The organism is Donghicola eburneus (genome assembly GCF_900115865.1).
GTDB classification, from domain to species: Bacteria; Pseudomonadota; Alphaproteobacteria; order Rhodobacterales; family Rhodobacteraceae; genus Donghicola; species Donghicola eburneus.
Genome location: NZ_FOXY01000009.1, coordinates 115,344 through 173,014, shown reverse-complemented (window position 1 = coordinate 173,014; position 57,671 = coordinate 115,344). Strand labels below are relative to the sequence as shown.

Below are 57,671 nucleotides of genomic sequence, written 5' to 3'. Positions count from 1 at the left end.
GACGCACCTTCAGCGCCTCGAAGCAGAAAGCATTCACATTCTGCGCGAGGTCGTGGCCGAGGCCGAAAACCCCGTAATGCTCTATTCGGTTGGTAAGGACAGCGCAGTAATGCTGCACCTCGCCAAGAAGGCGTTCTACCCAGCTCCCCCGCCCTTCCCGCTGCTGCACGTGGACACCACTTGGAAGTTCCAAGACATGTACAAGCTGCGCGACAAAGCGGCCAAGGATGCGGGCATGGAGCTGCTCGTTCATCGCAACCCCGAAGCCGCTGAGCGTGGCATCAACCCGTTCGACCACGGCGCCCTGCACACCGACATGTGGAAGACCGAGGGCCTGAAGCAGGCGCTGGACAAATTCGGTTTCGACGTGGCCTTTGGTGGCGCGCGCCGCGACGAAGAGAAATCCCGTGCCAAAGAGCGCGTGTTCTCGTTCCGCTCGGCCAACCACCGCTGGGACCCCAAAAACCAGCGTCCCGAACTGTGGAACCTGTACAACGCGCGCAAAGCCAAGGGCGAAAGCGTTCGTGTGTTCCCGATCTCGAACTGGACCGAACTGGACATCTGGCAGTACATCCACCTCGAAGGCATCGAAATCGTGCCGCTGTACTTCTCGGCGCCCCGCCCGACTGTTGAGCGTGACGGCCTGCTGATCATGGTCGATGACGACCGCTTCCCGCTGCAGGACGGCGAGACCCCGCAAATGCGTTCTGTCCGCTTCCGCACCTTGGGCTGCTACCCGCTGACCGGCGCTGTGGAAAGCGAAGCAAAAACCCTGCCCGAAGTGATTCAGGAAATGCTCCTGACCACCACCTCGGAACGTCAGGGTCGTGCGATCGACCACGATCAGGCCGCCTCGATGGAGAAGAAGAAGCAGGAAGGCTACTTCTAAGCCCCGCTTCTTCGGTCCCTTCACGCCAGTACGGAATTTATAAATGACTGATCCTATTTACAAAACAGACGCCCTGATCGCCGAAGACATCGACGCGTATCTCGAGGCGCACCAGCACAAGACCATGCTGCGTTTCATCACCTGTGGTTCGGTGGACGACGGCAAATCGACCCTGATCGGCCGTCTGCTGTACGACAGCAAGATGATCTTTGAAGACCAGCTTGCCACGCTTGAAGCCGACTCCAAGCGCGTTGGTACACAGGGCGGCAACATCGACTTCGCTCTGCTGGTCGACGGTCTGGCCGCCGAGCGCGAGCAAGGCATCACCATCGACGTGGCCTATCGTTTCTTCGCGACCGAGAAGCGCAAGTTCATCGTCGCCGACACCCCCGGTCACGAGCAGTACACCCGCAACATGGTGACTGGCGCGTCGACCGCTGATCTGGCCGTGATCCTGATCGACGCCCGCAAAGGCGTGTTGACCCAGACCCGTCGTCACAGTTACCTCGTGCAGCTGCTGGGCATCAAGAACGTGGTTCTGGCCGTCAACAAGATGGACCTCGTCGACTACGATCAAGCGACTTACGACGCGATCATCGAAGACTACACCAACTTTGCGCGCAGCATTGGCATCGAAGAATTCGTCGCGATCCCGATCTCTGGTCTGGCGGGCGACAACATCGCCGCGCACAGCGATACGATGCCGTGGTACACCGGCCCTGCCCTGCTGCCCCACCTCGAAGAGGTTGAGATCAGCAACACGGTTGAGCAGGAACAGCCCTTCTCGATGCCTGTGCAGTGGGTGAACCGTCCCAACCTCGACTTCCGCGGCTTTGCGGGTCTGGTTGCAACCGGCTCGATCCGCCCCGGAGACTCGGTGCGTGTTCTGCCGTCGGGCAAAACCTCGGAAGTGGCGCGTATTGTTAGCCTCGAAGGCGATCGCGATCTGGCGGTTGCGGGCGAGTCCGTGACTCTGACCCTGAAGGACGAGATCGACTGTTCGCGCGGTCAGGTTATCGTTGCGGCGCAGGCTCCGTTGGAAGTCGCTGACCAGTTCGAATCCACCATCGTTTGGATGGACGAGCATGAAATGGTCCCCGGTCGCGCCTATTGGATGAAGATCGGCACCCAGACCGTGTCGGCCACCATTCAGCACCCCAAGTACGAAGTGAACGTTAACACCCAAGAGCACCTGGCCGCGAAAACGCTGGACCTGAACGCGATTGGCGTGGCGAACATCACTCTGGACCGCGAAATCCCCTTTGACGCATATGACAACAACCACGCGCTGGGTGGCTTCATCCTGATCGATAAAATCACCAATGCTACTGTTGCGGCTGGCCTGATTAACTTTGCTCTGCGTCGTTCGACCAACGTCCACTGGCAGGCGACTGACATCGACCGTGCCGATCACGCCGCAATGAAGAACCAGAAGCCCGCAGTTGTGTGGCTGACCGGTCTGTCGGGCTCGGGCAAGTCGACCATCGGCAACATCCTAGAGAAGAAGCTGGCGCGCATGAACCGTCACACCTTCCTTTTGGATGGGGACAATGTGCGTCACGGCCTGAACAAGGATCTTGGCTTCACCGAGGCGGACCGGATCGAAAACATCCGCCGCGTGGGCGAAGTGGCCAAACTGATGACTGACGCAGGTCTGATCGTCATCACAGCCTTCATCTCGCCCTTCCGGTCCGAGCGTGACATGGTCCGCAGCATGATGCAGCCCGGCGAGTTCGTCGAAGTCTTTGTCGACACTCCTTTGGAAGTTGCCGAAGAGCGTGACGTCAAAGGTTTGTACGCCAAGGCGCGTTCGGGTCAGCTGAAGAACTTCACCGGCATCGACTCGCCCTACGAGGCGCCGTTCAATGCCGAGATCCGCATCGACACCACGGCGATGAGCCCCGAAGAAGCGGCTGACGCGATCATCGATCGCCTGATCCCGTAAGTTCGGTTCAGCTCAGAAACAAAAAGCCCCGCGTCATCTGGCGCGGGGTTTTCTATGTGCAGATCAGATAGCTTGTTGGCTGAAGGTCGTGTCGGCGAAATCCTGTAAGCGTGTCTCGAGTTGTGAGACGATCACCGGCTTCTGCATCACATCTTCGCCCATGCAAAAGTCGATGGCGGCCGCTTTGTGTGCGGACAGAAACATGAACCGTATTCCGCGGGCGCGCAGGGCAGCAGCGATGGCCTCGCTTGTTTCTCCGCGGCCAAGGTTTACGTCGAGAATGGCAAAGTCGATGTCCTCGGATTCTGCCAGTGCGACGCCGTTGGCGCGCTTGCTGGCGGGGCCGACAACATTATGGCCCCACCCTTCGACCATCTCGGCGAGGTCCATCGCCACGATTGGTTCGTCCTCTACGATGAGAACCCGAAGGGCTTTTTGATCCGTCATGTTTGTCTCACACACACTATTTCTCAGTAATGGAACGACGTTAGTGCATCATATGTTCCGCTACCTACCGAAAAATATTCAAGAAGTCATAGATGTATACGAGATAGCGCTTTTGCAGATGTGTTGTATGTGTATTTTTTAGCTAATTGTCGGCAGATGTTTCAGCTTGGGATTTGGATAATGCTATGAAAAGAAATGGATAAAATTTGTGGCTGGCTGCCAAGCTAGCCTCTGGACTGTAACCATTTCTTTTCGCGCAGTGGGGGCTCTAGCCCAAAGAAAAGGCAGCCGGCCCTGCGGCGCCGAGGCCAACTGCGTAACGAGATTAGCCGGGGTCAGGTCCCCAATTTCATCAAGGTAATACCACAAACAATCATTGCACCCGCGGCAAGTCGGACCGGCGAGAGATCCTCTCCGAACAAGATGATCCCCGCGATAAACGCACCGACAGCCCCGATCCCGCTCCAGACCATGTAAGAGGTGCCAAGCGGCAAGGTCTTGGTCGCTATCGCGAGCAAGCCAAAAGAGCCGAGCATCGTCACGATCGTCAGGACACTTGGCCAGAAACGGGTGAAGCCCATTGAGGATTTCATCGCCGTGGCCCACACGATCTCGAGCAGGCCCGCGAAGAACAGGATGAACCACGCCATCCGGATCAGTCCGGGAAGATGCCAGCCGAAGTGGGCGCGCCATCATCGAACTGCGATAGGTAAGACACGATGGTCTCTTGGTTCACGGCAAAGCCTTTGTAGTCCGCGAGGTCAGGGTCAATGTCGCGCAAGACGCGGTGCAGGCGGCGGCCCCACTTTGGCACGGTCGCCAGATCCTGAAGGCTGCACAGATAGCACCGGATCGGAAAGGCAAGTGCGTTTGAACGCGGCAACCGCCAGAACGTCTGTAGTTCCACCCGCAGGAATTGCTTGGCCCCCACGTTTTCGGGGGTGATTGTCCGCTTTTCAGGGCCCCATTTGTGGTAGTTTTCTGGACTGGTATCCAGACGCGGGTTCACGGTCATGGTCCAGTTTAGGCGGCGGTAGGATTGCTCTTGGTCGACTGCCAGCAGAAACTTGAGCGCTTTGTCGAACACCCCCATCTTGCGGGCTTTGGGTACCGGCGCGTGCCATTCAAAGAAGTTCATGCCCACATCGAAATCCAGAGACCAGTCAGCTTGGCTGGTAATCATGCCCGCATCCAGCCAGAGGTTGCCCTCGCGTTCGTGTAGCAGGGCAAAATCTCCTTGGGCTTGTCGCGTGATGTATTCCATCGGGCCGCAAGGCAGCGTGGTCGGGTCAAGGAAGGTGAACTTCTTGTCGATCCCTAGGGGTTTGTTGATCCAGTGCCACTGGTTCCCGTCGCGGGTCAGCGTGAAAAGGTCGGGATAATCACGGGCCTTGGACACCATGATTAGTTCGAGCAAATCCCAGCCCGCCAATTCCATGTGCGGCAGAGACTGACAACGCATGGGGTCTTCGGCCAGCGTGATCTCGCGGTCTTTCATTTCGGACACGTAATGTTCGTCCACATCGAATGCGAATTCAAATGGGGAGCCTTTGGGCCCGCCCGGATGGCGCTCGATATTGACCGAGTACATGTAGCTGTCCTGATCGAACGGGAACGGGAAGCGCTGAACAGCAGCAGGCGAATTAAAATAGGTGTAGTCGCCGCGGAAAGTCTCTTCGTTAAATTGGAAGGTCATGGCAGTCCTCAGAGATCGAGTTCGAGCCGCGTGCCTTTGAAACGCGACATGCAGGGCATGATTTTGGTCTGCTCGGCGCGCTCGTCGTCGCTGAGCCAGTGGTCGTGGTGCAGGATGCGCCCTTCGCAAGAGGTCACGCTGGTTTCACAGCGTCCGCAGGCGCCGCCGCGGCAGGAATAGTCAATCTCAATTCCGGCCGCTTCGAGTGCTTCGAGCAGGCTTTGATCGGCTTTGACGCGGACCTTCTGCCCGGTCGAGGCGATGGTGACCTCGAACGGCTCGCCTGGTGGGGGGGCGGTGAACGCCTCGGAATGGACCGAGGATGTGGGCCAATTCAGGCGTGCGGCTTGGTCGGCGACTGCCTTGATCAGGCCGTCTGGGCCACAGGTGTAGACATGGGTGCCAAGAGGCTGGCCGTCCAAAATCTCTCCCAAATCCATCCGTTTTCCTTCTTCGGAGATATGGATGTGGATGTGCGCAGCCTCCGGCAACATGGCTAGGCCCGCGGCCTCTTTGCGGGACCGTGCGGCGTAGTGCAGCTCAAAAGGCGCTTGGGCTAGGTCCAACTGGCGCAGTTGCGACAGGAAGGGCGTGATGCCAATGCCGCCCGCGATCAGAATGTGTTTCTTGGCGCGCAGGTCCAATTGGAACAGGTTCTTGGGCGCGGACACTGTGATCAAGTCGCCCTCGCTGACTTTTTCGTGCATGTAGCGCGATCCGCCGCGGCCGGTGTCCTCTCGGCGTACCGCGATTTCGTAGCCAGATCCGTCATACGGGTCCGACACCAGAGAATAGGAATTGCGGCGGATCAGCTCGCCTTCGGGCATTTCAACGGTGATGTGGGCGCCGCCTGAAAAGAGGGGCAATGCCGAGCCATCGGGGTGTTCAAAGCGGAAGCGCTTGACCAGCGGGGACAGTTGCTGGGTTTCGGTGACCTCGAGCGTCAATTTGTTCATGGACGGATCTCCACGCTGTCTGGGACGACGCCAGGCGTTTCCGCGTCCACGCAAACCCCTTGGAATGCGCCAAGGCGCCGCGAGAAGTGATCGCGCACAAACAACGTCAGCCCGCAATGAGAGCAGGTGAACGGGTCAGTGGTCACGTTGTCTGTGATGCCTTTGCAGTGCACGCATTGCATACGGCGCGCGATGGTGCCGCGATGTTCCATCTGAATGGCATCCAGCGGCAGCCCCTCGGCGGTGGCAAGGGCGGACATGTGGCCCATCAGGCCCTCGGACCCGGCCAGAAACAGTTGGGTGCCCATCCGCGCAGTTCCAAGCAGTTGTTTTAGCATTGGGCCCGCGGCATCAAGATCTGGGGTGACGTGAACGGCCAAGGGGCGCAGCGACTGAATCTGGCTGGGGCCTTCGGCGGTGGGGGCCACAAGAACCACATGGGCCTTGTCCATGACCGAACTGTCAGACGCGGCTAAATCCGCGAGCGCGGCGGCACCTGCGGCGTCCGCGACCATAATTGCAGGCGCGGCACCATGAGATGTCAGAGGGGCATAGGTCGGTCGGCTTTCGATCGATGGAGAGAATTCTGTCATAGACATAGCGAACGAATTTCCTGTTGGACGGTCAGTGTGGGGGCGCAAGGCGCGCCCCCGCGGTGACGGGATGGGCGCTTAGCCTTTGGCAGTGCGCCGCTTTTTGTCGACGTCGTAGAAGGGCATCGGATGCGCGATGGCGGGCACGTCTGTTTCGCCGACCTTGACGGTCAGGGCGGTGCCATCGACCGCGCAGTCGACGGGCATCCGTGCGATGCCGACGTTGTGGCCGTTCAATTCGGAGTACATGCCGATTGTCACCACGCCGACTTCCTTGCCATCTTTGAGCAAGGGCGCGCCTTCGGGGGCAGGCTCGGTGCCCTCAAGTTTCACGCCATATACTTTGAAGCGCTCTTTGCCTTTCAAGCGGTAATGCTCTTCGGCGCCGCAGAAGCCGGTTTTGCCGGGCGAGACTGTGAAATCGAGCCCCAGTTCCCACAGGGTGTCGCCAGCAGCCTCTTCCTCGAAGGGGTACATTTCCGAGTTGTCGTAAGGGAAGAAGAGCAGGTAGCTTTCGGCCCGCAACCAATCGAGCGTAGTAAAGCGGGTCGGGATGATGCCCATCTCGACGCCCTCGGTCACGATGGTGTCCCAGATCTCGGGGGCATCTTGACGGCGGCAGAAAATTTCGTAGCCGCGCTCACCAGTGTATCCAGTGCGCGAAATCATGACCGGTTTGCCAAATAGTGTGGTCTGGATATGGCTGAAATAGACCACATCGCGAATGCCAGGCACGTGCTTTTCCAGATAGTCGACGGCCAAAGGCCCCTGAAGCGAAATGTCGTGCAGGTCGTCGTCGAACATGATCACGCAGTTGCGGCCCGCCGCAAATTTGGTCAGCTGCTCGTGGCCCGAGCCAGAGCCATGCACGACCATAAAGCTGTGCGGCCCCATGCGGTAGATCACGCAGTCGTCGATGAACTTGCCCGCTTCGTTCAGCATAGTCGCATAGGTCGACCGGCCGGGCTTTAGCTTCTCAATATTGCGGGTCGTGGCTTTGTCGATCACGTATTGTGCGTGCGGGCCAGAGATGTGGACCTTTTTCAGGCCCGAGACATCCATGACGCCAGCTTTGGTGCGGATCGCCAGATATTCTTCGGTCTGATCTTTGTCATAGGTCCACGCGGTGCCCATGCCGCTCCAGTCTTCGAGATCGGAGCCCATGGCGCGGTGCCGGTCCGCCAATGCGGAAAATCTCCATGATGCGATCATTGTGTTCGTCCTTACGGGTCAGTCAGTGTGGTGTTGGATGGGGGTGCGCTGGCGGCGGGACCGTGCCGCCAGCGCCGGACCAAAGCGGCCCGTCAAAGGGCTCAGCCCTTCTTTTCGGTTGCCTTGTAGGCATGCTCTTCGTGGCGCCAGCCGAACACGATCGCGACGACAACAAGCACGAGGCAGAGCAAGAGCCAGAAGCCTTCGGCCGATCCGTAGCCTGTGTAGATGGCGCCGGTGACACCGTCCCAGGTGGTCATGTCAAACGGAGATTCCATTGCGTATTCCTTTCAGATGACAGGGGGTCACTCGGCGGGGCTGACCGACGGGTGCAGAGCTTCGGGATAGGCAGAGGCAGGGACTTTGACCGCGTCCAGACCCAGCACTTCGGCTTCGGCGGGGACGCGCAGCTGGCCTGTGACCTTCAGGATCCACGAGGCAACGTAACCAGGAACAAAGCCAAGCAGACCCATAACGATCGCGCCAACCAACTGGCCGATGAACGATGTGGTGATCACGTCCTCGCCAAACAGGGCTGGGTAGCCTTGGGCTGCGATGCCGACGGCCAGCAGGCCCCACATGCCAAGGAAACCGTGGACGGCAAATGCGCCAACCGCATCGTCGATGCCGCGACGTTCGACGAACGACGCCACAAATGGCATGGCGCAGGCGCCGATGAAGCCGATGGCAAAGGCCATAGGCGGGTACCACAGGTCAAGACCCGCCGCACAAGAGATGATGCCGCCAAGCGCACCGGACATCATCCAGAACGGATCACGCGTAACCATCCATGCCCCGATGATGCCACCAGCAAAGCCCATCAAGGTGTTGAAGGTCATGCCCGAGATGGTCATGGGCGTGCCGTAGATGGTGGCTTCGATGGTATCGCCCCACGACCATGCTTCGCCGGGAACGATGACGCAGCCCATGAGGAAGCCCCAGAAGCCCGCGATGATCAGCATCAGGCCGATCAAGGTCATAGGCATTGAGTGGCCCGCGATGTGGTTTGCGGAACCGTCCGCATTGAACTTGCCGATCCGCGGCCCGAGGTTCATCAGAACGCCAAGGGTAAAGAAGCCCGCGATCATGTGCACAACACCCGCCGCGCCAAAGTCGTGGTAGCCCCACTGGGTGACCAGCCAACCGTCAGAGTGCCAGCCCCATGCGCCTGCCAGAATCCAGACGAACGAGCCCAGAATGATGGCCAGCACAACAAAGCCGGTGAGCTTGATGCGCTCGATGACGCCGCCGGACATGATCGACGCGGTGGTTGCGGCGAACAGGACGAATGCGCCCCAGAAAACGCCCGATGAGCGATCGTCCAAATTGGGGCCCATATATTGGCTCCACGGCAAGGCGATCTCGTTGGCATAGGCCAATCCGGAAATGCCCATTGCGCCTTCGCTGAGGGTCAGACCTGTGGGGAAGGCCCAGTAGATCCACCAGCCGACAAAGTAGAAGAAGGGGATGATCATCGCGAACGCGAGAATGTTCTTGATGCCAGAGGCCAGCGCGTTTTTCGACCGCGATGCGCCCATTTCATAAGCGAGGAACCCGGCATGGATCAGGACCATGAGCGGGATCGTCAGATAGTAGAATGTTTCGGCAAAGGTGCCGTTGGTGGCGGCCGCCTTGTCCGTCAGCTCCGCGACAGCGGCAGCCAGAGATGCGAGATCTTGTTCCAATGCGTTATCCTCGTCCTGTTAGACTTGCGAAGAGTCTGCGAGCGGACCGGATTGGCTCAAACCAATTTTATGGAATGGTCCCTCGACAGGACCAAGTGAACGGTGAAAATCACCTTGGGATAAACTTTTTTCGTGGTAGGAAATATTTTTGACGGACAGGTCTGTTAAAACCCAAGCATCGGCCTCATCTTTGATGAAGTTTTAGGCGGGCTCTTGACGGTTTTTGACGTCCGTTCGCGCTATCGTGTACAAGCGAGGATGGGCCGCGCGGGTGAATCACCTGCGCGATCTGGGCTCTTTGGGCTAAGATAAGAGGCGTTGGACTGGTTCGGAGCTGCCGTTGGACCGGTTGAACCAATCAGTCCTCTTGCAGCAAAAGCCTTTGATCTTCTATCAAAGCGAGCTTCATGAATTCGCTGGCCTCTTCGATGTCGCGGGCAGCGATGGCATTGAACAGGCCATTATAGCCGCGCTGGTAGATGGCCAGACGCATGGGCGTCAGGTGACGACGATACATCGCTGCGCGGAATGACTGACGCCGTGCATCCAAGACCAGATTGTAACAGGCCACAAGCAATGGGTTGCCGGTGCCTTCGGCCAGCAATCTGTGGAACTCCTCTTCCAAGCGGACAAAGGCTGTGGCGTCGGTCTGGACCTTTTCCATTTTGGACAAGACTACGGACAGGGCCTCAATTTGCTTGGGCGACATGTTCACAATGGCCAATCGGACCATCTCGGGCTCGATGATCCCGCGCATCACCTGCAATTGCAGTGGGCCAGTTTCAGCGGCCACGGGGGACAGAGTCTTGCCTTCGATATTCGGGTCATACGTGACAAACGAACCGGACCCAGGACGACGGCGGATCATGCCGCGGCTTTCCAAGTGGTCTAGGGCTTCGCGCACGGTGTTTCGTGCAACACCCAATTCCTGCGCCAACTGACGTTCCGAAGGAAGACGCTCTTCTGTCGCGTATTCCTGCGTGGCGATCCGCGTCGAGAGCGTTTCAATAACGTATTTGACGGTTGCCCCCGGAAGGTAGGCCCCATCCGCTGGCGTCGAAGGGTTCTGCAAAGTCGGTCCTTGGTAAAGGCATGAAACAAGGACCGACTTTAAGGTGTTGTGACGTGATTGGTCCAGAGCCCTCGAGCCAATCGCGCACACGAAAAGAGGCCCGGCGAACTGCCGAGCCTCTCAAAACTGGATGCGTTGCGCGTCTTAGCCCATTTTTTCCGAGGTGTAGGAGCTGGGAGAGGCCGGAACGACGACAGTTTTATTGCCATTCAGGAAAACGCGATGGTGGGCGTGGGCATGCACAGCACGTGCAAGCACCTGCGCTTCGACATCACGGCCAAGCGACACATAGTCTGCGGGCGACTGCGCATGGGTTACGCGAACGATGTCCTGCTCGATGATCGGACCTTCGTCCAGATCGGCGGTCACATAGTGAGAGGTCGCTCCGATCAATTTCACGCCGCGGGCATAAGCTTGTTTATAGGGGTTTGCGCCCTTGAATGACGGTAAGAACGAGTGATGGATGTTGATAATCCGTCCCGACATCTTTTCGCACATCTCATCCGACAGGATCTGCATATAGCGGGCCAACACGATCAGGTCTGCCTCTGCATCCTCGACCACCTTCATGATGGCAGCTTCGGCCTCTGGTTTGTTGTCTTTGGTCACCTTGATGCAATGGAACGGAATGTCGGCGTTCACGACAGCCTTTTGGTAATCCATGTGGTTCGAGATCACTGCGACCACCTCAATCGGCAGAGCACCAATGCGGACACGGTAGAGCAAATCGTTCAGGCAGTGGCCAAAGCGACTGACCATGATAACGACTTTCATCTTCTCGGCTTCGTTGTGGAAGGCTGCCTGCATTCCGAATTTCTCGACCACGGGAGCAAAGGCTGCTTCCAATTCCTCCAGCGTCGCGCCGGTTTCAGAGGCAAAGCCGACGCGCATAAAGAACTGGCTGGTGTCCATGTCATCGAACTGCGAGCAGTCGGTGATGTTGCATCCGTGCTCGGCCAAGAAAGTGGAAATCGCGGCCACGATGCCGCGGCTGGTGTCACAGGTGACGGTGAGGCAATATTTCGACATGACATACTCCGAGTTGGCAGCGCGCTGCGGGGCGCGCCCTATCTGTTTGTTTTTTGTGTGAAAGATGGGGATTAGGCGGTTAGGCCTTGGGGCTCTGGCAAACCGTTTGCACGGCAGCATGCCGTCACGGTGTTGGCCAAAAGGCAGGCGATGGTCATCGGGCCGACGCCGCCGGGGACAGGTGTGATTGCTGCAGCGATCTGAACAGCGCTGTCAAAGTCGACGTCGCCCACGAGGCGGGTTTTGACGGTGCCATCCTCGCGCAGTCCCTTTTCAGGGGCATCAATGCGGTTAATGCCGACGTCGATCACAGTCGCTCCAGATTTGATCCAGTCGCCCTTGATCATCTCCGGACGTCCGACCGCAGCGACGAGAATATCGGCAGAGCGGCACAGCGCCTCAATCCCTTTGGTGCGGGAATGCGCTATGGTGACCGTGCAGCTATCTCCTAGCAGCAGTTGCGCCATCGGTTTGCCTACGATGTTCGAGCGGCCTACCACGACCGCATTCAAGCCGGACAGAGATCCAAGGTGATCGCGAAGCAACATCAGGCAACCCAGCGGCGTGCAGGGCACCATCGCCTTTTGTCCCGTTCCCAGCAGGCCAACATTCGATATGTGGAAGCCATCAACATCCTTGGCGGGTTCAATTGCATTGATCACGAGATCCGCATTCATATGGCCCGGCAAAGGGAGTTGCACCAGAATGCCGTGCACAGCCGGATCATTGTTCAGCTGGTCAATCAGGGCCAGCAGATCGGCTTCGGAAGTCTCGGCAGGCAGACGGTGTTCAAAGGATTGCATGCCGGTTTCGACGGTTTGCCGCGCTTTGTTTCGAACATAAACCTCGCTCGCAGGGTCTTCGCCGACCAGAACTACGGCCAAGCCGGGGGTAATCCCGTGCGTTTCCTTCAGTCCGCTGACGTGTTCAGAAACTTTGCTGCGAAGGGTCGCGGCAAAGGCTTTGCCGTCCAGAAGTGTGGCGCTCATCTCATGTCTCCAATCGTTTGGCGGCAGTGCTTAGGGCGTGCCAGAGGGCATCTGCAAAGGTCCGCATACCGATCACCGTGAGGGTCGTCTCCGCTGGGCGAACAAGGAAGACCGTCATATGTTCGAGTCCCGTGCGGGTGGCGCACCCTGCCGAAAAAGCTGAGGCGGGCAGGTTCACCAGTTTGGTCATCAGCCTTTCCAGCGTTTCCGCGTCGCTGGTCAGCTCAAACGCAACAAAGCCATCGGTCTGTTCGGTCACAGAGCAGGCGGGAGCCTCGTCCTTTACGGCCTTGGCAAAGTCGCTAGTGCCCTGCCCCACGCTCATGATCATCCACTGGCCGGCGCCCGTCCAAAAAGCACTGGTGCCATCGGTTCCGCTGATTTTGCCCACATCAGGCAGCGTCAGGCCGAAGACCATCGGCGCCTCTTGCCCCTTTCGCAGGGCGAGTGAGGCTATGCCAAGGTCGGCATTCTCGGTGATCGCGAGCGCGCCAAACGTTTCTTGCCGCGCGGTTTGTGCGCCAAGCGCAGTGATCGGGGTCAAATCAGTCACGGAGACGTACTCCTTCGGGATCAACGAAATGGGCCGAGACGACTTCGACATCGAATTCTTGCCTTTCGAGAGGGTTGGCCGCGGATATGATCTCGCCTTGGCGGGTATCGCCATTTACGAGATACCCTAGGGCGATGTAGCCGCCCACATGGGGCGAATAACAGGACGAAGTGACCCAACCTTGGTCGGTTGACAGGTTTTGCTCTGTACCCTTGGTGAATAGGTGCGAACCCGCCCGAACTTGCATCGCGCCATTGACAGGTTTCAGTCCAACCAGACGGCGGGTGTCCTTTGCCAGACCTTCGCGGCGGGACATCACCGCGCCGATCGAGTCCTTTTTGGCGGACACCATTTTGCCCAACCCGAGCATCGCTGCTGTGGTCTGCCCGTTCAGTTCTGCGCCTGCCGCGTGCCCCTTCTCAATCCGAAGGACGGCAAGCGCCTCTGTCCCATAGGGGGTCGCACCAAGGTCGCGCCCCTGCTCTATCAAGCGCTCCATCAGGGCGTGACCGTAGCGCGCGGGTACTGCGATTTCATAAGCCAATTCGCCCGAGAAAGAGATCCGGAACAGACGCGCCCGCAGTCCTTTGCAGATTGTCAGTTCCGAACAGGCCATGAAGGGGAACGCCTCGTTCGAGATGTCAAAGTCATCGACAATCCGGCTCAGGAGTTCGCGGGATTTTGGGCCCGCGACTGCGATCTGGGCCCACGCATCCGTGGTCGAGATCAGCTGAACATCCAGTTCCGGCCACAAGCATTGGTGCGCGAATTCCATGTTCCGATATACAGGGCCCGCGTTGGCTGTGGTGGTTGTCACCACGTAGTGTTCTTCGGACAGGCGGGCACAGGTGCCGTCATCATACAGGTGTCCATCCTCGCGCAGCATCAAGCCGTATCGGACCATACCAACCTTGAGCGTCCCCATCATGTTGGCGTAGACGCGGTTCAGGAATTCGCCCGCATCTGCGCCTTGGACGTCGATTTTGCCAAGGGTCGTCACATCACACAGGCCAACGCTCGAGCGGACAGCTTTGACTTCGCGGTCGACCGACTGACGCCAGTGGGTTTCGCCGTCCTGTGGGAAGTATTGCGCGCGCATCCATGCACCAACTTCGACGAATTCCGCGCCTTGAGACTCGGCCCAGTGGTGGGTCGGGGTCAGTCGGGTTGGGCGGAAGTGTTTGCCGGTGTCGCCGCCGCCCAACACGGCCAGCGAAACGCCGGTGTAAGGCGGGCGGAAGATCGTCGTACCGGTCTCTGGGATCGTCGCGCCGCTGAGTTCAGCCATCACAGCCAACGCCGAGATGTTAGAGGTCTTGCCCTGATCGGTTGCCATCCCCAAAGTTGTCCAACGCTTCAGATGCTCGACCGAGCGCATGTTCTCCTTGTGCGACAGGGCGATGTCCTTGACGGTCACGTCGTTCTGAAAATCGACCCAGGCGCGTTTTTTGCCGGGGACATGCCAGTAGGCCTCTTGCGCGCTGGGGCGGTTCTCGGCCTTGGGTAGTGTAATTTCCGCACCCATAACGCCGATCTCGGTCAGGGCAGCCAGCGCAGCGCGCATACCGTCTGTCAGAGAGGCCTGCGTGCCCCCTTGGCCTGCGGCGGCGCCAGCAGGATGCATTCCCTTGGGGCCATTCGGGCTGGGAACAAAGGCGAGCAGGGTGTCGTCCCAAACGGGCCGCCCGCGATGGTGCGAGGACAAATGCACATTGGGGTTCCAGCCGCCGCCCACAGCCAGAGCGCCCACATCGTGCCAAGATGACTGGCCGTTGCGGGTAATTTGGATGCTGGTTAGGCCTAGCCGCCCCTTTGAGCCGGTGACGGTGCTGCCAGAGAAAAGCTGATAGTCCCCGAATTTCGGAGCATCCTCGCGGGTGTCGATGACCCCAAGCACGGGCGCGCCCTTGGCGATCAGGTCCAGCGCGGTGCGGTGCCCATCGTCGCCGTTGGTAAAGATGGCAACGGGATCCGAAGGAGACTTGACCGGTGCGGCCGCCCATCGGTTGGCATAGGCACGCGTGGCCCCCGACAACATGATCCCGGGGCGGTCATTGTCGGCAAAGGGAATGTGCCGCTCAATCGCACCAGCGGCTAGAACGCAGGATTTCGCCGTAATCCGCCATAGGGTTTGGCGGACATGATTGCCGGGCACAGGCAGATGATCTGCAACCTTCTCGACCGCGCCATAGATGCCGTGGTCGTAGGTGCCAAAGACAGTGGTGCGCGGCATGATGCGAACGTTTGGCAGGCTGTCTAGCTCAGCCAGCGTGCGGTTGACCCAATCAGAGGCTGGCGCCTCGTCCAATAGATCGCTTTCAGCCAGAAGACGGCCACCGACCTGGAAATCTTCGTCCGCGAGGATCACTTTGGCCCCTGCCCGTCCTGCGGTCAGAGCAGCGGACAATCCCGCTGCGCCAGCGCCGACGATGAGTACGTCGCAATGCAGGAAGCCTTTGTCATAGGCATCTGGGTCCGGCAACATCGACAATTCGCCAAGACCTGCGGCTTTGCGGATCGCGGGTTCGTAAAGCTTTTCCCAGAAAGCACGCGGCCACATGAAGGTCTTGTAATAGAACCCTGCGGCAAAGAAGGGCGCAAGGCGGTCGTTGAGCGCCAAGAGATCGCGGTCCAGCGGGCCGATGTGGTTTTGTGATTTGGCGGTCAGGCCATCGTACAACTCGGTTACTGTCGCGCGGGTGTTCGGCTCTGATCGCGCACCATCTCGCAGAGTGACCAGCGCATTCGGTTCCTCGGACCCGGCGGAGAAGACGCCGCGCGGACGGTGGTATTTGAAGCTGCGGCCCATCAGCTGCACACCATTGGCCAACAAAGCCGAGGCCAGCGTGTCGCCAGCGTAGCCTTTGTAGCCCTGCCCGTTGAAGGTAAAGTGCAGGGGCTTGGAGCGGTCGATCAGACCGCCGGTCAAACGGGTCATTTCGCACCTCGGGATTTGACGTCTGTTGCCAATTCGGCGCTTAGGATTTCGTGTGTGACGGTATTGCGGGTCACGACGAGCCAAGAGCGGTCGCCCTGTTCGTGGAACCACAGTTCGCGATGCACACCAGCGGGGTTGTCGCGTAGAAAAACGTAGTCGCAGAAATCCGCTTCGGCGGTTTCGGCGTTTGGGTCGGGGCGGTTCATCAGCGCGGCGTCGCCGTAATACGTGAACTCTTGCGCGTCGCGCAGACCAAGCAAGGGATGAGGGATCAACATCAGGTGGCCTCAGTGCAGGTTGGGTTGGGCGCCAACGCCCTTTTCGTCGATGACATAGCCGCGCGCGAACCGGTCCAGTCGGTAGGCGGTCGCGGTCTCGTGCGGCGTGTCGGTGGCCAAGAGATGGGCAAAGCAGTAGCCAGAGGCCGGGGTCGCCTTGAACCCGCCATAGCACCAGCCCGCGTTCAGATAGAGGCCGTCGATATGGGTCTTGTCGATGATCGGGGAGCCGTCCATGGACATGTCCATGATGCCGCCCCAGCTGCGCAGTAGGCGCGCACGGCCGATCATGGGCATCAGGGCCATGCCGCCTTCGACCACATCTTCGACCACGGGCAGGTTGCCGCGCTGTGCATAGGAATTGTAGCCGTCAATATCGCCGCCAAAAACCAGCCCGCCCTTGTCCGACTGGCTGACATAGAAGTGGCCTGCGCCAAAGGTGATGACGCCGGGAATGGTTGGTTTTAAGCCCTCGGAAACAAAGGCTTGCAGGACGTGGCTCTCGATCGGAAGTCGCATGCCTGCCATCGCCATGACACGCGACGAGGATCCTGCCACAGCCACGCCAACCTTTTTGGCGCCGATGTAGCCACGAGAGGTTTCGACCCCTAACATTTTGCCGTCTTCAATACGGAAGCCGGTGACTTCGCAATTCTGGATCAGGTCTACACCGCGCATGTCTGCTGCGCGCGCGTAACCCCACGCAACACCGTCGTGACGGGCCGTGCCTGCGCGCTTCTGCATCAGGCCGCCCTTGATCGGGAAGCGGGCGTTGTCAAAGTTCAAGAAGGGCACCATCTCGCGCAGATCGTCTTGCGACAGCAATGTGCCGCCGGCGCCTGATAAGTGCATCGCGTTGCCACGGCGGCGGTAAGCATCACGCTGCGCGTCCGTGTGGCATAAGTTTATAATCGAACGCTGGCTGACCATCGAGTTGAAGTTCAGATCCTGCTCTTGGCTCTCCCAGAGCTTCATCGAAAATTCGTAGAATGGCTGGTTGCCCGGCAGCATGTAGTTCGACCGGATGATCGTCGTGTTGCGCCCGATGTTGCCCGACCCAAGCCAGCTTTTCTCGAGCACCGCGATGTTTTCTAGCCCGTAGGTCGCGGCCAGATGATAGGCCGTCGCCAAGCCGTGCCCGCCACCGCCAACGATGATAATATCGTAGGACTTTTTCGGCTCGGGGTTCCCCCAAAGGGGCTTCCAGCCCTTGTGGCCGGTCACCGCCTCCTTAAAGACCTTAAATCCAGAGAATCTCATACTTTCTCTCCTTCGTATGACGTCTGTTTTATCGGTGTTTGCGCAGGGCTTCTTCTTTCTATTGGACGTTATTCTCAGTAAAATGGCCGCGAATAGAAGCATCGGGCTGAGGGGCGAGATATGAGGCGAATCGGCTTTCTTTTGGTGGATGATTTTGCGCTTCTCTCGACCGCAGCAGCGCTTGAACCTTTGCGCGCCGCAAACATGTTTGCGGCGTCTTTGGCCTACGATGTGACCCTGCTCTCTACCACTGGAAAGACCGCGCAATCTTCAATTGGGGCATGGTTTGAAACCAAGTATTTTCGCGACGTTACACCGCTTTATGACATTCTTTTCGTGGTTGCGGGTGGCGATCCGGCGGGTATCAACGATCCAAGCCTTTTCGCTTGGTTGAGGCAGGCGGATCGCAATGGAGTGGCATTGGGAGGGATCTCGGGCGGTGCCCTTTTGCTTGCTAAAGCAGAGCTGATGTCGGGGCGGCGCTTCACGGTCCACTGGCATCATTATGACGCATTCAAAGGGATGGACGGAGTGTCCTTGCTGGAGCGCCGCCTGTTTGTGATCGACCGCGACCGCTACACGTGCGCCGGTGGGTCTGCACCGCTGGATATGATGCACGCCATCATCGCGCGCGATCACGGAACGCGATTTGCGCAGCGAATTTCGGATTGGTTTATTCAGACCGATGTGCGCGGAGCGGACGCGCCGCAGCAGTCTTCGATCTCTGCTCGCTACGGCGTGGTGCCGGATGCCGTGATGGCGACGCTCGAGATGATGGAGTCTCACATCGCGGACCCGCTGAGCCAAGAGCAACTTGCCGATCTGGCGGGTGTGTCATCGCGACAGCTGCGCCGGCAGTTTGTCGAGTCTATTGGCCGCTCGATGATGGAGGAATATCGCCGCATTCGACTCGAAACCGCGCGCGAGTTGATCGAGGGCAGCCGGATGCCGCTGTCCGAGGTTGCGCAGATCACTGGCTTTGCCAGTCAAACCCACTTTTCGGACGCCTACCGCAAGGTTTATGGCACCGCGCCCTCTGCCCTAAGACGGAAAAAGGGCCCGGCGTGATGCCGGACCCAGGGAAATCCGAGGAGGGAACCTGCCCCGGATGGGATGGATCACCGGATCAGATGTCGAGCGTGTTGTCTTTTTCCCAAGCCGAGAAATGCGAGACAAACGCGTTCCATTCCTGATGCTTCATCTTGATGTAGGACGCAGAGAAAGCGGTTCCCAAAGCTGACTTGAGCCCTTCGTCGGCGTCAAATGCGCGGATCGCGTCCAGCATGTTCAGGGGCAGTTTGGGAGCGTCGGTGACGGTGTGGCCTTCGGCGTACATGTCGATGTCCCAACGCTTGCCCGGGTCGGCCTTGGCGTTGATGCCCGACAGACCCGCCGCGATGATGACGGCTTGCAGCAGATAGGGGTTCACTGCGCCATCAGGCAAGCGCAACTCGAAACGGCCAGCGCCGGGAACGCGCACCATGTGTGTACGGTTGTTGCCGGTCCACGTCACCGTATTCGGGGCCCAGGTTGCGCCCGACATGGTCCGCGGGGCGTTGATCCGTTTGTAGCTGTTCACGGTGGGATTGGTGATCGCGGCCAGTGCTTCGGCGTGCTTCATGATCCCGCCAAGGAAGAAGCCGCCCTGCTCGGACAGGCCTACCTCGCCGATTTGACCGCCCGCATCGCCCGCAAAGGCGTTGGTCTTGCCGTCCATATCCCAGACCGAGATATGCGCATGGCACCCGTTGCCAGTCAGACCTTCGATCGGTTTCGGCATGAAGGTTGCACGCAGGCCGTGCTTTTCGGCGACCGATTTCACCATGAACTTGAAGAACGAATGTCGGTCGGCGGTCACCAGCGCGTCGTCGAATTCCCAGTTCATTTCGAACTGGCCGTTCGCGTCCTCGTGGTCGTTCTGGTAGGGGCCCCAGCCGAGATCGAGCATGTAGTCGCAGATTTCAGCGATCACATCGTAGCGGCGCATGACCGCCTGCTGATCATAGCAGGGTTTCTCTGCGGTATCGAAGGGGTCCGAGATTTTGTCGCCTTCGGGCGTCAGCAGGAAGAATTCGGCTTCGATGCCAGTTTTGACGCGCAGGCCTGCTTCAGATGCCTCTTTAATCAGCTTTTTCAGAACGTTGCGGGGCGCTTGTTCAACGGGCTCGCCTTCCATAACGCAATCTGCGGGCACCCACGCAACATCGGGTTTCCAAGGCAGTTGGATCACCGCGTCGGGGTCGGGCACGGCCAGCATATCGGGGTGAGCGGGCGTCAGATCAAGCCAAGTGGCAAAGCCGGCAAAGCCCGCGCCGTCCTCTTCCATATCCGCGATGGCGCTGGCGGGGACCAGTTTCGCGCGCTGACCGCCGAACAGGTCAGTGTAGGAGACCATGAAGTACTTAACGCCGTTCTCTTCGGCAAATTTCGCGAGTTTACTCATATTATTATCCCTTTTCCCTGTTGGTTGCAGAGGGGCGCAAAGGCCCCGCTGGCGTGTCTCTTAGAAGCCGGGTTTGCCGGGGTACCAATTGGTGCCCGCGAGCGGAACCTGCGCCATTGCGGCGGCTTCCATGGTCAGGGCGCACAGATCTTCGGGCTCGAGGTTGTGCACGTGGTTGTGGCCGCAAGCGCGCGCGATGGTCTGGCATTCCAGCGTCATCACGTTCAGGTAGTTGCGCAAACGGCGGCCCGCAGCGGTGGGGTCCAGACGCTTCATCAACTCTGGGTCTTGGGTGGTGATGCCCGCAGGATCGCGGCCCTCGTGCCAATCGTCATAGGCGCCAGTGGTCGATCCCAAGGCTTGGTATTCGGCCTCCCACTTGGGGTCATTGTCCCCAAGCGCGATCAAGGCGGCGGTGCCGATGGCGACCGCATCGGCACCCAAAGCCAGCGCTTTGGCAACGTCCGCGCCGGAGCGGATGCCGCCCGACACGACCAGCTGGACTTCGCGGTGCATACCCAGATCCTGAAGCGCCTGAACGGCGGGACGGATGCACGCCAAAGTTGGCTGGCCCACGTGTTCGATAAACACATCCTGCGTCGCAGCCGTGCCGCCCTGCATGCCGTCCAGAACGACCACATCCGCGCCTGCTTTGACCGCCAAAGCGGTGTCATAGTAGGGACGTGCGCCACCGATCTTGATGTAGATCGGCTTCTCCCAGCCGGTGATTTCGCGAATCTCGAGGATTTTGATCTCCAGATCATCGGGGCCGGTCCAGTCGGGGTGACGGCAGGCCGAGCGCTGGTCGATGCCCACGGGTAGATCGCGCATGCCAGCTACACGTTCGGTGATCTTTTGACCCAGCAGCATACCGCCGCCGCCCGGTTTCGCGCCCTGCCCCACAACGATCTCGATCGCGTCGGCGCGGCGCAGATCGTCAGGGTTCATGCCGTAGCGGCTGGGAAGGTACTGATAGACCAGCTTTTCTGAGTGCCCACGTTCCTCTTCGGTCATGCCGCCATCGCCAGTGGTGGTCGACGTGCCCGCCATTGTCGCGCCGCGACCAAGGGCTTCTTTGGCGTGGCCGGAAAGCGCGCCGAACGACATTCCCGCAATGGTGATTGGGATTTTCAGCTCGATCGGCTTCTTGGCGAAACGGGTGCCGAGGGTGACCGAGGTGTCGCATTTCTCGCGGTAGCCTTCTAGCGGGTAGCGCGACATAGATGCGCCAAGGAACAGCAGATCGTCAAAGTGCGGCACACGGCGTTTTGCGCCCCCACCACGGATGTCATAAATGCCGGTTGCAGCGGCACGGCGGATTTCAGAGTTTACCGAGTTCGAAAACGTCCAGCTCTGGCGCGGATCGGTTTGGGGTGTCTTGTCCATGTCGCGCTCCTCAGTATTCGTCGGCGTGGTCGATGTTGAAATTGTAGAGCTTGCGGGCCGAGCCATAGCGCTTGAACTCTTCGGGTTTCGCGTTCGCACCCGCCTTGGCCAGCAGGTCCTTGAGGATTTCCAGATGCTCGGGGCGCATCTCTTTTTCGATGCAGTCGGCACCCAGAGATTTGACGGAGCCACGCACAAACAGGCGCGCTTCGTACAGCGAGTCCCCAAGCGCGTCTCCAGCATCCCCCAGCACGACCAAGTTGCCCTTTTGCGCCATAAATGCAGACATGTGGCCGATGTTGCCGTGGACGACGATGTCGATGCCCTTCATTGAGATGCCGCAGCGGGACGAGGCATTGCCCTTGATATTCAGCAGACCGCCGTGGCCGGTCGCGCCTGCGTACTGGGACGCGTCGCCTTCGATGACGACTTCGCCGGACATCATGTTTTCCGCAACGCCGGGGCCGGTGGAGCCTTCTACGCGGATGGTCGCGGATTTGTTCATGCCCGCGCAGTAGTAACCGGTCGAGCCTTTGATCGTGACAGACAGCGGGCCATCAAGGCCCACAGCGACCGCGTGACTGCCGCGAGGATTGGTGATCTCAAACGCGCTGTTCGATTGGGATTTCGCAGCCTCTTGCAGGGTCACGTTGACCTCGCGCAGGGGGGTGGTGGACATATCCAGAGTGGTCATTGGATCAGCGCTCCCAGAAGTAGACAGTGGCGGGTTCGGGTTCCCAGACCTTGGCGGCCTCTATGCCCGGCAGGTCCGCGAAGGCGCGGTATTCGCTGGCAAAGGCCACGTAGTCTTCGGTTTCGGCCATGACGGCGGGTTTGCAGGCGATGGGGTCACGGACCACGCCAAAGCCGTTCTTGGTGCCAGTCACAAAGGTGAAGAAGCCGTCCAGATCGTCGATGGTGCCTTCCAGCGCCTGACCCAACGAGGCACCTTCTGCGATGCGCGAGCTGATATAGGCTGCGCCCACTTCGGTGTCGTTTTCCGATTTGGTGAAGACGCCCTTTTTCGCCAGCTTGCGGCGCATCTGGTTGTGGTTCGACAGGCTACCGTTGTGCACAAGGCACTGATCATCAGCGGTCGAGAAGGGATGCGCGCCCATGGTTGTCACAGCGGATTCCGTCGCCATGCGGGTGTGGCCGATGCCGTGGCTGCCACCCATGTCGCGCAGACCAAAGCGCGCTGCAACGTCCTTGGGCAGGCCCACCTCTTTGTAGATTTCCATCGACGAGCCAACGCCCATGATCCGCAGGCCCTTTCCTTCGAGGAAAGAAACCGCTGCATCCTGTTTCTCGACAGGCAAAACGATCACGGCGTGGGTGTCGACTGTTTTGACCGATGCGGTGGTGCCTAGCGCTTCGTTCAGCGCAGCTTCCAGTCCTGCAAAGGCGATGTCGGGGGTGTCCGATTGCACGGTGATCTTGGTGCTTCCCGCCGCTTCGTCACCGTAGATCGCAATTCCCGCACTGTCGGGGCCGCGGTCAGTCATGGTGATAAGCATATCGGTCAGCATGTCACCCAGCTTGGGGCGCAGGTCGTCCTTTTTCAGGAATAGGCCAACAATGCCGCACATGGGGGGTCTCCTTGTGACTTAAGACGAGACGCGAGCTTGCGTCCTTGACCCTTTAGTAGCGGGATATTTAATTTCCCAACAGGAAAGTTTATCTCTCCACCGGAAAATTGCTCGGAGTGGAGCTTTTGTGCCTAAGAATTGTGCGAAAATTTGGTTGAACGTATGGATTGGACCGCGATTGGTCCACTATTGGACCAATCAGCGTGTCTGCGGATAGGTAATGATCGACAGGTAGCGCAGCGGCAGACTCGTGATCTCCTCGGGGCCGTGGGGAGCATCCGAATCAAAGAACAGCGAGTCGCCCTCTTCCAATAGGTAGCGCTGGTCGCCGTGGCGGTAATTCACCTTGCCCTCGAGGATATAGAGGAACTCGATTCCTTCGTGCTGAAAGGTCTGGAAGTGCGAGTTCTCGTCCAGCGTGATCAGATAAGGTTCGACTACCACGCCGGAATTATTAGACCCGATATGGCCGAGCAGATTGTACTGGTGGCCCGCGCGAGTGCCTTCGCGTTCGATCTCTGCGCCCTCGCCTGCTTTGACATGCATGCAGCCGCGTGTTTCCTCGTAGCCCGAAAACAGCTGGATCAGAGGCACCTTCAGTGCATTCGCCAGAGCCGAGATTGTGTTCAGCGACGGAGAGATCACGCCGTTTTCGATCTTGGACAGCATCCCGACAGATAGTCCCGTCATCCCTGCCAGATCAGCCCCTGTCAGCCTTTGCCGCTTGCGCAACTCGCGGACCTGACGGCCAATCGCGACTTCTAGGTTCTTTTCCCGCTGCTCTTTGATGGCATGTGGGTTCTGGCGGAGGGGGGCGGTGCCTGTCTTCTTTTCCAAGGGCCTACTCTGTCTGGTTTGCTTTTATTGTTCGTCTGCGGTCGCGAGCGCACTGACAAGGTCGGGTTTTCCCCGCTGATGCCAGAGCTGCCCAACATTGCTCAACTCTTCGATCAGAATGTCTTTGTGGGTTTCGAGCCAGTCCAGCACGGAGCCGAACTCTTCGATCACGGCCTTTCCGTCCTTGATGGACACGACGGGCCAATCGCCGACCAAGGCGTTGTCGATGCCATAAACGTCGTCCCCCCACCATTTCGCCATACCAAAGGCATGAGGCATGTGCCGACCGCGTTTTAGCGCCGCCAGAACCGGAGAGGTGCTAAGGCTGGCGGCTGTCTCGACTGCCTCGTGCCAGATGTCGAGGATCGACGCATATTCCCAACTCACGGCGGACCATTCATTCGGAAATCGTTGCGTGTAGGTCTGAAAGAAGGCTTTGGGCTGTCGAAAAAAGAACTCTGCGTCGTCCAATGCTGGATCGTCAAAATCTGGAAACTGGAAGGTGAACCGCTCCATGAACTCCGGCGAGGTGCTGTCCAGAAGGTCGCGATAGGTGTCGCAGGTGCAGGCCAGAATGCGCCCCTTGAAGCCTGCGCGATAGGCCGCGCGGGTCATGGCGTCGATGGTCGGGGGCGGCGAGCTGCACCAGCACAGGACATCTGGGCGCGACGCCATCATTTCGGCAACGATGGCGTCGATATCGGCGGTGTCGTCATCATACAGGACTTCGGCCACCACATCGCGGTCCGCCACACGGCACGCGGCACGGTAGGTGGCAAGTGACGGTAGTCCCAGTGGATCTTGTTGCGAACACAGCGCGATGCGGCGTGCGTCGGGGTGGGCGCGGGCCAGCCACTCGACGCCTGTGACGTTAAAGAAGGGGTGCACCTCGGCCGGAGCGATCAGCGTCGGGTGATCCGGCGACAGGTCAGACGGCAGCAGCGTGGCAGTCAGTACCTTTTTTTCCATCAGGTAGGCAAAAGCCAAGCCCATGTTCGGTCCGCCGAGCGTCAGCATCAGGCGAACATTTTGGGTTTCGACCATGCGACGGGCCGCTTCTAGCGTCGCCTCTTCGCCATGCGCGCTGTCTTCGGCGACGAGTTCGACGAGATGGCGGCGGCCCCCGATCATCATGCCGCCGCGTTCGTTGATCCAATCCACCCAGATCTGGCAGCCCTTCAGGCCTGGACGGCCCCAGAACTCTTCTGGGCCGGTCATGGGGACCAGCATGCCGATCCGCACAGCGGCCCGCATCTGGACGCTGAGCCGAGGCAAACTGCCCGACACGGCGAGTCGCTGTGCCAAGGAGGCTGCGCTCATCTTCTTACCTCACGCCTAAAAACACGACAGTCCGGGGTAGGTTTTCCCACCAATTATTCTCTCCCAAAGAAAATTTGTTGACCACCATTAAATTTTTGGCCCACACCAGTAACAACCAAAAGAACCAATTCATAAAAATGGTTCACACCAATAAGCGAGCCAACATGGAGAAGACGACATGACCAAAAGAGTTGCAGTCATCGGCGCGGGCCCCTCGGGACTTGCTCAGCTACGAGCCTTCCAATCCGCAGCGCAAAAGGGCGCAGAAATCCCCGAAATCGTATGTTTTGAAAAGCAGTCGAACTGGGGCGGTCTGTGGAATTACACGTGGCGCACCGGCGTCGATGAAAATGGCGAGCCTGTGCATGGCTCGATGTACCGCTATCTGTGGTCGAATGGTCCCAAAGAGGGTCTTGAGTTCGCCGACTATTCCTTTGAAGAGCATTTCGGCAAGCAGATCGCATCCTACCCACCCCGGGCTGTACTGTTCGACTATATTGAAGGTCGCGTGCTCAAGGCGAATGTGCGTGACTGGATCCGTTTCTCGACCGTTGTTCGTTGGGTCGAATACGATGCCGATAAGGGTGATTTTGAGGTCACTGTCCATGATATGAAATCAGACACCGTGACCCGCGAACGCTTTGACAACGTGATCGTGGCGTCTGGTCACTTCTCTTCGCCCAATGTGCCTGAATATCCCGGTTTTGACCGCTTTAATGGCCGGATCGTGCACGCGCACGACTTCCGCGATGCCCGCGAGTTCGAGGGCAAAGATGTGCTGTTGATGGGCTCGTCTTACTCAGCCGAAGACATCGGGTCCCAGTGCTGGAAGTACGGCGCGAATTCGATCACCACTTGCTACCGCTCGGCCCCCATGGGCTTTGATTGGCCCGACAACTGGGAGGAAAAAGGCGGTTTTGAACGTGTCGAAGGCAAAACGGCATATTTCAAGGACGGCACCACCAAGGATATCGACGCGATCATCCTGTGCACCGGCTATCGCCATTATTTCCCGTTCTTGCCAGATGATCTGCGGCTCAAGACAGCGAACCGTCTGGCAACCGCGGACCTGTACAAAGGCGTGGCCTATGTTCACAATCCCAAGCTTTTCTATCTGGGTATGCAGGATCAGTGGTTCACCTTTAATATGTTCGATGCTCAGGCATGGTGGGTGCGTGACGCGATCATGGGCCGGATCGAGATCCCCGCAGACAAGCAGGTTCTGATGGCTGACGTGGCAGAGCGCGAAGCGCGCGAAGAGGCCTCGGACGACACCAAATACGCCATCAAGTATCAGGCAGACTACATCAAAGAGCTTGTCGCCGAGACTGACTATCCGTCCTTCAACGTGGATGGTGCCTGCGAGGCATTCTTTGAGTGGAAGAAGCACAAGTCTGAGAACATTATGGGCTTCCGCAACAACTCGTACACGTCGGTCATCACCGGCACCGAAGCGCCCGTCCACCACACCCCGTGGAAAGATGCGTTGGACGATAGCCTTGAAGTCTATCTGCAAAACTAAGCAAGACCTGCGCTTCGGGCCTGATCGGCCCGAGGCACCTTTCATGAAAAGAGAGATGCTATGATCCTCGACCAGATTGGTCAGCCGTTCCGGCCCGGCCCGCCGCGTGGCTCCGTCCCGCGGCGTGCGGCCGCCTACGGGCTTGGCCCGAAAGAAGAGCGCTACACCGTGCAAGGTGGCGGCGCTGCGCTGATCGAAATCAAGGCTGGCGACAGGCTGATCGTCCGCAATACCGAAGGTGGCCAGATCTGTGAGGTATTGGCGGCGCACCGCGATGGGCGATGCGATCCGGCAATCCTTGGGGTTTCTGGAAATGCACAGGGTGCTGGCGTGCGTGCTGCGCTTGCTGATATGCCGCGCCTACAAGCGGGTCTGGTTCAGCGCGATATTAATGTTTCCAGCGCGCAAACCTTGCAAATATTCTCATCCACATCACCCGCGGGCACTGCGGAAAGTTTTGCTGTCCAAGCTGATGGCTGGGTTTTAATCACGGCCCCTTGCCCCGCTCCTGATTTCGAGGCGCAGGTCACCGCGACCCCGCTTGCAGTGACGTTAACCCGAGCCACCGCACGGCAGACAGGTGCGTTCGCTTTGCCTGATCCTTTGGCCGAGCCGGTGCTCGACCTGCGCGTGGTCTCTGCCACCGCACGGGCTTATCGCGTGAAAAAGGGCGATTACATCCAGATCATGGATGTGGACGGGCGGCAGTGTACGGACTTCCAAGCCTTTGATGCGCGCAAGGTGGACAAGGGTATTTTCCACCCTCTGGATGTGACCACCACCCGCACGATCCAAGGGCACAGCTACCCCATGCCCGGCTTGCATGGAAAGTATTTCGACCACGATCTGACCCCTTTGATCGAGGTGGTGCAGGACACTTGCGGGCGCCATGACGCCTTTGCACTGGCCTGCAATGCCAAATACTATGACGATATCGGGTATCCTGGGCATGTGAATTGCTCGGACAACTTCAATGGGGCGCTGGCCCAGTATGGCGTGCCCGCACGACCGGGCTGGATGGCGGCCAACTTCTTTTTCAACACCGGCATTGATGAGCACGGCGTCATGTATTCCGACGAGCCGTGGTCGCGCCCCGGTGACTATGTGCTGCTGCGGGCGCTCACGGACTTGATTTGTGTGTCATCTGCGTGCCCCGACGACACATCGCCTGCGAACGGTTGGCTGCTAACCGACATTCATGTGCGTACCTATGACGGTGCAGAGCGGTTTGGCCGCGCGACCGCGTGGCGCCCGACCCCCGACGAGGATCCCATCATGACCCGCGAGAGCGCCTTTCACGATCGCTTTGCCGCAATGACCCAAGACTTTGACGACTATAACGGATTCTGGCTGCCGAACTCTTTCCCGCAATGTGATCCGGTCGAAAGCTATTGGGCCTGCCGCAAGGACGTGGTCGTCATGGACCTGTCCGCACTGCGCAAATTCGAGGTGACGGGCCCAGATGCTGAAGCGTTGATGAACTGGGTGCTGACGCGCAATGTGGAAAAACTGGCCGAGGGCCAAGTCGTCTATTCTGCCATGTGTTATCCGCACGGGGGTATGGTGGATGATGGTACGCTCTTCCGGCTTGGGCCGCAGAACTTCCGCTGGATTGGCGGATCGGAAATGGGCGGAGCATGGATGCGCGAAGAGGCCGCGCGTTTGGGCCTGAACGTGATGATCCGCTCCTCGACAGATCAGATGCATAATCTGGCGGTCCAGGGCCCGAAGTCGCGTGAGCTGATTACATCGCTGTTCTGGACGGCGCCTCATCACACAGACCTGACCGAGATGGGCTGGTTCCGCTTTACGCCTGCGCGCCTTGGTGGTTCCGAAGGAATTCCTGTTGTTATCTCGCGGACGGGCTACACGGGTGAATTGGGCTACGAAGTTTTTTGCCACCCCAAAGACGGTGCCGCGATTTTCGATGCAATCTGGGCGGCCGGACAGCCCATGGGGATGAAGCCGATGGGTTTGGCTGCGCTAGATCTCGTGCGGATTGAAAGTGGGCTGGTTTTTGCGGGGTATGACTTCTCTGACCAAACCGACCCGTTCGAAGCAGGGATCGGTTTCACAGTGCCGCTCAAATCGAAAACCACTGATTTCGTCGGGCGCGATGCGCTGCTCCGCCGCAAAGAGCATCCGTCGAGGAAGTTCGTAGGTTTGGAGGTCGAAGGGCAGAATGCCATCGCCCACGGTGATTGCATTCGGATTGGCCGCGCGCAAGTCGGTGAGGTTTGCTCGGCCATGTGGTCCCCTCGGACAGGGCAATGGATCGCGCTGGCACGGATCGACGTGGCGCATGCGGATGTCGGGACCGAGGTGGAAGTCGGCCAACTGGATGGTCACCTGAAACGCTATGCGGCCAAAATCGCGCCCTTCCCCCACTATGACCCGCAAAAATCGCGTCCGCGCAGCTGAAGCGCGCCGTCGCTTGCCTTGTCCTGTGCAGGTAACAGGCGCTGATATACTCTTTGTGATGTATGAGCTGTCGCGCTGTCGGCCGAAAGTGGCCGGACAGCGCGGTGGCTTGCACTTGTAACCCAAGCTCGCTTATTGCATACGGCCGGCGCGTCGCCGAGAGGGTCGATGCCTGAAAACGCAATGGCTTGGGTTCGAAAAATACTGTGAAATATAGCGTTTGCAGGGACCATTGGTCAGAGCAGGCAACTAACGATCTGTCACGAAACTGTGACCAAAAATCGCTGAGCGACCAAGAAGTGTCGCTTTTAAGTCCTGTCACAAAACCTTTAGGCTATATCAAAGGTCTATGGCGTCTGTGCCTTTCACGCAGAGGACGCCCAATAAAAACTCTCTAAGACGTCGCACCTTTGGGGTGTTTGAGCGGCCAGTGGCGCAAGGACTAGGCGGGATCGCCTACCGGCCAAGACCGAACAGACCAGTGCGCCCGCCGTGCTGGTCCAATCAGCAGGAGGGACAAATTTGTTCACAAAAATCATGGTGCCGGTCGACCTGGCACATGCAGACAAGCTAGAACGCGCGCTGCAATGCGCGGCGGATCTGGCAACGCACTACAAGGCAACGGTCGTTTATGTCGGCGTCGCTGCTGCAACGCCTGGCTCCGTCGCCCACACACCGCAGGAATTCGCGGAAAAGCTGGCAGCTTTCGCCGCTGCTCAGGGCGAAAGCGCTGGAATTTCAACAGATAGCTTGGCGATGACCAGTCACGATCCGTCCACCGATCTGGACCCGACGCTGCTGGACGCACTGGATCAATGTGGTGCGGATCTGGTCGTAATGGCCAGCCACATTCCGAACCTCACAGACTACATCTGGCCGTCCAACGGCGGCACGATCGCGCGCCGCGCAAAAGTGTCGGTGATGGTGGTTCGTTGAATTGTTAGCGGAACCAACAGGGCCCGTGGGACTTAAGTTCCTTGGGAACAGTAAAACAATAGTGAAGAAATGGGGGGCCATGTATGGCCGAAACAACTGAAAATCAGGGGATCCCGGAACCCGAAGGGAAGTCCCAGATTATCGATACCGATTATGAAATCGGTCAGGATAATATTGAAACACAGATTGGCCCGTTCGGGCTGGATGTACACAACCCGGTATTCTTGATCTCGGGGATGTGCGTGATTGCATTCGTCTTTTACGCGCTCGCTCTGCCCGATCAGGCGGGTTCCGTGTTCAGCTGGATGTTTGGCGCTGTGACCAAGGGCTTTGACTGGTTCTTCCTTGGTGCGGCGAACATCTTTGTCATTTTCTGTCTGCTGCTGATCGTGCTGCCGGTTGGCAAAGTACGCCTAGGCGGGGCGGATGCGCGTCCTGACTACACCTACATGGGTTGGTTTGCGATGCTGTTTGCCGCCGGTATGGGCATCGGTCTGATGTTCTATGGCGTGTCCGAACCTATGAGCCACTTTGCATCGTCCATTGGCGGCACCGCGACCGAAGGCGGCGTCCGTACCGACTGGGCCCCGCTCGGCGCGGCGGCTGGTGACCAGCAAGCTGCGATCGAGCTGGCCTTTGCTGCGACCATCTTCCACTGGGGCCTGCACCCTTGGGCGATCTACGCGGTTGTTGCGTTGGCACTGGCGCTCTTCTCGTACAACAAGGGTCTGCCTCTGACGATCCGGTCGGCGTTCTACCCGATCCTTGGCGACCGAGTCTGGGGCTGGCCCGGCCACGTGATCGACATTCTGGCGGTGTTTGCGACGCTCTTTGGTCTGGCGACCTCGCTTGGCTTTGGCGCGACACAGGCGAATGCGGGCCTGAACGAACTGTTCGGCATCCCAGTAAGCTCGACCACCGAAGTCGTACTGATCTCGATTATCACGGCGATCGCGCTGATCTCGGTTGTGCGTGGTTTGGACGGGGGCGTCAAAGTTCTGTCCGAGATCAACATGGGTCTGGCAGCACTGCTGTTGCTGTTCGTTCTGATCGCCGGACCGACCATTGCCATCCTGACTGGCTTTGTGGATTTCCTGGCGGCTTACCTGACCCACTTGCCAGCACTGTCGAACCCGATTGGCCGCGAAGACGTGAACTTCAGCCAAGGCTGGACCTCGTTCTACTGGGCTTGGTGGATCTCCTGGTCGCCCTTCGTTGGCATGTTCATCGCCCGCGTCAGCCGTGGCCGCACCGTGCGTGAATTCGTTGTGTGTGTTCTGCTGATCCCGTCGCTGGTCTGTGTTCTGTGGATGTCGGTCTTTGGCGGCGTGGCAATCCAGCAGGTCATTCAAGACGGCTACACTGCCGCGCAAGAGGCGCCTCTGGAACTCAAGCTGTTCAAGATGTTGGACGCTCTGCCCCTGACCCAGATCACTAGCTTGATCGGTATCGTGCTGGTCATCGTGTTCTTCGTGACCTCGTCGGACTCGGGTTCGCTGGTGATCGATACGATCACGGCAGGCGGCAAAGTCGACGCGCCCGTGCCCCAGCGAGTGTTCTGGTGCATCTTTGAAGGTGCTGTTGCGATCGTTCTGCTGCTGTCGGCGGGTGGCCTGCAGTCACTGCAGTCGATGGTGATCTCGACCGGTCTTCCTTTTACCGTGGTCCTGCTCGTCATGTGTTGGGCGATCTGGAAAGGTCTGCTTGCAGAGCGCAAAGTGAAGTAAGCACAGCTCTTTCGTCAGAACTCAGCCCTCTCCGGCGTGTTGTCGGGGAGGGCTTTTTTATTGTTCAATCGGTAGCTGTCAGTCTGCTTTCTCGCAGCCGTTTAGTCTATATCACAGGTTCTTTTGCCAACCCTTTGCCAAGGATCGGTCCAGTTGGCAGATTGGTGGGCGACCCACCTGCAGGCTCGGTCGTGATCTCGTAAAGCTGCTGCGCGTTGGGTGCGGGCAGGCCTTGGATCGTCAAGGTGCGCGACTCTCCGGTCTCTAGCAGGCCCAAGGATACGGGCGGGCCGTCAGCATCTGGTTTTGTCCAGACCTGCATGACCTGATTGGCAGCAACATCTGGGCGCTCTAGCAGGGTAACGCGCGTGGTGTTGTCGGGGCGTCCCTCGATAAGCGCAACGGCGTCGCCTTGATCATTTAGCAGCACTGCGATGACAGCTGGGTCCTTGGGGGACATCACGGTCCAAGATAGCGCAACGGCCAAAACCACCGCCGCAGCGAGCCCCGCAAAAGCGGACAGACGCCAGCGCGCAAGCTGCGCGCGCACGGCGCCGAGTTCGACAACGTTGCTTTCTTCCGTCTTGGAGGCGCGCTGACCCGACACGTTCGCAACGACCGGAGCTGTCTCAGCTTCGGCAAGGTCGATGCTTTGGTCAATCCGTTTCCAAATGTCTTCGGGCAGCGGCAGTGGATCAGCGGTGTCGTCCAGTAGAGCAAAGGTTGCGCGGGCATGATCTAGTCGCGCGGCGACAATAGGATCTGCGGCGGCCATAGCTTCGAGCCGCGCAACGTCGTCGTCGTCAGCTAGCCCGAGCGCAACCTCGTCAATCAGTAGTCCAAGAGAGCGATCTGTCATGTCATGCACTCCCGCAACTTGACTAGCCCGCGCCGCACCCATGATTTTACCGATCCGAGTGGCGCATTCATGCGTCCTGCAATTTCTCCATGGCTGTGGCCCAAGACATAGGAGGACAGGATTGCGCGACGCGTGTCGAAATCGAGCCCCGCAAGGCACCGTTTTAGGTCCGAAGTGGATTCAAGACGGTCCCAAGCGGTGTTGAGCACACCGTCTTCAATCGTTTCGTCAATCGCCTCAGGTGCGGTCGGCGTCTCTCTGGCCTCGTTCCGCAGCATTGTCAGGCACCTATTTCGCAAGATGGTGTAGAGCCAACTGGTCGCATTGCCACGTTCGGGGTCATACTGGCTGGCCTTACGCCAAACCAGCACCAAGGCATCCTGAACCGCATCTTCGGCAAGGTCTGTCCGTTTCAGCATCCGTTTGGCAACACCCAGCATACGTCCGCCTTCGGCATCCAGCAGGCCTTTGAGAGCTGCGCGCTCACCTGCCGCGCAAGCGCGGATTAATCGCGCATGATCGATGGCATGTTGTGTCACTCGGGACAGTGCTCCTGTTTGGGAATGCTCAGGAGATCAATCCCGACGCGCAGTTCCCAAATGGCTATTGGCCCGCCAGCGTTCTGTCAAATCACCGGTTGTTTTCCAGAACACCACACGGCCGGCCAAGTTGTGATTTTTTGCAAGCGACACCGCATGCGAAGCGGAAATTCCTTTGCCGTGAGGTGGTTCCAGAATGTTCACTAATAGGAACTTTTAATTAGAGTAACTTGAACTTTTGTCACGATGCGCTGCGGCATAATGTTGATTCACACACAGAGTTCAGCCAGCGGCGAGACATGAAAGATACGGCACATACCATGAAACTACACCAAGGATTGGCGCGGGCGCTGGCCGCTCACCAGACGACACACCTGTATGGTTTGGTCGGGGATGCCAATCTCTTCATGGTGGATGCGTATATCGAAGGCAGCCTTGGGAAATATGTGGCGTGCACCCACGAGGCGAACGCTGTCTTGGCCGCTATCGGTTTTGCACAGACAACCGGACGCACTGGCGTTGCAACGATCACTCATGGCCCCGCGCTCACCAACGTTATTACACCCTTGGCCGAGGCGGCGCGCGGCGGCATCCCTCTTGTTGTCTTGTGTGGTGATACCAAGCCCGGCGATCTGCAGCACCTGCAAAATATCGACCAGCGCGAAGTTGTTGCCAGCACCGGCGCGCGTTTCATTGAAATGCGCAGCCCTGACACTGCGATCGAGGATCTGAGCCGAGCGTTCCGGATCGCGGCCCACCATCGCTGCCCTGTCGTTTTCAACATGCGCGTTGACCTGATGTGGGAAGATTTGAGCCCCGACATCGACGCGATGCCCGTACCGGATTTCGCGGCCGCGCCTGCTTCGGGCGATGCGCTGGAAGATGCCGCGGGCATGTTGGCCTCGGCGCGCCGGCCCCTGATCCTTGCGGGACGCGGAGCGTGCAGCCCCGAAGCACGGGCTGCTCTGATAGAGCTGGCCGCGCGGATTGAAGCCCCACTCGCCACCACTCTCAAAGCGCAGGGCCTTTTCGAAGGCGAGCCCTTTAATATCGGTATCTGCGGCGGTCTCAGCCATCCAACTGCGACAGAGGTCATCATGCAGTCCGACTGCATTCTGGCCTTTGGGGCAAGTCTAAGTAAACACACCACCGAAGAGCGTGCCTACACCATGGGCAAGCGGGTCGTGCAAATCCTGCCCGACGCCGAGGAAACGCCGCGCCTCGATATTCCGTCTGTGCGGATCATTGGCGATATCGCTGGAACAGCCCGTGCCTTTACCGAGCTTTTGGACTTGGCGGATATCCCTGGTTCTGGCGCGACGGCTGATCTAAGCGAGAAATTGGCAGCAGAGGCTGCCGCCTTTGCGACCCTGCCGCAGGCTGCTCCGACCGCCCAAGGTACGGTTGATATGGTCCCTGCGCTACGACGCTTGCACCAGGCCCTGCCCAAAGACCGTGTTCTGGTGGCTGACTTGGGCCGATTTGTCACCACAGCCTGGCGCAACCTGCCAGTGACCCGTCCGGCAGATCTGGTCTACACCTCGCATTTCGGCGCGATCGGCTGCGGCTTGGGAGAGGCGATCGGCGCCGCTACTGCAATCACGGACCGTCCCACGGTTTTGGTCGCTGGTGATGGCGGCTTTACCCTGTCTGGTCTGAGCGAATTGGTCACCGCGGTTCAGCAGCAAGCCGACCTGATCGTCATTGTCTGCAATGACGGTAGCTACGGCGCGGAACACGTTCAATTCACTAACAGAAACATGAGCCCGGAGCTGTCAATGATTGCGCGCATCGACTTTGCCGACACTTGCGCAACGCTCGGATTTGCCACTGTTCGGGTTACCGACGAAAGCAGTCTGAGTGCCGCCTGCACTGCCATTGCCGAACGGAGCAAACCCCTTTTGATCGACCTACGTCTCGACCCTGACAAGATCGAGATGTAAGGCCCCCAACCGAATCCCGCCGCCTCCCCGGTGGGTAAAATAGGGCGGCTGCAGCTTACGCCTCCCAAACGCGCAGTTGACCCGCTAATAATGTTTCCCAACAGGAGATCCATCAATGACCTTCACTCGACGTAATTTCCTCAAGACGTCCGCAGGCGCTGCTGCGCTGGGGGCGATCGGGATGCCCGCGCTGGCGCAGTCCGATACCTTTATCGTCAACATGTTCGGCGGCCGCTGGGAGAATGACTGGCGTCAGCACGTGATGCCCAAGTTTGCCGAACAGATTGGCAAGGATTTCGATCTGGACATCGGGCTGGGCATGGCTTGGATCTCGAACTTCCGCGCTGCGGGCCGCGAGAACCCCCCGTTCCCCGCCGTTATGCTGAACGAAAAGTACACCGCGATGATCCGCAACGACGGCTACTTTGCGGAACTCACACCCGAGAACGTGCCGAACATGGCCGACGTGATCGAACCTGCAATCCTCAAGGGCAACACCGCTGTCACCGGCATGCTGGCCCCGCTGGTCATCGCATACCGCACCGACCTTGTGGACGAGCCGCCCAAAGGCTGGGCTGATCTGTGGGACGAGCGCTTCCGCGGCCAGCTGGGTCTGTATAAAATCACCAACTCTGCCGCGACCATGATGGCGATGTGGGCGGGCGAGCACTTTGGTTCGGGCCGCGATGACATCGAAACTGCAGTTGCGAAATTCAAGGAGCTGGGTCCGTTCCCGCAGATCGGCTACTCGGCTCAGCTGACACCGCTGCTGTCGCAGGGTCAGGTTGCCGTGGCGCCCATCGACCTTGGCGAAGTCAAAGCGATGCAGGAATCCGGTATTCCGATCGACTATGTCGTCCCCGAAGAAGGCATGCTGGTGTTCGACCACTCGTTCTCGGTCTTCGAAAACAGCCCCGACAAGCAGCTGGGCTTTGACTATATCAACTTCGTTCTGTCCCCGGAAATCCAGCTTTGGATGGCGGAAAACTGGCTGATCGCACCGACCAACAAGACGGTCGAGCTGCCCGAAGAGCTACAGAAATGGCCACTGCAGCCCGAAGTTGTCAGCCAAGCCATCCGGTTTGACTGGGACGAAACGCTCGCAATCATGCCGGGCTTGAACGACCTCTGGGAACGGACAATTTAAGTTATGGCGACGGTTGAAGTCAGGGATCTGCGCAAGCGGTATCAGGATTTTCTTGCGCTCGATGGCGTGTCACTCAAGGCTGAGTCCGGCCAACTGGTGACACTGCTCGGGCCCTCTGGATGCGGTAAGAGCACCACTTTGCGGTGTCTTGCCGGCTTTCTCGAGGCAAATGGTGGGGAAATCACAGTAGACGGGGAATCTATCCTCGGGACCCCTGCCAACCGTCGCGGTTTCGGCGTGGTCTTTCAGAACTACGCATTGTTCCCGCACATGACCGTAGCCGAGAATATCGGCTACGGACTCAAACTTCAGAAGCTGCCCAAGGCAGAGATCGAGACCCGCGTTCACGACGTGATGAAACTGGTCCGGCTGGATGGTCTGCGCGACCGCTTGCCGCGCGCGATTTCCGGTGGTCAGCAGCAGCGTGTTGCCTTGGCCCGTGCTCTGGTTCTGAAACCGAAACTCCTTTTGTTGGACGAGCCGCTCGCGAACCTTGATGCGCGTCTCCGCGACGAAGTGCGCTGGCTGATCCGCGATCTGCAGCAGCAATCTGGGATCACGGCTTTCTACGTTACGCACGACCAGTCCGAAGCTATGGCAATGTCCGACATGGTTGCTGTGATGAAGGCAGGCCGCGTGGCCCAGTTCGCGACACCTCGTGAAATTTACCAAAAGCCGGTCGAACGTTATGTCGCTGACTTCACCGGCGAAGCGAATTTCATCCCCTGTCAGTCCGTTATCTCGATGGGAGATGGCCGTTACGAGATCAAAGCAGCTGGGGCCAAGCTCGAATTAAGCGGCGTACCTGGCATCGCTGGCCCCGCCGAGTTGCTCTTGCGCCCCGAGGCGTTGGAATTGACCTCGCCTAGTGCTGGCACGTTTGCAGGCAAAGTGACCAAGTCCGCTTTCCTAGGTGCAGCGCTGCACTGCGAAATCACCTTGCAAGACGGTTCTGTCCTGAAGCTGACGGCGCCGCCGAACCATCAGGTCGCGCCCGGCGAAGAGGTTGGCATCGCGATTGACCACAGCCACGCATGGCTGATGCCCGAGGTCGCGCCATGAGCCTGCGCAACCCGAAACTCTTGCTCGCGATCCCTGCGGTTGCCCTGATCTTTGTGTTTATGATCTTGCCGATCACGAACATGATCGAGATGAGCTTTCGCACCCCTGGCCACTCAGAACCCTTTGGGGATGACTACACCACGATGCACTACGACCGCATCCTAAGTGACGGCTATTACTGGGGGGTGTTGGGACGTTCGCTGCTGACTGCGGGCGCGGTAACCCTGCTCTGCTTGATCGTCAGCTATCCGATTGCGTGGCACATGTCCAAAGCCAAAGGGCTGAAGGCTGTTTTCCTCTATGCCTGCATCGCATCCCCGTTGATGACAGGTGTTCTGGTCCGGAACTTTGGCTGGATGATCGCAGCCGCACTGAACGGTCCCCTTAATGAAACGCTGCTCGCACTCGGGATGATCGAACGCCCCCTGCGGCTGCTGTTCACCCAAGGTCTGGTGATCCTAGCGCTGGTGCACGTGTTTGTGCCGTTCATGGTGCTGCCTATCAATAACGCCCTGCGGAATATCTCACCTACGTTGATCGAGGCGTCGTCTTCGATGGGGGCCACCCGCCGCGAAGTGTTCCGCGACATTATCCTGCCGCTAAGCTTTCCTGGCATCTATCCCGGTATGATCCTCGTCTACGTATTGGCGGTGGCCGCCTATGTGACCCCTGCGCTGCTTGGCGGGCAAATGGTCAGCTACATGCCGACGCTTATCATCGGCGAGTTGACGGGCACCTTCCAATGGCCATTTGGCTCTGCGCTCGCCATCGTGCTGTCGGTCTCTACCATTCTTGTCGTGGGTCTGTTTACCGCCCTCACGTCGCGTCTCATGGAAAGGTCCAAGGCATGAGCGAGATGACCAACACCTTTTCCAACCAAAAGCCGGTAAACGTCGGCTTTGGTATCCTGATCGTCCTGCTTTACATCTTCCTGATGGCTCCGCTGGTCATGATCATCGGCGCGTCGTTCACCAATGGTATGATGATTGAATTCCCGCCCCAAGGCTTCTCTTGGCGTTGGTATATCGAGTTCTTCGAGCGCAAAGATCTGGTCGATGGTCTGCTGATGTCTCTTCGGATTGGCGCGATTACAGCGGTGGTCACCATGACCGTCGCAATGATGGCGGCGATGGCTGGTCAGGTGATTTCGGGCAAGCTGTCAGGCTGGTTCCAACTGGGCATGACCCTGCCGCTCTTGGTGCCAGAGTTGTTGACGGCTGTTGGCCTGCTGTTTTTCCTATACAAAATTCAGATGGCCAAGACTGTCATGGGCCTGCAGATGGGACACATTTTGATGTCCTTCCCCTATGCCTATGTGTCGATCGCGGCGGCAATCCGTCAGGTGCCCGCTTCTCTTGAGGAAGCGTCGGCCAGTCTCGGAGCGACGGGATGGCAGACCTTTCGGTTGGTAATCCTGCCGCTGGTAATGCCGGGCCTGGCGATGGGTGGAATCTTTTCTTTTATCAACAGCTTCGATCTCTACACCATCTCGCTGCTGCTAAAGCCGCTTGGGGGCAACACCCTGCCGCTCGCGCTGTTTGACTTCCTGACCTACGAGTTCAAGCCCACAGCGGCAGCGGCTGCGACACTGTCGATCCTGCTCTCGATTGGCGGCGTGGCGCTTGTCCAGAAACTTGTCGGATTGCAGCGCGCTTTCTGACCTCGACCCACCCTTGATCAAAGGACGTTCCCCGATGCTGTATTCATCGGCCACCCCCCGTGTGCTCTATCAACTGGCCAGCCCCCTGCATCGCACCGCCGGGTCGGATGTGGTCGAGCGCCGCCTTCAGATGTTGCGCGGTTGGGCGCCTTCGGCTGCGGTCTTCATCAATTCGCCCGACGACGGCCCCGATGCGATCGAGTCAGCGGCGGACGCAGCGATGGTTTTTCCGGCCCTTCGCGGTGCAGCATCGAAATGGTCCGACCAATACGATGCCGTTCTGATCGGGTGCTTTAGTGACCCTGCTGTGGATGCGCTGACCGAAGTTTCGGGCCTCCCCGTTATTGGACCCGGAGAGGCGGGGCTTTTGGCGGCAACGCAGCTTGGAGAGCGGTTTTCGGTGCTGTCGTCTGACCCCACGCCCAAGGGCTTGCGTCGCCGCATTCGCGGCATCGGGATAGAGGGGAGTTTCGTTTCCGAGGTCACCATTGGAGGGTCTGTCGCCGACCTGAACCGCGACCCCGATCGCCATCTGTCTGCGATCGTGGCACGGGCCAAAGGCTGTGTCGCCCAAGGCGCCGATGTGCTCGTGCTGGGCTGTTTTGCGCTGTCATTCATCCCAGGCTTGCCGGAAAAGCTAACCGCCGCAGTGGGCGTACCGGTCATCAATCCGGTTATCGCTGGCCTCAAGGCGGCCGAGGCCGCCGTTCTGTACCGCGCGGGTTTGCCGCGCGCATCTTTCACCACCACAACCCGGAGTGCGGAATGACTTCCCCAGATCCCACCGCTTCGGCTCAAGACCCGTTCCTGAGCCTTGTTGAGACGGCTCGTTTCCAGCGGGGCCGCCGTATCCCGATTCCCGAATTCGCCTACCCCGAGGGTGTCAAAATCGCGGTGAACTTTACCCTCGACTTCGACGCCATGCTGCTGCGCAGATTGCTGAACGAACCTTGGGGGCAAAAAGCCAAGGGTGAGTTCGGTGGACGTGTCGGCGTCTGGCGGATCATGGAAATGTTTGACGCCGAAGACGTGAAGGTCACTCTGTTCACCCCTGGCCGGATTTGCGAACTCTACCCAGAGGCACTGAAAGACGTGGTCGCGAACGGGCACGAGCTGGCAGACCATATGTGGGAGCACGAGGTCTACGCCGATCCAGTGGTCGAGGATGCTCACCTAACCCGCACTTTGGCAGCGCTAAGCGCCGTGCAGGGCAAGCCCATCACGGGGACACGTTCCAGTCACACGCCCGCGCTGCTGAAATCCAAAGGTGTAGTTTATAATTCGTTCACCTCGGCCAGTGACATGCCGTTCTACGAATTGGACTCAAACGGCCAGAACCCGATCCTGCAATTGCCGTTCCACTACGCTTTGGACGACGCGATGTATTTCAGCTTTGGTTGGCTCGACACGCCCAATGATGCTCAGCGCGTGATGGACGTGGACGAGGTGTTCGAAATCTGGTGGTCCGCGTTTCTGCAGCAGTACAAGCAAGGCGGTTACGTAAACTTTCTGCTTCATCCCTTCGTGTCGGGCCACGCCATGCGCGTCGACATGATCCAGCGCTTGATCCAGCGGATGAAAACCCTGCCCGGCGTCTGGTTCCCGACGTGCGATGAACTGGCGCAGCACATCCTGATGCATCACCCTCTGGCGGAGGCGGAGTAACGATATGCCTTGGAAAGACTTCTACACCACCTCTGACGAGATTGGCATGCGCGACGATGCGGTCTCTTGGCCCAGTGGCCAGCACATGGCGCTGGGACTAACCGTCAATTTGAATCCCGCCGGCGCGGGCAAGGGTATCACTGCCAAGGATCTGGCCTATCCCACATGGCATTATGGTCTGAACGAAGGTTTGGATCGCTTCCTCGACCTTTTCAAAGAACTGAACATCAAGGCAACCTTCGCGGCCCCTGCGGTGATCGTCGAAAGCTACCGCGACATCATCGACCGCATTCTGGATGACGGTCACGAGCTCGCGGCCCAAGGATTGTATGGCGAGGATCCTTCTTTGTTGGCCGCAGGCCAAGAGGCAGAGCACATGGACCGGGCCACCGCCATTCTGACCAACGCCATAGGCGCAGCGCCCAAGGGCTGGTTTGCCCTGTCACGCCCTGACGATCGGGCGGCCACCGGCTGCGCCACGGACGACACAATTGCGCTGCTCAGAGCGCGCGGCTATAGCTACTTTGGCAACGGTCTGGCGGATGATGCGCCCTACTACTGGGTGTCCGATGTCGCCAAGGCCGAGACATTGCTGGCCCTGCCCTACTACTACCATTTCGATGATATCTTCTTCTTGATGTTCCCGCGCGAAGGGACCGGTCTCGAACGTCCGCAAGCCCTGCTCAACAACTGGCGGGCTGAATTCCGCGCGCAGTACCGTCGTGGCCGTTACTTCAACATGTGTGTTTCGCCTGCGCGTTCGGGATGGGGGCACCGGTTCGAAAACCTTGCAGCCATTTTGCGCGATGCAATGGCGCACCCCGGTGTGTGGGCTGCGACCGGGTCTGAGATCGCGGATCATTGGCACAAGGCGCACCCCGCCGAGCAAACTCTGAAGCTCGCCCCGAGCATCTGGCAAGACTACGAAGACAGCCTGAGCTAACCCATGCAGAGCGAAGACATCTTAGAGGGCCTGCTAGAGTGGATCGAAATCGACACTCCGACCGGTGACGTTGCAGGGATTGCAAAGCTCGTCGACCTGATCCAGTCGCAACTGGAACCCCTTGGCTGCGTGATAGAGCGGGTCACTGGCCAGGATGGTATGGGCGATCATCTGATCGCCCGTTTTGCGGGCGGAGATGGACCGGGCGTCTTGGTCACCAGCCATATCGACACAGTCTGCGCGCCGGGCACCGTTGAGATTCGGCGCGATGGAGACCGGCAATACGGCCCCGGTATTGCGGATATGAAAGGCGGCGGTTTCCTAGCGCTTTGCGCGATGAAGGATATCGTGGCCAGCGGTGTGGCTCTGCCGGGCCCCGTCACGCTGATCTACAATTCTGACGAAGAGATCGGCTCTCCGACCTCGCACGCCCTTATCCAAGCAGAGGCGCGCAAGATGGGCGCGGCGCTTATCCCAGAGCCCGCTCGCGGGGACGAGGCAATCACATTTCGCAAGGGGCGCGCCAAGTACACGCTCGATTTTCACGGGGTGGAAAGCCACGCAGGGTCAGCCTTTGCCGATGGGCGCTCGGCGATCCTTCAGATGGCGCGGACCATTGGGCAGCTGGAGCAGATGACCGATTTGGCTACAGAGACTACCGTGAATGTGGGCCGTGTGCGCGGCGGGACAGAACCAAACGTCGTCGCAGGCCACGCCGCGTGCGATATCGATGTGCGCTTTGCCGATGACGCCTTGGGGCATGCGGTCGAAGATGCGTTGCGGGCACTCAAATCGGATGATCCATCGGTCTCGATCACATTGTCTGGTGAAATCGAAAAGCCAAGCCTAGCCCGTACGCCGGAAACCTTGTCAATGTTCGCCCGTGCAGTCCAGATCAACGCATCACTCGACGCTCCTATGATCGAAACCCGTTCTGGAGGGGGCAGCGATGGCAACTTCACTTGTGCAGCTGGCGTGCCGACGCTCGATGGCCTTGGTGCGATTGGCAATAATTGGCACTCGCCGCAGGAACACATCCTCGTCTCGACACTATCGCGCCGAATGGTTTTGCTGCGTGACTTGATACTGACCTATGCGGGCACGCGCCCCACTGGAGAGTCCTCATGAAACCTAGCTTGGGACAGACCCGCTCGGATATCCGCCGAAACCACGCGCTTCTGACGCCAGAAAGCCACGAATGGATCACCCAGCCCGACTGGCCTGGCGCAGAGTTGGCATATCTGATCACTCCGGACATGGGTGCGAAATTTGCCATGGGACTGGTCCGCTGCGTGGATGGTCTGACCGATATTCCACCAGCGCCCGAAGGCATCGCGCGGTTCATCTTTGTGCTTCAGGGAGAGGTTAGCTTTGCGACGGGCCAGACGCTGCAGCGGGATGGATACGCATTTCTGCCGCCAAATGAACCGCTGACTCTGAACGCGTCTGCTGGTGCCTCTTTCGTCCTGTTTGAGTGGCGGTTCTTGGCCCGAGGCGACATTCCCGCACCGGCTTTTGGTGCGGTCGCGGACATCGAAGGCACCCCTCTGCGCGGTGACGACTGGTTGATGGTGCAAAAAATGTTGCCGACGGACGCTGGTTTTGACGGTGAATTCAATATCATGAATTTCCATCCGGGCGCGTCGCTAGCCTATGTGGAAACGCATTTTATGGAACACGGGCTTCTTATTCTGGACGGTGGCGGTGTCTACCGCTTGGATGATCAGTGGTACCCTGTTGGGGCTGGCGATGCCATCTGGATGGGACCACACGTGCCGCAGTGGTTTGGTGCTTTGGGCCGCGAACCTTCGCGCTACCTGATCTACAAAAACTACAATCGCGCCCCGCTGGAGCCGCGATGACCGCATTACCCGCCATATTGGACGAAAATCGTCCGTATCGCTGCACCAAAGGCAACAGAGGACGCCGTTGGCGTGCGCCCCGCCATACGGCAGCAGGCCACTGGCGGGCTCTCGAACGGAAGGTCTTGCAGTTCGACAAAGGAAATACGCTCGCGCCGAATTTGCAGAAAACGGCCAAAGACAATGCCGATGCCAATCCCGCTTTCGACCATTTGGCGCAGCAGGGTGAAGCTATTGGTGTTCATGACCTCGTGGACGCTGACGCCGGCCTGCGCCATGGCTTCGGTCAAGAGCTGGCGCATGGCGATGGACTCATCGGGGAAAATAACTTGTTCCCCGTCCAGATCGGTCAGCCGGACTTTGCGCAACTGCGCCATCGGGTGGTCCAAGGATGTGATCGCGTAGGTTCGCCTGCGCAGGGTTGCGAGCGTTTCGATCTCGGGCGAGGACGGAAAGTTGTAGCCAAGCCCGATGTCGATATCACCCTCTTGCAGGCGTTGGACGATCTCTCGGGTGTTCTCGACCTTGATCGAGAAATTCAGGCCGGGGTGGTTGTATTTCATGTCCCGCAAAATGCCGGGCAGGAGGTCCGAGGCCAGCACTTCGTTCACGCCAAGACGCAGGTGACCGCGCTGCATTCCCTGAAGTTGGTCAATCTCGTCCTGCGCGATGGTCAGTTCATTGACGACCGAAGCGCAGCGAAACAGGAGGATATCTCCGGCTTCGGTCAGTTCCAGACCGCCGCGACCGCGATCTCTGCGAAAGAGCTCTACATCCAGCGCGAGCTCGAGGTTCTTGATCTGTTTGCTGACCGCCGAGGGCGCCACATGCAGACGGTCTGCCGCAGCACGGAAAGATCCCTGTTGAGCAACTTCAATGAAATGTCGCAGACCGGGCAAGCGACCGAGGATGGTGCTAGACGGCATCAGAAACTCCCACAATCGAATGGCCACGGGTCAAGGAGCGCATCATAGATGGACCAAACCGATATTCAACAGGTAAGCCAACAGGATACGGCGCAGCCTGACGTGATCGAGGCGCTGGCTCAAGTCTTTGGTCCTGCAGGAATTCTGACTTCACCAGAGGATTGCGCGCGCTATGCGTCGGACCAATCCGGCCTGCACGGCACGCCGCCGCTCGCTGTTATACGCCCGGCATTGGTTCATGACGTCTCCGAGGCGATGGCGATCTGCAGCCGGTATCGGATCGGCGTCGTTCCTCAGGGGGGACGGACGGGATTGTCCGGCGGGGCCTGCAGTCCGCAAGGCACCGTCGTTCTGTCGACCGAGCGAATGACGGGAATTATCGAGTTGGATCGGGACGCGATGACCCTAACCGCTTGGGCGGGCACCCCGCTAGAAACCGTGCAAGAGGCCGCGCGCGAAGCTGGACTGGATTACCCGGTGGACATTGGCGCACGCGGCTCGGCCACGATTGGCGGAACGATCGCCACCAACGCGGGCGGTATCCGCGTTCTGCAGCATGGCATGACGCGTGCGAACGTTTTGGGTCTAGAAGCCGTTCTCGCTGACGGTGCGGTGGTCTCGCGCCTGAGCAAAACGGTCAAAGACAATTCCGGTTTTGACCTGAAGCACATGTTTATCGGGTCCGAGGGGACGTTGGGGATCGTCACCCGTGCAGTTCTGCAACTGCGCCGGCATGTCCCGCAAAGTGCGCTTGCCCTGTTCGCCCTGCCCGATCATGCGGCCGCGTTGAAATGTCTGACCGCTGCGCGCCAGCGCTTCGGGTCGCGCATCACCGCCTTCGAAGGGATGTGGCCTGATTACTGGGATTTTGTTTGCCACAAAACCAACCTCGCTACCTCGCCGCTTGATGGACGGTACGGGTTCTACCTGCTGATTGAGGTAGAGGCCGAGGGCCCAGAGAGCGAAGCGGAGTTGGAAGCGTTCTTCGCTGACCTGTTCGAAGCTGACTTGGCCCAAGATGGCGTTTTGGCAAAATCCATCAGCGAAATGCGTGCGCTCTGGCAAGTGCGCGAGGCGGTAGGCGAGGTTGACGATGACTTCGGCCATCACATCAACTTTGATATCGGTGTGTCGCCGTCTGCGCTTGGTGGGTTTTGTGATGCGGCGGATATCCTGTTGGCGGATATGCCCGAAGCCCTTGGGGTGATTAAGGTCGGCCACGTCGGGGACGGAAACGTGCACCTGTTGGTGGCCCATGACGGTTCACACGCCGCGGAAGAGAGTATCGAGGCTGCCATCTATGGGTTGCTGCGTGATTGGGACGGCGCTGTCACGGCAGAACATGGCATTGGCCGCATCAAAGCCCGCTGGATGGATCACAGCCGCTCACCCCAAGAGTTGGCTCTGATGCGCGGGCTAAAGGCGCAGATGGATCCGCAGGGAATTTTGAACCCGGGTGCCCTGTTCGATCAGATCTGAATTGCGATGGCAGCTTTGTCGATCACAGACCAGACGTTCACAACCTTGCCGTCCGAGAACTCGTAAAAGACGTTCTCGGTGAACCGTACCCGTTTGCCATTGACGGGCATGCCAAACAGCTGCCCGACAGGCGTGCAGTCGAACGCGAGGCTGCACGCGATCAGGGGTGGATCACAGGAAAAACGCGTGAGATTGAACGAGAGGTCAGGGATCGCTTCGAAATCGCCTACCAGCATGGTGTTGTAGCCGTCTAGGCCGACCAGATGGCCATTATAGGTCACCTGATCAGCCACATAGCGATGCAGGTTAGTCCAGTCTTGGGCATTCAAACAGGCGAGGTAGCCTTCGTATGCCTTGATGATTTCGTCGCGTGTCATGGGCATACTTCTCTGATCATATGGCGTCTTGACTCTACCTAAGCCGACAGCGCGTCGGTGCAGTTCGAGTTTTGGATGCGTTTTTTAACTTTCAATCTCGGCCGCAAAGGATGGCGGCATATATTTGCGGATGCTGTGAAAGAAGATGTCTATCTCGAGTGCCAGCGTCATTTCGAACTCGTTCAGTTCAGACCCACTCCATCGCGTTTCCTCGAGCCGGGCAAGGTAGCCCAATCGGATTTGCTCGTCATTTTTGTCTAGCGGCAGGGTTTCCGCTGCGCGCAGGATGTCGATGCGCTTGTGCACCTCGCGCATTCCATGGAATGCCTCCATCATCACGCGAATGAGCCGTGGCTCGGTTTGCCAAGTCTTGCCGCCGAATACTTCTTGGACCACACGGTTGCCTGCGCCCAAACAGTCGTACGCCACGCAACCCCGGAAGCCATCTTGGCGCAGGGTGTCGTGGATCGAGCATAAATGCCCCGACAGGTTGCGACAGGGTTCGCCCGGGTTCTTGTCAAAGGCAAAGTCATCGCCCTTGTCAAAGGCCAGCATGATGCAGCACAGCGCCGCGCATTTCGAGCAATCGGTGACGAGATGGTCGGTTTGGGACATTCTGACGATCGACCTTGTCTAAGAGGCTTGGAGGTATGGGCCCGTATCCCGCGAAACACCCATAGAACGCAAGTGTCGGGCGATGTTTATGTGGGGTGTCAGCAGGCGCGCGTATTGCGAGAGCCGAGAATGTCCCGTGCTCGCGTCCGGTCAATGCTTTCCAAATCCTGCCGGACGGGGTAGGCAGCGCGATCTTTGCAAGGTTGGGACAGTCCATGGCGCAGAATGCTACCATTTATAAAGTCGAACTTTCCGTGTCGGACATGGATCGCCACTATTACGAGACCCACAAGCTGACCGTGGCCAAGCATCCGTCAGAAACCGATGAGCGGTTGATGGTGCGGCTTGTCGCCTTTGCGCTGAATGCCCACGAGCATCTGGAGATGACCAAAGGCCTATCCTCGGACGACGAGCCTGATATCTGGCAGAAAAGCTTGAGTGGCGAATTAGATGTGTGGGTCGCTCTCGGGTTGCCAAGCGAGAAGGTCATCCGGCAATCCTGTGCCAAGGCGGGCAAAGTCTATATCTACGCCTATGGCGGCAAACCGGCTGAGATTTGGTGGGACAAGGTCAAGAACAGCACCGCCCGTTTTGCGAGCCTAGAGGTCGTAAATCTGACCGAAGAAGACACGGCGGCGCTGGCGGGGCTGGCCAGCCGCGCAATGAAGCTGCAGGTGAATATTCAAGATGGCGATCTGATGGTCAGCGTCGATGAGAGCGTGGTTTATTTGACACCCCAGACCTGGAAACGCGCCGAATAGCGCAGCGTTACCCAAGGGCCGCTTTGACTTCGGCCCACAGGTTTCTGACGACATCCTCTGCTGGTGCGGCCTGTGCGAGAGCGGCGCTTTGGCCGGCCCAAGCCTGTAATCTGGCAATATCGTTGTCCTGTGTTCCAGCCGCGCGCATAGGTCCCGTTGCGGATCGTTGTAGTGGATATGGCAATGGTTCGGGCGCATCGGCCGCTTCGGCTGCGGTCACGTAGTCTGTGCGCAAGGACCGCCCGAGGCGTCCAGAAAATGCGCGGGTGACGGCCGTATCCTCGGGGCGAGCGCGTCCGATGGCATCGGCCCAAGCCGCTGGAATGGCGGCCTCTGGCGTCCGGAGTAAGGCGGTTCCGATCTGGACAGCCGACGCCCCGAGCACCAGTGCTGCGAGCGCACCGCGTGCGTCCGCGATACCGCCAGTTGCAATCACTGGAACCTTCACCGCATCACAAATCGCAGGTACCAAAGAGACAAGCCCAATCGTTTGCGCGGCCGCATTCTGCGCGTCAAAAGCCCCGCGGTGTCCGCCGGCCTCGCTGCCTTGGGCGACAATCGCGTCTGCGCCGGCCTCTTCCGCCGCCAACGCTTCTGCGACACTCGTGGCTGTCGCGAACCATCGAATGCCCTGCGCCTTGAGTTGCGCGAACACTTCCGGCGGGAAAATACCCATGATCGAGGAGACCACAGCGGGGCGCGCCTCAATCAAGGCGTCGCATTGATCAGCGAAAGAGACAGGAAGACCCGCTGATATCTCTGTTGGTCGAGGCCCCCACTGGGCTAAAAAATCCGCCACGCGCGTTTCGTGCGCGCGGTCTCTGGCCGGTTTTGGGTCCGGAACCCACAGGTTCAACTGGAATGGGCCTGCCTGCGTGGTTCGGACATCCGCCGCCCATTGGGCAATAGCGTCAGGCGCCATCAGCAGAGCGCCGCAAGCGCCCATTCCGCCCGCTTTCATAACAGCTGCGGCTAATGCGGGCGGGCAAGCGCCTGCCATTGGCGCCATCAGGATTGGCAGATCCAGACCGAAGTCGTCGCAAAATGTTTGCGCGCGCTGCTTTGCCTGTCCCAGCATATCTCATTCCCCCGCTCTTCATCATTGCCGAGGGTGCTTCTCTTGCTCGCAAATAACAAGCTTTGCCTATGAACGGGCGAAACCACCAACTATTCTTAAGAGAATTTTGATTTTCCGCCCTACTTCGCAATGCTCACAAGCGGTGACCGTCCTTGGTGCAGAAAACAGAGGCTTTGGTCAGGTCAAATTGTAGGCCGACTTCGGACTCAAGAGCGCGGGCCTGATCCACTCCCATTCGGACGCTCAGCCGCTTGCCGTGATACAGCACCCAAGCCAAGGCATCTGCGCCAAGGAGTTCAACGAAGTCGAGTTGCGCGGTGATGTGGCCTGCGGCAGGTGGGACGATCTTGATATCCTCGCAGCGCACGGCAAGGATGGCGTCCTGCGCGGGCCGTGTGCCATTTTCAAAGGCGTAGCCTGACAGATCGATATGTGTTTTTCCGATGTCTAAGGACCCATTGCCAGACAGGTGCCCTGCGATCTGGTTGATTTCAGGCGAGCCGACAAAACTGGCGACAAACAGATTGGCGGGCTTTTCATAAATCTCTTGGGGCGGCGCGAATTGTTCGACCCGTCCCTTGTTCATCACGGCAACACGATCGGCCATCGTCATCGCTTCGACCTGATCGTGGGTCACGTAGAGCATGGTGAAGCCTAGGTCATTGTGCAGCTTCTTCAGTTCTACCCGCGTTTCGGTTCGAAGTTTGGCGTCCAAGTTCGAGAGCGGCTCGTCAAACAGGCACACCCCGGTCGACCGGACGAGTGCACGGCCAATCGCGACCCGCTGGCGCTGACCGCCTGACAGTTGCGAGGGTTTGCGATCCAGCAGAGCGTCAATCTGCAAAAGTTGCGCGACCTTGGCCACCTTGGCCTCGCGTTCTGCTTTGGGAACGCGGGCGACCTCCATTCCGAAGGACAGGTTGCGGCGCACGGTCATCGAAGGGAAAAGCGCATAGCTTTGAAAGACCATGGAAAGATCTCGGTCGCTTGGCTCCAAATCTGTGACGTCCTTGTCGCCGATCAGAATTTGTCCGCTGTCGCAGGTGTCGAGCCCCGCCACGATGTTCAGCAAAGTGGACTTTCCGCAGCCCGATGAGCCAAGGATCACGACAAACTCGCCCTCGGTGATCTCCATCTCGACCGAGTGCAGGATGGTCAGGTCGCCGTAGGTTTTTCTGATTTTGTTCAGAGAGATATTGTACATGTCTTCATCCTTTGACGGCGCCGGTAGCGATGCCCCGGACGAAATAACGACCGGACACGAAGTAAACGATCAGAGTGGGTATGGCGGCCAGCAGCGCGGCGGCCATGTTGACGTTAGGCTCTGCGGCGCCGCGGGAATTGTTCACGATATTGGTCAGCTGGACCGTCATCGGCAGGTTGTCGTTGCCAGCAAAGATCAGACCCAGAAGGTAGTCGTTCCAGATGCCCGTGAACTGCAGGATCGCTACGACAACGATGATGTTGGTCGAAATGGGCAGGATCACGGACCAGAAGGTGCGCAAGAAGCTGGCCCCTTCCATACGCGCTGCGCGACTGATTTCGTCGGGGACACCAACGTAGAAATTCCGAAACAGGAGTGTCGTGTAGGGCAGCCCGTAAACCACATGCACAAAGATAATGCCGGTATAGCTGCGGAAGATGCCCATGCCCGACAAGATTTTGACCGTGGGATAGAGCATCGCCTGATACGGCACGAAAAGGCCAATCAGGATAAACAGCATCAGCCAATCCGCAAAGCGCGAGCGCCATTGGGCCAGCGCATACCCGTTCAGTGCCCCGGTGAGCACCGAGATGACGACGGCGGGCACCGTGATGAGGATTGAATTCCAAAGGCCTGGCTTGATGCCAGAACAATCAAGTCCAGTGCAGGCGCTGCTCCACGCGATGCGCCATGGCTCAAAGGTGATCTCACTGGGCAGGGTTAGCAGGTTCCCGCTACGGATATCTGCCATGGGCTTAACCGAGTTGATCAGGATGACCAAAAACGGAGCTAAAAAGAACAGGGCAGAGACGATCAGGAAGGCGTACATGCCGACGACGGCAACCCGCGGCATTGCGGCGGCATTTGCAGGTGAAGACATCAATCGCGCCTCCGGAATTCACTATAGAGATAGGGCGCGAGCATCAGCAGCGACAAAAGCAGCATCAGGATAGATGCGGCCGAGGCCAGCGACAGGTTCATACGCGAGAAGAAGAAGTCGACCGCGAACTTGGCGGGCATTTCCGTCGAAATACCGGGTCCGCCGTTGGTCATTGCGACGATCAGGTCATACCCGCGAATGACTTCGGACATAAGCAGCACGATGCAGGACGCGAACACGGGGCGCATGCCCGGAAAGATAACTTGGACATAGGCGCGCCACTGAGGGATTTTCTCCATTCGGATGGCTTTCCACAGGTCGCCGTCAACGCTGCGCAGACCCGCCAGAACGATAATCATCACGAGACCTGCTGAACGCCAGACACTGGCGATCACCAAAGTATAGATCGCGCGGTCCGGTTCAGTGATCCAGTCAAAGGCGAAATTTTCCCACCCCATGTCGCGGACCATGGCCTGTATCCCAAGGGTTGGATCGAGCAGCCAGCGCCACCCCAGACCCGTGACAATCAGAGAAATCGCCAATGGATAAAGGAATATTGTGCGAAAGACGCCCTCGAAGCGGATGCCGCGATCAATAAAAATGGCCAAGATCGACCCGAGGATGAGTGATCCAACGATAAACAGCGCGCCGAAGACAACCATGTTGATGCAGGACACGATCCAACGCTTGTTGTCCATCAGGTCTGCATACTTTTCAAAGCCAACGAAATCATAGCGTGGCATCAAGCTGGATTTCGTCAGGGACATTAGAAATGTCCAACCGATTGACCCGTAGAAAAAGATCGCAATTACGGCAAAGAACGCGACAACCGTAAAGGTGGGTCGGAACATCTGCCTTTGAAACCAACGTGCCATAGCTCCTCCTGGGGCGTCATGACAATCAGGGTGCGGGCGGCTTGGGGGCGCCGCCCGCGTCTTGGGATTAGTCTGCCAGAACGTCACGCAGGGCGGCGGCGCCTTCTTCGGCGGTCATGTCGGGATCGGTCCAAAACTGGGTCGCCATATCGATCAGCTGGCCGTTCAGATCACCCGGCAAAGCGTCGTAAGTCGAGGCAACCGCGACGCCGGGCGTGGCCAAGGCTTGCGCGCCGCGGGTTGCGCAGATGTCCAACCCCGAAAGGTCAACATCAGTGCGCGCAGGAACAGAGCCTTTGACGGCAGCCACCTGAACCTCGATCTCGGGGTCCATGACGGTGCGCGCCAAAAGATCCTGACCAGCGATCTGTTCGTCATCGTCGATCTCGGGGAAAACAAACACATCGGTGACTGCTGCGTAGGCGGGCTTATCCGAGGGCATCAGGAAGCATCCGAACTCTTTGCCCGGGGTTTGCCCGGCGGCCAGAAATTCACCTTTGGCCCAATCGCCCATAAACTGCATGGCTGCCTCTTGGGTGATGACCATGTTGGTGGTCTGGTTCCAGGAGCGGCCAGTGCTGCCCGCATCCACGTAGTCGGATACCTTGCGGAAGTATTCGAACGCTGTAACCAGCAGCGGGTCCTGAAGTGCTGCATCGTCGCGTTCGACCATGATTTCGTTCCAGTATGCGGGGCCACCGAGAGACAGGATCATGTCGGTCAGGATGTACAGTTCCTGCCAAGGTTCGCCCCCAACGGCAAAGGCGGTGTAACCCGCGCCTTGGATCGCGTCTGCGGCGGCGAAGAGTTCGTCTATCGTCGTGGGTTCTTCGATCCCGACCTCATCGAAGATCGCAGTGTTGTACCAAATCCAGTTGTCCGCGTGGACGCCTAAGGGGAGTGCGACCATCTCGTCGTCGACGGTCACGCGCTCATAAATGAGCGGGGCCAAGGAGGCTTGCCATCCTTCGGCGTCGCGTAAATCATTCAGGGATCGCAGGATGCCGCCTTCGGCAAGGTCCAGCATAGCGCCATTCGGGGTCATCAGAACGGCGGAGGGCGGCTCGCCCCCAACGATGCGGCTGGTCGCGGCGGCAATAGTGCTGTCGTAGTCCGCCGAAGGGCTGTCGATCCATGTGCCGCCCTTTGCCTTGAAGGCGTCAGCGATCACATTCATCGCCTTGGATTCACTGGCACTGGTCCAGTATTGTTGCACATCCGCGACTTGCGCGAAGCTGTGGGTCGCGGTGGCCGCGAACACGCAGGACAATAGCATGGTCTTTGCAGTCATGAGGGGTCTCCCGGAGGGTGTTGGAGGAATGGCTCGGATTTACGACGCGGGGATCCGCGCGGCTCCGAACTCGCTGTTTATTTGGTCGAGAAAGCTGGTCATTTCGGCCTTGGAGATTTTCTCGCCGGCAACCCATGACACCGTGTCGTAGAGGTTGAGGAACGACCCGCCGCAGTAGTCCAGCATCTGCTCTGTCTCTGCGTCGGTCAGGTCCAAACGACTCTTCAGGAAGTTGCCAAAAGCTGACCGGATTTCAGGGTTTTCGACGATCTGCGAGGCTTCGTTGTTGATATCAAGCAGGGTCGCAGGCAGGGGACGCGCCTCTGCGACGATGTCGAGAATTTGGCGAATGTCTCTGGAGGACGCGCCAACTTCGATCGACATTGGGCCGACATCCAGAAACCACTCCCCGAAGGCGGGATCGTAATAGCGTAGGTCGCGTGCCTCGATCGTGATCTGGATTTCTTTGGTCTCACCTGGCTCTAACGCGACCTTGGCAAAACCCTTGAGCTCGCGAACGGGGCGGCTCAGGCGCGGTGTATGAGGGCGGACGTAAACCTGAACAATCTCTTTGCCCGCGCGCGAACCGGTGTTGGTTACGTCAACCTTGATCGTAAAGGTGCTGTCCTCGGTAATGCGGTCTGTATCGCAGGTCACGTTTGCATAGCTATAAGACGTGTAGCTGAGCCCGAACCCGAACGGGAACAAAGTCTCGGTCTTGCGTATGTCGTAGCCGCGATACCCGACGAACAGCCCTTCGGCGTAGACATGACGGTGATTTTCACCGGGGTAAGACAGGAAACCCGGCACGTCTTCTAGCTTTTCGGGGAAGGTTACTGTCAGCTTGCCACAAGGGTTCTGAGCGCCTGAAAGAACTTGCGCAATGGCATTGCCGACCCCTTGGCCGCCATAGAATGGCATCAACACAGCACCCACCTCGTCGATCCAAGGCATCACGACTGCATCCGGCGTCGCGATAATGACCGCAAGGTTGGGGTTGCGGGCAGCGATCTGCGAAATCGCCGCATCTTGGCCGTCCAGAAGGTTCAAATGGGCGCGATCCGCGCCTTCGCCATCGACGCCTACCTCTGTGTTGCCAAAGAACAAGACGACGTCTGCGGCGCTGAGGGTGTTCAGGACGTCCTCGGCGCTGTCGCCTTGCAAATCAGCAATATCGTAGGTCGTGACGTTGGCATTTGTAGCCAGCTTAACGATCTCGTTCACAGGATTGTCCTCGAACGTTGGGCTGGTCGTGGCACAGCCAGAGCCCTGATAGATAGGCGCGCGCGCTGTTTCGCCGACGATCGCGATAGATCCGATCGCGTCCATGTTAAGAGGCAGCAGATCGTTTTCGTTCTTCAGCAGGACAATGCTTTCGGCGGCGATGCGTCGGGACAGTTCATGGTGAGCTTCGAAATTGGTTTGGGGCTCCGTGATATGAGATGCATGTGCTTTGCGCACCAAATGCAGCATGCGCACGCAGGCCCCATCCAGATCATCCATGGGGACCTCGCCCGCCTCGACCGCGAGGCGTAGGTCTTCTTTGCGCGGGGCGCTTTCGGGCATGTCCAGACAATTCCCTGCCAAGAGCGATGCGGGGCGGTCCTTGATCCCATGCCAGTCAGAGATCACGACCCCGTCGAAACGCCACTCGTCGCGCAGCACATCCGTTAACAACCATTTATTTTCAGCCGCCTGAACACCGTTGATCAGGTTGTAAGAACTCATGACAGTCCATGGCTCAGCCTTGCGGATCGCCCGTTCGAAGGCGGACAGGTAAATCTCGCGTAGCGCGCGTTCCTCGACCTCGGAACTCATGGTGGTTCGGTGGATTTCCGAGTTGTTGCAGGCGAGGTGCTTTAGAGACGCGCCAACGCCGTTGTCCTGCATGCCTTTGATCAGTTCAGTCGCGATTTCGCCCGTTAGAAAGGGGTCTTCGGAAAAGTATTCGTAGCTGCGCCCGCCCAAGGGTGTGCGGCGGATGTTGATGCCGGGCCCGAGCAGGATGTTCACGCCAAAATGGGCACATTCTGCGGCCAACGCTGTGCCCAAGTCATACGCCAGTTCAGGGTCCCACGAACATGCATAGCAGCAGCCATTCGGGAAACACGTTGCCGGCCGCGAGGAGCCGAATGCCCCCTCGACACCGCGCGATAGATCCGCATTCACGACGCTCAGAAAAGCCGAGAGCTGTTCGGCACGGTCCTGTGGGCCATCAATTTGCTCGACCGAGTAGCGCACGCCATAGGTGCCATCCGTCATCAAAATCTCGGGAATATTGTGGGTGTAATTTGGCGATGTCCGCCAAAGCCCGTTGCCAGAGACTAGGTCAATTTTCGCGCTCAGAGACAATTTCGAGACCAGCGCGTCAATTTCCTGATCGGTGATGTTCCATGCCATGAAATGGCCCTTCAAAGCTGTTTCGGACGTTAAAAAGCCCAAGAATCTGTATTGATGCCGATAACATGGCAGCGTTACGCTTGACGGTGACACAGCCGCTTGGACCCATCTAGCGGTGAAAATTGCACTTTATCTGTGACAGTTTTTGACCTTTTGCGCGCAAAAAGCGGAGAGCCCCTTTGAAGACTGACGATGAGCACCGGACCTCGGCCTATGAGACGCAATTCCCGACAGGACAGGCCGGGCTAACAGAACGGCCCTACTGCCGAACTTTTACGCACGGGTGGGCGGATGTGCCCTATCACTGGCACCGTGCACTCGAAGTTGTCTATGTGCTGCGGGGTCAATTGCGCCTGATGGTCGAAGGCTTGGCGTGTGACATGAGCGCGGGTGATGTGATGATCATCAACTCGAACATCCCACACAATTCAGTCTCGAAAACCCGCGACACGCTCGTCTGCGGCGTGCACCTGGACCCCTACCATTTCGAGCGCTCGGGCCTGCCCGAATTCAGTACACGACACTTTTTGTGCCGCAGTTTTCTGCACAGCCGATCCTTTAGCGAAAAGATTGCCCCGATGAAGGCGCTGATCGCCCGCTTGATCATCGGCCTGCCCGACCAACCCGAAGACGCCATGTCCAGAGCGATCGCCGCCGATATGCTCGCGCTTTTTATCTATGCAAATATCCCGTTCAAAGATCAGGACCCGTCAGAAGATGCGGCCCGTTCTGCGGGCCGTGCTCGGATCTTGCGCCTTCTCAACGAGTTGGATCCGGTTGCGGGTGTCGATACTTTGGGCGCGATCGCAGAGCGCGAGAACCTGTCGCTCAGCTACTTGTCCCGCCAGTTCAAGGAGCACTTAGGCATGGGATACAAAACCTATGCTCTAAACCTGCGATTGGACAAAGCCGCAGAGGATCTATTGCGGACAGACGCGACTGTGACGGATATCGCAGCGCGCTTACAGTTCGGAAACCCCACGGTTTTTTATAAAAAGTTCAAAGAGAGGTTTGGCTGGAGCCCGACAGACTACCGTCGCCAGAGACCCGATTTCAGCGGCGACCAGACAATGTCGGATCAGGATATTCGGGACATACGGCAGCTTTTGACCGCGCGCTTTCCGGATATCAAAGACGGGGTCGAGCGGATTCTGTTCCCGACATCTTATGTGGGGCGCCGCCGCTTGATGAGCGGACCACATGAGGCCAGCGCACAGATGCCCGACGCGCTCAGACCCTTGGCCACGCGATAACGCCTTGGGTCAGGTGATGCCGGCGCGGAGCAGGACACTGACTGCGCTATCAAAGTGTTCGGACATTGCTTCTTCGGCGCGGCGAGCGTCTTGGGCCATGATCGCTGTCGCAATGCGTTCGTGACATTTGATGTTGTCGCGGCGGTTCTGATGGTTCGCCCGCGAGCGCCAGCCAATCGGCCATGTTTGCCGCGTGATCACCCAAAAGCTGTCTACGAGCATGGCGTACAGGTGGTTTCCAGAGGCATTGGCAATCAGCGAATGAAAACGGATGTCCAACTCCATCAATTCGGCATGTCCCCCTTCAAGCGCGGTGAACATCTGCGTGGTGATGTCGAGCAGTTCCGTGGCCTCGGCGTCGCTGCGGCGCATGGCGGCCAACGCGACCGTCCGCATTTCCATCGTCCGGCGCACATCCAGAATCTGCTGGATGCTTAGGCCCTGACTGTACGTTGCATGATCCAGCACAAGGCTCAGGGCAGAGGCATCGGGCATGGCCACGCGTGCTTTGCGGGAACCGCCGATGTCTAGAATGCGCAATGTGGCGAGGCCCCTCAAAGCCTCTCGCGTGACAGGGCGGGATACACCGAGATGGGTGGCAAGGGCTGCCTCTGATGGCAGCATATCGCCTGGGCGCAATCCTTGGGACCGAATTAGATCACGGATACCGGACATGGCGATTTCCGCCAGCCCGCTCTGGCTAGAAATTGGTTTTGTCATGGCGTGTGTTTGGTCAGCATCGCGCAACGTACTCTAGGTCTGGGGGCCAAAATGGAGTGTTCTCTGGAAAATTGACAGTTATTGTCTGACAATCAAGTACAGATTGTCACAAAATATTGTCGCCTTAGCGCGGTGGCCCCTACTCTGCCCTTGAAATATCGCCGCTCGGGCCGCCGAGCGCGCAGGGAGGACATCGTCGTGAAAATTACCGCTATCCGCACCTACCGTGCAGAGGAATTTGCCAACGTGCTGTGGGTCCACGTAGAAACCGATGCGGGCATCACAGGCTTGGGAGAGACCTTTTACGGCGCGGAAGCATGCGAGGCGCACATTCACAACACACTGGCTGTGCGTCTTCTGGGACAAAACCCGCTAAATATCGAAGCTCTGCACAAGGAAATGATCAGCC

54 protein-coding genes (2 of these 54 cut by a window edge) are annotated in these 57,671 nt (G+C 58.7%); 21 read left to right on the top strand and 33 right to left on the bottom strand.

Annotation, left to right across the window (positions count from 1 at the left end; all coding sequences use genetic code 11):
• Nucleotides 1-889 carry the 3' portion of a sulfate adenylyltransferase subunit CysD gene (cysD, locus tag BM225_RS16055; RefSeq protein WP_072703342.1) on the top strand. 17 nt of this gene lie to the left of the window's left edge, so 889 of the gene's 906 nt are visible here — the last part of the coding sequence; its start codon lies off the left edge, out of view; its stop codon occupies nt 887-889.
• Nucleotides 890-932: 43 nt separating this feature from the next.
• Entirely contained in the window at nt 933-2,834 is a 1,902-nt protein-coding gene (gene cysN / locus BM225_RS16050) for a sulfate adenylyltransferase subunit CysN (protein ID WP_092464954.1), read from the top strand.
• A gap of 63 nt (nt 2,835-2,897) precedes the next feature.
• Here cysN and BM225_RS16045 read toward each other — a convergent pair whose 3' ends face one another.
• The 15 genes from BM225_RS16045 to BM225_RS15980 all read right to left on the bottom strand — a co-directional run bounded on the left by BM225_RS16045 (nt 2,898) and on the right by BM225_RS15980 (nt 17,542).
• Nucleotides 2,898-3,281, bottom strand: coding sequence for a response regulator (locus BM225_RS16045; protein ID WP_092464953.1), 384 nt, complete (start codon nt 3,279-3,281; stop codon nt 2,898-2,900).
• Between the two features lie 335 nt (nt 3,282-3,616).
• Nucleotides 3,617-3,931, bottom strand: coding sequence for a DMT family transporter (locus tag BM225_RS16040; RefSeq protein WP_072703351.1), 315 nt, complete (start codon nt 3,929-3,931; stop codon nt 3,617-3,619).
• A 5-nt stretch (nt 3,932-3,936) separates the two neighbouring features.
• Nucleotides 3,937-4,977, bottom strand: a complete 1,041-nt coding sequence (locus BM225_RS16035; protein WP_092464952.1) for a heme-dependent oxidative N-demethylase family protein — start codon at nt 4,975-4,977, stop codon at nt 3,937-3,939.
• A gap of 8 nt (nt 4,978-4,985) precedes the next feature.
• Entirely contained in the window at nt 4,986-5,933 is a 948-nt protein-coding gene (locus BM225_RS16030) for a PDR/VanB family oxidoreductase (RefSeq protein ID WP_092464951.1), read from the bottom strand.
• Complete coding sequence (locus BM225_RS16025) at nt 5,930-6,532, bottom strand: dimethylamine monooxygenase subunit DmmA family protein (RefSeq protein ID WP_072703360.1); 603 nt, start codon at nt 6,530-6,532, stop codon at nt 5,930-5,932. The genes BM225_RS16030 and BM225_RS16025 overlap by 4 nt, the downstream gene beginning before the upstream one ends.
• A 72-nt stretch (nt 6,533-6,604) precedes the next feature.
• Nucleotides 6,605-7,738 carry an aminomethyl transferase family protein gene (locus BM225_RS16020; protein ID WP_092464950.1) on the bottom strand — a complete coding sequence of 378 codons (1,134 nt, stop codon included), beginning with the start codon at nt 7,736-7,738 and terminating at the stop codon, nt 6,605-6,607.
• 101 nt (nt 7,739-7,839) lie between these two features.
• Nucleotides 7,840-8,016 (bottom strand): hypothetical protein, encoded by a 177-nt coding sequence (locus tag BM225_RS21850; RefSeq protein WP_177218640.1) that lies wholly within the window; start codon nt 8,014-8,016, stop codon nt 7,840-7,842.
• 27 nt (nt 8,017-8,043) lie between these two features.
• Nucleotides 8,044-9,423 (bottom strand): ammonium transporter, encoded by a 1,380-nt coding sequence (locus tag BM225_RS16015; protein ID WP_072703366.1) that lies wholly within the window; start codon nt 9,421-9,423, stop codon nt 8,044-8,046.
• Nucleotides 9,424-9,781: 358 nt separating this feature from the next.
• The gene (locus BM225_RS16010) at nt 9,782-10,495 is read right to left on the bottom strand and encodes a FadR/GntR family transcriptional regulator (protein ID WP_072703370.1); all 714 of its coding nucleotides are present in this window, start codon (nt 10,493-10,495) and stop codon (nt 9,782-9,784) included.
• Between the two features lie 144 nt (nt 10,496-10,639).
• Nucleotides 10,640-11,524, bottom strand: coding sequence for a formyltetrahydrofolate deformylase (purU, locus tag BM225_RS16005; RefSeq protein ID WP_092464949.1), 885 nt, complete (start codon nt 11,522-11,524; stop codon nt 10,640-10,642).
• A 71-nt stretch (nt 11,525-11,595) separates the two neighbouring features.
• Nucleotides 11,596-12,513, bottom strand: a complete 918-nt coding sequence (folD, locus tag BM225_RS16000) for a bifunctional methylenetetrahydrofolate dehydrogenase/methenyltetrahydrofolate cyclohydrolase FolD (RefSeq protein WP_092464948.1) — start codon at nt 12,511-12,513, stop codon at nt 11,596-11,598.
• Between the two features lies 1 nt (nt 12,514).
• The gene (locus BM225_RS15995; protein WP_092464947.1) at nt 12,515-13,066 is read right to left on the bottom strand and encodes a sarcosine oxidase subunit gamma; all 552 of its coding nucleotides are present in this window, start codon (nt 13,064-13,066) and stop codon (nt 12,515-12,517) included.
• The gene (locus tag BM225_RS15990; RefSeq protein WP_092464946.1) at nt 13,059-16,004 is read right to left on the bottom strand and encodes a sarcosine oxidase subunit alpha family protein; all 2,946 of its coding nucleotides are present in this window, start codon (nt 16,002-16,004) and stop codon (nt 13,059-13,061) included. The genes BM225_RS15995 and BM225_RS15990 overlap by 8 nt, the downstream gene beginning before the upstream one ends.
• Nucleotides 16,001-16,282, bottom strand: a complete 282-nt coding sequence (locus tag BM225_RS15985; protein ID WP_092464945.1) for a sarcosine oxidase subunit delta — start codon at nt 16,280-16,282, stop codon at nt 16,001-16,003. The genes BM225_RS15990 and BM225_RS15985 overlap by 4 nt, the downstream gene beginning before the upstream one ends.
• Nucleotides 16,283-16,291: 9 nt before the next feature.
• Complete coding sequence (locus BM225_RS15980; RefSeq protein ID WP_092464944.1) at nt 16,292-17,542, bottom strand: sarcosine oxidase subunit beta family protein; 1,251 nt, start codon at nt 17,540-17,542, stop codon at nt 16,292-16,294.
• Between the two features lie 120 nt (nt 17,543-17,662).
• On the opposite strand from BM225_RS15980, the gene BM225_RS15975 reads away from it, so the two are divergent.
• Nucleotides 17,663-18,610, top strand: a complete 948-nt coding sequence (locus tag BM225_RS15975; RefSeq protein ID WP_092464943.1) for a GlxA family transcriptional regulator — start codon at nt 17,663-17,665, stop codon at nt 18,608-18,610.
• Between the two features lie 58 nt (nt 18,611-18,668).
• Here BM225_RS15975 and glnT read toward each other — a convergent pair whose 3' ends face one another.
• The 6 genes from glnT to BM225_RS15945 form a co-directional block, all read right to left on the bottom strand.
• Complete coding sequence (gene glnT, locus BM225_RS15970) at nt 18,669-19,985, bottom strand: type III glutamate--ammonia ligase (protein WP_092464942.1); 1,317 nt, start codon at nt 19,983-19,985, stop codon at nt 18,669-18,671.
• 60 nt (nt 19,986-20,045) lie between these two features.
• The gene (locus tag BM225_RS15965; protein WP_072703396.1) at nt 20,046-21,371 is read right to left on the bottom strand and encodes an FMN-binding glutamate synthase family protein; all 1,326 of its coding nucleotides are present in this window, start codon (nt 21,369-21,371) and stop codon (nt 20,046-20,048) included.
• Between the two features lie 10 nt (nt 21,372-21,381).
• Nucleotides 21,382-22,065 (bottom strand): GltB/FmdC/FwdC-like GXGXG domain-containing protein, encoded by a 684-nt coding sequence (locus tag BM225_RS15960; RefSeq protein ID WP_092464941.1) that lies wholly within the window; start codon nt 22,063-22,065, stop codon nt 21,382-21,384.
• Nucleotides 22,066-22,069: 4 nt separating this feature from the next.
• On the bottom strand, nt 22,070-22,960 hold the full coding sequence (locus BM225_RS15955; protein ID WP_092464940.1) for a class II glutamine amidotransferase: 891 nt from the start codon (nt 22,958-22,960) through the stop codon (nt 22,070-22,072).
• A 198-nt stretch (nt 22,961-23,158) separates the two neighbouring features.
• Complete coding sequence (locus BM225_RS15950; protein WP_092464939.1) at nt 23,159-23,797, bottom strand: helix-turn-helix domain-containing protein; 639 nt, start codon at nt 23,795-23,797, stop codon at nt 23,159-23,161.
• 24 nt (nt 23,798-23,821) lie between these two features.
• On the bottom strand, nt 23,822-25,117 hold the full coding sequence (locus tag BM225_RS15945; RefSeq protein ID WP_092464938.1) for an ABC transporter substrate-binding protein: 1,296 nt from the start codon (nt 25,115-25,117) through the stop codon (nt 23,822-23,824).
• A 178-nt stretch (nt 25,118-25,295) separates the two neighbouring features.
• Between BM225_RS15945 and BM225_RS15940 the strand changes: the two genes are divergently transcribed.
• The 4 genes from BM225_RS15940 (at nt 25,296) to BM225_RS15925 (ending at nt 31,723) form a co-directional block, all read left to right on the top strand.
• A complete protein-coding gene (locus BM225_RS15940) occupies nt 25,296-26,639 on the top strand; it encodes an NAD(P)-binding domain-containing protein (protein ID WP_072703413.1) in 1,344 nt (447 codons plus the stop codon).
• Between the two features lie 60 nt (nt 26,640-26,699).
• Nucleotides 26,700-29,060 (top strand): trimethylamine N-oxide demethylase, encoded by a 2,361-nt coding sequence (locus BM225_RS15935; RefSeq protein WP_092464937.1) that lies wholly within the window; start codon nt 26,700-26,702, stop codon nt 29,058-29,060.
• A gap of 522 nt (nt 29,061-29,582) precedes the next feature.
• On the top strand, nt 29,583-29,996 hold the full coding sequence (locus BM225_RS15930; RefSeq protein ID WP_072703418.1) for a universal stress protein: 414 nt from the start codon (nt 29,583-29,585) through the stop codon (nt 29,994-29,996).
• A gap of 83 nt (nt 29,997-30,079) precedes the next feature.
• The gene (locus BM225_RS15925; protein ID WP_072703421.1) at nt 30,080-31,723 is read left to right on the top strand and encodes a BCCT family transporter; all 1,644 of its coding nucleotides are present in this window, start codon (nt 30,080-30,082) and stop codon (nt 31,721-31,723) included.
• A 106-nt stretch (nt 31,724-31,829) separates the two neighbouring features.
• Here BM225_RS15925 and BM225_RS15920 read toward each other — a convergent pair whose 3' ends face one another.
• Both BM225_RS15920 and BM225_RS15915 read right to left on the bottom strand, forming a co-directional pair.
• Nucleotides 31,830-32,582 carry an anti-sigma factor gene (locus BM225_RS15920; protein ID WP_092464936.1) on the bottom strand — a complete coding sequence of 251 codons (753 nt, stop codon included), beginning with the start codon at nt 32,580-32,582 and terminating at the stop codon, nt 31,830-31,832.
• On the bottom strand, nt 32,579-33,121 hold the full coding sequence (locus tag BM225_RS15915; RefSeq protein ID WP_245780518.1) for a sigma-70 family RNA polymerase sigma factor: 543 nt from the start codon (nt 33,119-33,121) through the stop codon (nt 32,579-32,581). Before BM225_RS15915 ends, BM225_RS15920 begins: the two co-directional genes overlap by 4 nt.
• 299 nt (nt 33,122-33,420) lie before the next feature.
• On the opposite strand from BM225_RS15915, the gene BM225_RS15910 reads away from it, so the two are divergent.
• From BM225_RS15910 to allE, 10 genes are all read left to right on the top strand, one after another.
• Entirely contained in the window at nt 33,421-35,064 is a 1,644-nt protein-coding gene (locus tag BM225_RS15910) for a thiamine pyrophosphate-binding protein (RefSeq protein ID WP_092464935.1), read from the top strand.
• 115 nt (nt 35,065-35,179) lie between these two features.
• Entirely contained in the window at nt 35,180-36,211 is a 1,032-nt protein-coding gene (locus BM225_RS15905; RefSeq protein WP_092464934.1) for an ABC transporter substrate-binding protein, read from the top strand.
• Between the two features lie 3 nt (nt 36,212-36,214).
• Nucleotides 36,215-37,273, top strand: coding sequence for an ABC transporter ATP-binding protein (locus tag BM225_RS15900; protein ID WP_092464933.1), 1,059 nt, complete (start codon nt 36,215-36,217; stop codon nt 37,271-37,273).
• Complete coding sequence (locus tag BM225_RS15895) at nt 37,246-38,124, top strand: ABC transporter permease (protein WP_245780517.1); 879 nt, start codon at nt 37,246-37,248, stop codon at nt 38,122-38,124. The genes BM225_RS15900 and BM225_RS15895 overlap by 28 nt, the downstream gene beginning before the upstream one ends.
• On the top strand, nt 38,121-38,933 hold the full coding sequence (locus tag BM225_RS15890) for an ABC transporter permease (RefSeq protein WP_092464931.1): 813 nt from the start codon (nt 38,121-38,123) through the stop codon (nt 38,931-38,933). The genes BM225_RS15895 and BM225_RS15890 overlap by 4 nt, the downstream gene beginning before the upstream one ends.
• Before the next feature lie 34 nt (nt 38,934-38,967).
• Complete coding sequence (locus BM225_RS15885) at nt 38,968-39,702, top strand: aspartate/glutamate racemase family protein (protein WP_092464930.1); 735 nt, start codon at nt 38,968-38,970, stop codon at nt 39,700-39,702.
• Nucleotides 39,699-40,598, top strand: coding sequence for a polysaccharide deacetylase family protein (locus BM225_RS15880; protein WP_092464929.1), 900 nt, complete (start codon nt 39,699-39,701; stop codon nt 40,596-40,598). Before BM225_RS15885 ends, BM225_RS15880 begins: the two co-directional genes overlap by 4 nt.
• 4 nt (nt 40,599-40,602) lie before the next feature.
• On the top strand, nt 40,603-41,541 hold the full coding sequence (locus BM225_RS15875) for a polysaccharide deacetylase family protein (protein WP_092464928.1): 939 nt from the start codon (nt 40,603-40,605) through the stop codon (nt 41,539-41,541).
• 3 nt (nt 41,542-41,544) lie between these two features.
• Nucleotides 41,545-42,669: a M20 family metallopeptidase gene (locus tag BM225_RS15870; RefSeq protein WP_092464927.1), complete on the top strand. Its 1,125-nt coding sequence runs from the start codon at nt 41,545-41,547 to the stop codon at nt 42,667-42,669.
• Nucleotides 42,666-43,403, top strand: coding sequence for a (S)-ureidoglycine aminohydrolase (gene allE, locus BM225_RS15865; RefSeq protein WP_092464926.1), 738 nt, complete (start codon nt 42,666-42,668; stop codon nt 43,401-43,403). Before BM225_RS15870 ends, allE begins: the two co-directional genes overlap by 4 nt.
• A 5-nt stretch (nt 43,404-43,408) precedes the next feature.
• On the opposite strand, the gene BM225_RS15860 is transcribed toward allE, so the two are convergent.
• A complete protein-coding gene (locus BM225_RS15860; protein WP_092464925.1) occupies nt 43,409-44,329 on the bottom strand; it encodes a LysR family transcriptional regulator in 921 nt (306 codons plus the stop codon).
• A gap of 48 nt (nt 44,330-44,377) precedes the next feature.
• On the opposite strand from BM225_RS15860, the gene BM225_RS15855 reads away from it, so the two are divergent.
• Complete coding sequence (locus BM225_RS15855) at nt 44,378-45,808, top strand: FAD-binding oxidoreductase (RefSeq protein WP_092464924.1); 1,431 nt, start codon at nt 44,378-44,380, stop codon at nt 45,806-45,808.
• Here BM225_RS15855 and BM225_RS15850 read toward each other — a convergent pair.
• Nucleotides 45,799-46,185: an ester cyclase gene (locus BM225_RS15850; RefSeq protein ID WP_092464923.1), complete on the bottom strand. Its 387-nt coding sequence runs from the start codon at nt 46,183-46,185 to the stop codon at nt 45,799-45,801. The two genes, BM225_RS15855 and BM225_RS15850, sit on opposite strands and share 10 nt — an antisense overlap.
• 84 nt (nt 46,186-46,269) lie before the next feature.
• On the bottom strand, nt 46,270-46,800 hold the full coding sequence (locus tag BM225_RS15845) for a hypothetical protein (protein ID WP_092464922.1): 531 nt from the start codon (nt 46,798-46,800) through the stop codon (nt 46,270-46,272).
• A 215-nt stretch (nt 46,801-47,015) separates the two neighbouring features.
• Between BM225_RS15845 and BM225_RS15840 the strand changes: the two genes are divergently transcribed.
• Nucleotides 47,016-47,561, top strand: a complete 546-nt coding sequence (locus BM225_RS15840) for a YaeQ family protein (RefSeq protein ID WP_092464921.1) — start codon at nt 47,016-47,018, stop codon at nt 47,559-47,561.
• A gap of 7 nt (nt 47,562-47,568) precedes the next feature.
• Here BM225_RS15840 and BM225_RS15835 read toward each other — a convergent pair whose 3' ends face one another.
• From BM225_RS15835 to BM225_RS15810, 6 genes are all read right to left on the bottom strand, one after another.
• Nucleotides 47,569-48,639 carry an NAD(P)H-dependent flavin oxidoreductase gene (locus BM225_RS15835; RefSeq protein ID WP_092464920.1) on the bottom strand — a complete coding sequence of 357 codons (1,071 nt, stop codon included), beginning with the start codon at nt 48,637-48,639 and terminating at the stop codon, nt 47,569-47,571.
• Between the two features lie 133 nt (nt 48,640-48,772).
• A complete protein-coding gene (locus BM225_RS15830; protein ID WP_092464919.1) occupies nt 48,773-49,843 on the bottom strand; it encodes an ABC transporter ATP-binding protein in 1,071 nt (356 codons plus the stop codon).
• A gap of 4 nt (nt 49,844-49,847) precedes the next feature.
• Nucleotides 49,848-50,723, bottom strand: coding sequence for a carbohydrate ABC transporter permease (locus BM225_RS15825; protein ID WP_092464918.1), 876 nt, complete (start codon nt 50,721-50,723; stop codon nt 49,848-49,850).
• Nucleotides 50,723-51,598, bottom strand: a complete 876-nt coding sequence (locus BM225_RS15820) for a carbohydrate ABC transporter permease (RefSeq protein ID WP_218157064.1) — start codon at nt 51,596-51,598, stop codon at nt 50,723-50,725. Before BM225_RS15820 ends, BM225_RS15825 begins: the two co-directional genes overlap by 1 nt.
• Nucleotides 51,599-51,665: 67 nt before the next feature.
• Nucleotides 51,666-52,889, bottom strand: coding sequence for an ABC transporter substrate-binding protein (locus BM225_RS15815; protein WP_092464916.1), 1,224 nt, complete (start codon nt 52,887-52,889; stop codon nt 51,666-51,668).
• A 39-nt stretch (nt 52,890-52,928) separates the two neighbouring features.
• Nucleotides 52,929-55,289, bottom strand: coding sequence for a beta-glucosidase (locus BM225_RS15810; RefSeq protein WP_092464915.1), 2,361 nt, complete (start codon nt 55,287-55,289; stop codon nt 52,929-52,931).
• A gap of 179 nt (nt 55,290-55,468) precedes the next feature.
• On the opposite strand from BM225_RS15810, the gene BM225_RS15805 reads away from it, so the two are divergent.
• The gene (locus tag BM225_RS15805) at nt 55,469-56,542 is read left to right on the top strand and encodes an AraC family transcriptional regulator (protein WP_092464914.1); all 1,074 of its coding nucleotides are present in this window, start codon (nt 55,469-55,471) and stop codon (nt 56,540-56,542) included.
• A gap of 9 nt (nt 56,543-56,551) precedes the next feature.
• Here the strand turns inward: BM225_RS15805 and BM225_RS15800 are convergent, their stop codons facing one another.
• Nucleotides 56,552-57,262 (bottom strand): FadR/GntR family transcriptional regulator, encoded by a 711-nt coding sequence (locus BM225_RS15800; protein ID WP_218157063.1) that lies wholly within the window; start codon nt 57,260-57,262, stop codon nt 56,552-56,554.
• Nucleotides 57,263-57,460: 198 nt separating this feature from the next.
• Here BM225_RS15800 and BM225_RS15795 point away from each other — a divergent pair, with 198 nt between their 5' ends.
• A protein-coding gene (locus tag BM225_RS15795; protein WP_092464912.1) for a mandelate racemase/muconate lactonizing enzyme family protein crosses the window boundary here: on the top strand, nt 57,461-57,671 show its start. The gene runs 986 nt beyond the window's last position; the window shows 211 of its 1,197 coding nt (coding positions 1-211); it begins with the start codon at nt 57,461-57,463; its stop codon lies off the right edge, out of view.

Bases quoted from the DNA above. Each gene is read 5' to 3' on its own strand.
- folD (WP_092464948.1), bottom strand. From the start codon at position 12,513: ATGAGCGCCACACTTCTGGACGGCAAAGCCTTTGCCGCGACCCTTCGC.
- BM225_RS15890 (WP_092464931.1), top strand. From the start codon at position 38,121: ATGAGCGAGATGACCAACACCTTTTCCAACCAAAAGCCGGTAAACGTC.
- BM225_RS15815 (WP_092464916.1), bottom strand. From the start codon at position 52,889: ATGACTGCAAAGACCATGCTATTGTCCTGCGTGTTCGCGGCCACCGCG.
- BM225_RS15960 (WP_092464941.1), bottom strand. From the start codon at position 22,065: ATGACCACTCTGGATATGTCCACCACCCCCCTGCGCGAGGTCAACGTG.
- BM225_RS15940 (WP_072703413.1), top strand. From the start codon at position 25,296: ATGACCAAAAGAGTTGCAGTCATCGGCGCGGGCCCCTCGGGACTTGCT.
- BM225_RS15935 (WP_092464937.1), top strand. From the start codon at position 26,700: ATGATCCTCGACCAGATTGGTCAGCCGTTCCGGCCCGGCCCGCCGCGT.
- BM225_RS16030 (WP_092464951.1), bottom strand. From the start codon at position 5,933: ATGAACAAATTGACGCTCGAGGTCACCGAAACCCAGCAACTGTCCCCG.
- cysN (WP_092464954.1), top strand. From the start codon at position 933: ATGACTGATCCTATTTACAAAACAGACGCCCTGATCGCCGAAGACATC.
- BM225_RS15850 (WP_092464923.1), bottom strand. From the start codon at position 46,185: ATGACACGCGACGAAATCATCAAGGCATACGAAGGCTACCTCGCCTGT.
- BM225_RS15860 (WP_092464925.1), bottom strand. From the start codon at position 44,329: ATGCCGTCTAGCACCATCCTCGGTCGCTTGCCCGGTCTGCGACATTTC.
- BM225_RS15980 (WP_092464944.1), bottom strand. From the start codon at position 17,542: ATGAGATTCTCTGGATTTAAGGTCTTTAAGGAGGCGGTGACCGGCCAC.
- BM225_RS15800 (WP_218157063.1), bottom strand. From the start codon at position 57,262: ATGACAAAACCAATTTCTAGCCAGAGCGGGCTGGCGGAAATCGCCATG.
- BM225_RS16045 (WP_092464953.1), bottom strand. From the start codon at position 3,281: ATGACGGATCAAAAAGCCCTTCGGGTTCTCATCGTAGAGGACGAACCA.
- BM225_RS16020 (WP_092464950.1), bottom strand. From the start codon at position 7,738: ATGATCGCATCATGGAGATTTTCCGCATTGGCGGACCGGCACCGCGCC.
- BM225_RS15840 (WP_092464921.1), top strand. From the start codon at position 47,016: ATGGCGCAGAATGCTACCATTTATAAAGTCGAACTTTCCGTGTCGGAC.
- glnT (WP_092464942.1), bottom strand. From the start codon at position 19,985: ATGAGTAAACTCGCGAAATTTGCCGAAGAGAACGGCGTTAAGTACTTC.
- BM225_RS16025 (WP_072703360.1), bottom strand. From the start codon at position 6,532: ATGTCTATGACAGAATTCTCTCCATCGATCGAAAGCCGACCGACCTAT.
- BM225_RS15830 (WP_092464919.1), bottom strand. From the start codon at position 49,843: ATGTACAATATCTCTCTGAACAAAATCAGAAAAACCTACGGCGACCTG.
- BM225_RS15990 (WP_092464946.1), bottom strand. From the start codon at position 16,004: ATGACCCGTTTGACCGGCGGTCTGATCGACCGCTCCAAGCCCCTGCAC.
- BM225_RS15965 (WP_072703396.1), bottom strand. From the start codon at position 21,371: ATGGACAAGACACCCCAAACCGATCCGCGCCAGAGCTGGACGTTTTCG.
- BM225_RS15870 (WP_092464927.1), top strand. From the start codon at position 41,545: ATGCAGAGCGAAGACATCTTAGAGGGCCTGCTAGAGTGGATCGAAATC.
- BM225_RS15855 (WP_092464924.1), top strand. From the start codon at position 44,378: ATGGACCAAACCGATATTCAACAGGTAAGCCAACAGGATACGGCGCAG.
- BM225_RS15905 (WP_092464934.1), top strand. From the start codon at position 35,180: ATGACCTTCACTCGACGTAATTTCCTCAAGACGTCCGCAGGCGCTGCT.
- BM225_RS16040 (WP_072703351.1), bottom strand. From the start codon at position 3,931: ATGGCGTGGTTCATCCTGTTCTTCGCGGGCCTGCTCGAGATCGTGTGG.
- BM225_RS15900 (WP_092464933.1), top strand. From the start codon at position 36,215: ATGGCGACGGTTGAAGTCAGGGATCTGCGCAAGCGGTATCAGGATTTT.
- BM225_RS15835 (WP_092464920.1), bottom strand. From the start codon at position 48,639: ATGCTGGGACAGGCAAAGCAGCGCGCGCAAACATTTTGCGACGACTTC.
- BM225_RS15825 (WP_092464918.1), bottom strand. From the start codon at position 50,723: ATGTCTTCACCTGCAAATGCCGCCGCAATGCCGCGGGTTGCCGTCGTC.
- purU (WP_092464949.1), bottom strand. From the start codon at position 11,524: ATGTCGAAATATTGCCTCACCGTCACCTGTGACACCAGCCGCGGCATC.
- BM225_RS15820 (WP_218157064.1), bottom strand. From the start codon at position 51,598: ATGGCACGTTGGTTTCAAAGGCAGATGTTCCGACCCACCTTTACGGTT.
- BM225_RS15920 (WP_092464936.1), bottom strand. From the start codon at position 32,582: ATGACAGATCGCTCTCTTGGACTACTGATTGACGAGGTTGCGCTCGGG.
- BM225_RS15910 (WP_092464935.1), top strand. From the start codon at position 33,421: ATGAAAGATACGGCACATACCATGAAACTACACCAAGGATTGGCGCGG.
- BM225_RS21850 (WP_177218640.1), bottom strand. From the start codon at position 8,016: ATGGAATCTCCGTTTGACATGACCACCTGGGACGGTGTCACCGGCGCC.
- BM225_RS15895 (WP_245780517.1), top strand. From the start codon at position 37,246: ATGGCTGATGCCCGAGGTCGCGCCATGAGCCTGCGCAACCCGAAACTC.
- BM225_RS15925 (WP_072703421.1), top strand. From the start codon at position 30,080: ATGGCCGAAACAACTGAAAATCAGGGGATCCCGGAACCCGAAGGGAAG.
- allE (WP_092464926.1), top strand. From the start codon at position 42,666: ATGAAACCTAGCTTGGGACAGACCCGCTCGGATATCCGCCGAAACCAC.
- BM225_RS15975 (WP_092464943.1), top strand. From the start codon at position 17,663: ATGAGGCGAATCGGCTTTCTTTTGGTGGATGATTTTGCGCTTCTCTCG.
- BM225_RS16035 (WP_092464952.1), bottom strand. From the start codon at position 4,977: ATGACCTTCCAATTTAACGAAGAGACTTTCCGCGGCGACTACACCTAT.
- BM225_RS15985 (WP_092464945.1), bottom strand. From the start codon at position 16,282: ATGTTGATCCCTCATCCCTTGCTTGGTCTGCGCGACGCGCAAGAGTTC.
- BM225_RS15955 (WP_092464940.1), bottom strand. From the start codon at position 22,960: ATGTGCGGCATTGTTGGCCTATTCCTGAAAAAGGACGACCTGCGCCCC.
- BM225_RS15880 (WP_092464929.1), top strand. From the start codon at position 39,699: ATGACTTCCCCAGATCCCACCGCTTCGGCTCAAGACCCGTTCCTGAGC.
- BM225_RS15885 (WP_092464930.1), top strand. From the start codon at position 38,968: ATGCTGTATTCATCGGCCACCCCCCGTGTGCTCTATCAACTGGCCAGC.
- BM225_RS15945 (WP_092464938.1), bottom strand. From the start codon at position 25,117: ATGAGCGCAGCCTCCTTGGCACAGCGACTCGCCGTGTCGGGCAGTTTG.
- BM225_RS15810 (WP_092464915.1), bottom strand. From the start codon at position 55,289: ATGGCATGGAACATCACCGATCAGGAAATTGACGCGCTGGTCTCGAAA.
- BM225_RS15875 (WP_092464928.1), top strand. From the start codon at position 40,603: ATGCCTTGGAAAGACTTCTACACCACCTCTGACGAGATTGGCATGCGC.
- BM225_RS15845 (WP_092464922.1), bottom strand. From the start codon at position 46,800: ATGTCCCAAACCGACCATCTCGTCACCGATTGCTCGAAATGCGCGGCG.